Below are 56,159 nucleotides of genomic sequence, written 5' to 3'. Positions count from 1 at the left end.
CGCGCAGCAGGTTCACCATGTGCGGTGGCAGCGCGGCGGTGACAGCCATCATCAGCACCACGAAGGCTCCCACCAGCAGGAAAGGTGCGCTGCGCAAATGGTGGGCCAATGCGTTGCGGTCGTCCGGCGCAGCGGTGGCAACGGTCGCTGTGCTGGTTGCGCTGGCGGCAGCCGTGGTGCCTGGTGGCTGAGTTGTTGGTGCCGGTGCAGGGTGCGGCGCTGCGGTGGGTGAGCGCAGCACCCAGGCGTGCAAAGGCGCGCACACCAGCAAATGCAGTGCCGCCAGCACCAGCAGTGCATGGCGCCAGCCCAGCGCGTCCATCAGCCACGCCGTGGTGGGGATGAACACCGTGCTGGCCAGCCCGCCCAGAAAGGTCAGCGTGATGATGGCGCGGCGAAAGTCGCGCGGAAAGCGCCGCGTAACGATGGCGAACGCCGGTGTGTACAGCGTGGCCGCCATGGCGCAGCCCATGGCCAGCCAGGCCAGGTAGAAGCCCGCCAGGCTGTGGATGAAGGCATGGGCGGCCAGCGCGGCGGCGGCCAGCAGCGAGCCGGCCGTCATCACGCGGCGCTCATGGCCGGCGTCTATCCAACGGCCCAGCGGGTAGGCCAGCAGGCCTTCGGCCAGCAACGCCAGGCTGAAGGCCAACGAGCTTTGCGCGCGCCCCAGGCCCAGCTCACGCTCCACCGGCGCCATCAGCAGCGCGAAGGTGTAGAACAAGGTGCCCCAGCTGATCAGCTGCGCCAGCGACAGCCACAGCACGAAGCGGCGGTTCTGGGGGGAGTAAGTGCCGGCGGCGGCTTGCATCAGGTCTATCTTCTACACTGGGCCATGGGCACGGAGATTGAGCGCAAATTCCTGGTGACGGGCGATGGCTGGAAAGCCAGCGGCCAGCCACAGCGCATGACGCAGGGCTACCTGTGCCGCGACGCCGCGCGTACGGTGCGCGTGCGTCTGGCGGGTGAGCAGGCTTTTCTGACCGTCAAGGGCACCAGTGTAGGCGCCACGCGTGCCGAGTTTGAATACCCTGTTCCCGTGGTCGACGCGAAACAACTGCTGGCACTGTGTGATGGCCCGTTGATCGACAAGACGCGCTACACGTTGACGCATGCCGGCATGGTGTGGGAAGTGGACGAGTTCCACGGCGACAACGCCGGGCTGGTGGTGGCCGAGATTGAGCTGACCAGCGAAGACCAGGCATTTGAGCCTCCGCAGTGGTTGGGTCGGGAGGTGACGGATGACCGGCGCTATTTCAACTCCAGCCTGGCGGTGCAGCCTTATTCAAGCTGGGGGGAGGCTTGATGGGCGCCGCGCGGTGGTCCACGGCCCTCCGGGCCCATCACAGCGTAGCCTTCAACACCCGCCGGTACTGAATCGCCTCCGCCACATGCGCTGTCTGCGTGGTCGCCGAGCCCGCCAGGTCGGCAATGGTGCGGGCCACCTTCAGCGCCCGGTGCGTGCCGCGCGCTGACCAGCCCAGGCGGGCGGCAGCCTTGTTCAGGAACTTCATCGCCGCGTCGTCCAACTGGGCGTGGGCGTCGATCTCCTTGCCGGCCAAGGCCTGATTGGACTTGCCCTGGCGTTGTTCGGCGCGTTGGCGCGCGGCCGCGCAGCGTTCGCGGATGTTGGCGGTGGTTTCGCCGGCGGGAGCTTGCAGCAGGTCGTCTGGCGCCATGGCCGGCACTTCCACGTGCAGGTCGATGCGGTCCAGCAGCGGGCCGCTCAGGCGGCCCTGGTAACGCGCCACCTGGTCGGGTGTGCAGCGGCAGGGCCTCAAGGCGGAGCCCAGGTAGCCGCAAGGGCAGGGGTTCATCGCCGCCACCAGCTGGAAGCGCGCCGGAAAGTTGATGCGCCGGGCGGCGCGCGAGATGGTGATGTGGCCAGACTCCAATGGTTCGCGCAGGGCCTCCAAAGCCGCCCTTGGAAACTCAGGGAGCTCGTCGAGGAACAGCACCCCATGGTGCGCCAGCGAAATCTCCCCCGGCTTGGGTGGTGAGCCACCCCCCACCAGCGCCACCGCGCTGGCCGAATGGTGCGGGCTTTGTGTCGGCCGCACCGCCCAGTGCTCCAATGAAAAGCGCCCGCTCAGGCTGGCAATTGCGGCGCTTTGCAGCGCCTCTTCGGTGCTCATCGGCGGCAGCAGGCCGGCAAAGCGCTGCGCCAGCATCGATTTGCCGGCGCCCGGCGAGCCCATCAGCAGCAGGCTGTGGCCGCCGGCGGCGGCAATCTCCAGCGCCCGCTTGGGCCCGACCTGGCCTTTGACGTCGGCCAGGTCGGCATAGTGCCGGCAATTGGCGGGCGGCTGGTGGGCCACGCGGGCCCAGCCGGCCTGGCCACTGCCTGCGGCTTCGTCGGCCACCGCGTCGGCGGCGGCCACGGCGGCATCGGAGCCGGCGGGCAGGAACTGGCGCACCACGTCCAGCAAATGGCGGGCGCGGTAAACCTGGGCATCGGGCACCAGCGCGGCTTCGTCGGCGCTGTCGGTTGGCAGCACCAGCCGGGTGGCGACGTGCTTGCTTTGCAGCGCCACCGCCATGGCCAGCGCGCCACGCACCGGGCGCAATTCACCCGACAGCGACAACTCGCCGGCAAATTCATAGCCCTTCAACCGGCTGCCGTCAATTTGCCCGCTGGCCGCCAGGATGCCCAGCGCCATGGGCAGGTCGTAGCGGCCGGAGTCCTTGGGCAGGTCTGCGGGCGCCAGGTTGATGACGATTTTCTTGTTGTTGGGGAATTCCAGGCCTGCATTGGCAATGGCCGAGCGCACGCGCTCACGGGCCTCTTTCACCTCCACATCGGCCAGGCCCACCAGCGTGAAGCTGGGCAGGCCATTGGCCAGATGCACCTCCACGGTGACCGCTGTGGCCTGCAGCCCGACCAATGCGCGGCTTTGCACCAGAGACAAGCTCATCAACGTGCCCTCCATCGTGGTGCGTGCTCAGGGCTGCCCTGCGCACCAAAACGCACCTATTTGGTGCAAACTGGATATATACACAGATATCTTAGCAGATATGAGCCCATAACGCAGCACCTCGCACAGCCCACGCGCTTGGGGGATTTCACGTGGCATGGATCGTGCTGGACCCGACTGGTCCCCTATCAATATTCCCTTTAATTCATCGGAGAAACCCCATGGCCCAGAAATCAAAAGTAGCGATCGCCCTGTTCAGCTTGTTGGCCTGCGGCAGCGTGTTTGCCCAAGCCAAGGCACCGGAACCGGACTACACCCTGTCGTTCAACATCGGGGCCGTCACCGAGTACCGCTACCGTGGCATTGCACAAACGCACTTCGACGCCACGCTGCAAGGCGGCATCGACTACGTGCACAAGAGCGGCTTCTACATCGGCACCTGGGGCTCGGGCATCAAGTGGATCGAGGACGCCGGCAAAATGGCCACCCCTCCCCGCAGCATCGATGGCAGCCTGGAGTGGGACATCTACGCCGGCTACAAGTTTGAAGTCGCCAAGGACGTGACACTGGACCTGGGCTACCTGCGCTACCAGTACGTCTCCAACGGCCTGGACAAGGTGCCCGGCTGGACCAACGCCAACACCGATGAGCTGTACGCCGCCATCACCTTCGGCGTGTTCACCGCCAAGTATTCCTACAGCGTGTCTGACCTGTTCGGCACTGTCAACAGCAAGGGCAGCGGCTACCTGGACCTGAGCGCAGCCTTCGACCTGGGCAATGGCTTCAGCCTGACGCCGCACATCGGCCACCAGAGCTTCGCCAACAACGGCGCGTTCGACTACACCGACTACTCGCTGACGCTGGCCAAGGACTTCGGCAATGGCTTCTCGGTGACCGCCGCGGCCATCGGCACCGATGCCAACAAGACTTTGTACGTCACACCCAAGAACGAATTCACCGGCAAGAGCGCGCTGGTGCTGGGCGTGAAGTACTCGTTCTAACCCTATTCACTGCCCAGGAGAACACATGAAACTCGTAACGGCCATCATCAAACCGTTCAAGCTCGACGAGGTGCGCGAAGCCCTGTCGGCGATCGGTGTGCAAGGCATCACGGTGACCGAGGTCAAGGGCTTCGGCCGCCAGAAAGGCCACACCGAGCTGTACCGCGGCGCGGAGTACGTGGTGGACTTCCTGCCCAAGGTCAAGATCGAGGCGGCGGTGGCCGACGAGTTGGTTGACCGCGTGATCGAAGCCGTGGAGGGCGCTGCCCGCACCGGCAAGATCGGCGACGGCAAGGTCTTTGTCTACAACCTGGAGCAAGTTGTGCGAATCCGCACCGGTGAGACCGGCAAGGAAGCGCTGTAACCGCCCGCCCATAAACCACAAGAGAACTTCGACATGAAAAAATTCCTCGCTTCCCTGGTGCTGGGCATAGGCCTGTTGGCCGGCGGCACCACCGTCGCGCTGGCGCAGGCACCGGCTGCTGCCGCATCGGCGCCGGCTGATGCGGCTTCGGCTGCCGCGCCTGCTGCTTCCGCAGCTGCGCCGGCTGCTGCTGCTGCCTCAGCCCCGGCTGCCGCAGCTTCCGCCGCGCCGGCCCCGGTGCCCAACAAGGGCGACGTTTCCTGGATGATCGTGGCCACGCTGCTGGTGATCATGATGTCCATCCCCGGCCTGGCCCTGTTCTATGGCGGCCTGGTGCGCAGCAAGAACATGCTGTCGGTGCTGATGCAGGTGTTCGTCACCTTCTCGCTGATCGTGGTGCTGTGGTGCGTCTATGGCTACAGCCTGGCGTTCACCGAGGGCAACTCGTTCATCGGCGGGTTCGACCGGCTGTTCATGAAGGGCTTGTTCGATCCGATGAAGGGTGAGTTCGCCATGGCTGCCACTTTCAGCAAGGGCGTGGTCATTCCCGAGTTGCTGTTCATGGCTTTCCAGGCCACGTTCGCCGCCATCACCTGCTGCCTGATCATCGGCGCCTTCGCCGAGCGCATCAAGTTCTCGGCCATGCTGATGTTCATGGTGCTGTGGTTCACCTTCAGCTACGCCCCCATCGCCCACATGGTGTGGTTCTGGATGGGCCCGGACGCCTACACCGCCAAGGAAGTGGTGGACGCCACCAACGCCAAGGCCGGCCTGATCTGGCAATGGGGCGCGCTGGACTTCGCCGGCGGCACCGTGGTGCACATCAACGCCGCTGTGGCGGGCCTGGTGGGCGCCTATGTGATCGGCAAGCGCACCGGCTACGGCAAGGAAGCCTTCACGCCGCACTCGCTGACGCTGACCATGGTCGGTGCCTCTTTGCTGTGGGTGGGCTGGTTCGGCTTCAACGCCGGTTCCGCGCTGGAAGCCGGCAACTCCGCCGTGCTGGCCTTCATGAACACCTTCTCCGCCACCGCAGCCGCCGTGCTGGCCTGGTGCCTGGGTGAAGCGCTGATGCGCGGCAAGGCCTCCATGCTGGGTGCTGCCTCTGGTGCCGTCGCCGGCCTGGTGGCCATCACGCCGGCCTGCGGCAACGTTGGCCTGATGGGTGCCATCATCATCGGCTTCATCGCCGGCTTCGCCTGCCTGTGGGGTGTCAATGGCCTGAAGAAGGTGCTGGGTGCTGATGACTCGCTGGACGTGTTTGGCGTGCACGGTGTCGGCGGCATCGTCGGTGCGCTGCTGACCGGTGTGTTCAACAACCAAGCCCTGGGTGGCCCCGGCCTGGTGGGTGACTGGGTCACGGCTGCCGTGTCCTCGGTGCCGATCATGGACCAGGTGTGGATCCAGACCAAGGCCGTGCTGGTGACCATCGTGTGGTCCGGTGTGGTGTCGCTGGTGGCCTACAAGCTGGTCGACATGGTCATCGGTCTGCGCGTGTCGGAAGAAGACGAGCGCGAAGGCCTGGACATCACCTCGCACGGCGAGACGGCTTACAGCCGCTGATCGCGAACGGCATGCAGGGCGGTGGCGGGTTGGTGCCGCCGCCCTGGTTTTCGAGAGCGTCTCCAAGGATTCGCCCGCCAGAGCCTCAGGCTCCCGGCGGGCGTTTTTTTGCCTGCGTTTTTCTCGCACAGGCCTGCCCGTGCAGGCACAATGCGGGGCATGAGTTTCCCCGTCCAGTTGACCAGCGGCGCCCTGCGCTGCGACATCAAGCCCGAGCTGGGCGGCTGCATCGCCGGCTTGTGGCTGGGTGATGTGCCGGTGCTGCGCTCCACGCCCGCGCAGACCCTGAGCGCGGTGCGCCAGGCCGGCAGCTTCCCGCTGGTGCCGTTTTCCAACCGCGTGGCACAGGCGGCACTGCAATGGGCCGGCACCAGCCACCCGCTGGTGCGCCTGCGCGCCGACGAGCCGCACGCCATCCATGGCGTGGGCTGGCAGCGGCCCTGGAGCGTGCTGGACCAGCAGGCCGATTTCGCGCTGCTCGCCTTCGAGCACCAGGCCGATGAGGCCTGGCCTTTCGCCTTCGACAGCTCACAGGCCTTTCGCCTGACCGGCGACACGCTGGAGCTCACGTTGAGCATCACCAACCAATCCGCCGTCGCCGCGCCGGTGGGGTTGGGTTGGCACCCTTATTTCGTCAAGCGCGCAAACAGCCACATCCGCTTCGCCGCCGCCGGGCGTTGGGAAATGGGCACCGACAAGCTGCCCACCCACCGTGCCCCTTCCACCGGCCTGGACACGGATGTGGCCACGTTGACGGTGGACCACTGCTTCGACGGCTGGAGTGGCCAGGTCGAGTTGATTGACGAGCTGCTGCGCGTGCGCATCAGCGCCAACCTGAGCCGCTTGGTGGTCTACACCGGCGCCGCGCTGGACGTGGTGGCCATCGAGCCCGTCAGCCATGTCAACAACGCCATCAACCTGGTGGAGTCGGGCCGGGTGCAGGGGTTGGACCTGGGCGTGCGCGTGCTGCAGCCCGGCGAGTCCATGTCGGCCGAAATGAGCATTCACGTGGAGCGCAACGCATGACCTGGCAAACCATCACGTCCCAGCCCTGCCAGCTGGGTGAGTCGCCGTTCTGGCACCCGCAGGAGCAACGGCTGTACTGGGTGGACATCAACGGCAAGCAGCTGCTGCGTTGTGATGCGCAAGGCGACGGCCTGGAGACCTGGGACATGACTGCCCCCGCGCTGGAGCCCGGTTGCATCGCCCCGGCGCGGCGCGGCGGCCTGGTGGTGGCGCTGCGTGACGGCGTCTACCGCGCGCCGCAGTGGCGCGGCGCGCTGACCAAGATCGCCAGCTTCGACTACGACCCCGCCCGCGCCCGCTTCAACGACGGCAAGTGCGACACCCTGGGCCGCTTCTGGGCCGGCACCATGTGCGACCAGCGCGGCGAGCGCACCGCCAAGCTGTACTGCGTGGATGGCCGTGGCGGTGCAGCCCCCCAGGTGCAAGCCATGGTGGGCGACGCCGGCACCGCCAATGGCCTGGCCTGGTCGACCGACAACACCACGCTGTATTGGGCCGACACGCCTACCCACGCCATCCGCTGCTGGGACTGGGATGCGCAGGCCAACACGCTGGCCGGCGAGCGCGTGCTCAAAAGCTTCCCCTTCAAGCCCGAGGGCTGGCAACCCGGCCAGCCGGGCTACCTGGGCCGGCCCGACGGCGCCTCGGTCGATGTGGAAGGCAACTACTGGGTGGCCATGTACGAAGGCCGCCGGGTGCTGAAGCTGTCCCCCACCGGTGAGCTGTTGCAAGACATCCCGGTGCCGGTGCAGTGCCCCACCATGCCCTGCTTCGGCGGGCCGGACCTGAAGACGCTGTACCTCACCAGCGCCAGCAAGACCCGCTCGGCGGAGGAGCTGGCTGCAATGCCTTTGTCGGGTTGCGTGCTGGCGATGCGGGTGGAGGTGCCAGGGCTGCCCGTCAATTTCTATGAAGATTAGCGGCTTGGCGCCGCCTTTACCTGATCGTTGCGGATTGCATCGCTGCGGCGCAGGCTAACATTCAGGCATGGACCCCGCCCTCGCCGCCATCGTTGATCAGGTCAAGGCCGCCACGGCGGCCGGCATGCCGCTGCGCATTCGCGGCGGCGGCAGCAAGGATTTTTATGGCCAGGTGCTGCAAGGCGAGCTGCTGGACACCCGGCCCTTGCACGGCATCACCAGCTACGAACCAAGTGAGCTGGTGGTCACCGTGCGCCCCGGTACGCCGTTGGCCGAGTTGGAGGCGCTGCTGGCCCAGTCCGGCCAGTGCCTGCCGTTCGAGCCGCCGCACTTTGCCCAGCACGATGCTTCCGGCGCGGCCCGTGTCGCCACCTGTGGTGGCATGGTGGCCGCCGGCTTGAGCGGCCCGGCCCGCGCTAGCGTGGGCGCGCTGCGTGACTACGTGTTGGGTGTCACCATGCTCAACGGCCAGGGTGAGCTGCTGACCTTCGGCGGCCAGGTGATGAAGAACGTGGCCGGCTATGACGTCTCGCGCCTGTTGGCTGGCTCGTTGGGCGTGCTGGGGCTGATCGTCGAGGTGTCGCTGAAGGTGCTGCCCCAGAGCGCCGCCCAGTGCACGCTGCTGTTCGAGATGGACGAAGCCATCGCGCTGAACAAGCTCAACCGCTGGGCCGGCCAGGCCCTGCCCATCAACGCCAGTTGCTGGCACGCCGGCGCGTTGATGGTGCGCTTGCGGGGTGCCCAGGCGGCCGTGGCCGCGGCGCAAAAAACCATGGGCGGCGATGTGATGGACGAGTCGCAACAACAGCTGTGGCAGGCCCTGCGCGAACACAGCGCGCCCTTCCTGGCGGTGGACGAAGACGCTGGCGAAACCCTGTGGCGCCTGGCCCTGCCCGACACCACACCACCGCTGCCACTGGGCCCCACCTTGGTGGAATGGGGCGGTGCGCAACGCTGGGTCAAGCGGGTGGCGTCCGACGCTGCCGTGGTGCGTGCTGCCGCCGCCGCCGCTGGCGGCCACGCCACGCTGTTTCGCGGCGCCGGCAAGGCCAGCACACCCGTCTTCACGCCGCTGGCGCCGCCGCTGGACCGCATCCACCGAGAGCTGAAAAAGCAGTTCGATCCGGCCGGCATCTTCAACCGTGGCCGCATGTACGCTGAATTTTGAATATGGCCCCCACGTTCGTCACTACCGTGTACTCTCTGCCCCCCAAGGGGGTCGTCGCCGCCTCGGGGCGGCCCAGCGGCGGCTAGCATGCAAACCCAGCTCGCTCCAGAGTACCAAGGCACGCCCGAAGGCCGCGAGGCCGAGGCCATCCTGCGCAAATGCGTGCACTGCGGCTTTTGCACCGCCACCTGCCCCACCTACCAGTTGCTGGGCGACGAGCTGGACGGCCCGCGCGGCCGCATCTACCTGATGAAGCAGGTGCTGGAGGGCGAAACGCCTACCCGCAAGACCCAGCTGCACCTGGACCGCTGCCTGACCTGCCGCAACTGCGAAACCACCTGCCCCAGCGGCGTGGACTACGGGCACCTGCTGGACATTGGCCGCAAGCTGGTGGATGCCAAGGTGCCGCGCCCGGCCAGCGAGCGCGCCGCCCGTTGGGCCTTGAAAGAGGGCTTGCCCTCGCCGCTGTTTGCCCCGGCGTTGAAGATCGGCCAGATGGTGCGTGGCCTGCTACCGCCGGCGCTCAAGGCCAAGGTGCCGCCGGCGCAGACGGCCGGCACCTGGCCCAGCACCACCCACGCGCGCAAGGTGTTGCTGCTGGAAGGCTGCGTGCAGCCCGCCATGTCACCCAACATCAACCTGGCCACCGCCCGCGTGCTGGACGCCGTGGGTGTGCAGTGCGTGCGTGCTGCTGGCGCTGGCTGCTGCGGCGCTGTCAAATTCCACCTGAACGACCAGGCCGGTGCGCTGGTGCAGATGCGCGCCAACATCGACGCCTGGTGGCCTCACGTTGAGCGGGGTGCCGAGGCGGTGATGATGAACGCGTCCGGCTGCGGCGTCACCGTCAAGGACTACGGCCATGCGTTGAAAGACGACCCGGCCTATGCCGACAAGGCAGCGCGCATCAGCGCGCTGACGCGCGACTTGAGCGAATGGCTGCCCGAGCTGGCCGACAAGCTGCAGGGCCGCGTCAAACCACCGGCAGGCATGCAGGTGTTCCACCCGCCCTGCACGCTGCAGCACGGCCAGAAGCTGCGTGGCGGCGTCGAGCAGCATTTGAAGGCGCTGGGTTTTGACGTGCGCGCGCCGCTGAATGAAGCCCACTTGTGCTGCGGCTCCGCTGGCACCTATTCCGTGCTGAACCCCGAAATCTCACACGCGCTGCGCGACCGCAAGCTGGCGCATCTGCAGCAGCAGGCACCCAGCCACATCATCTCCGCCAACATCGGTTGCATCACCCACCTGCAAAGCGGCACCGACACGCCGGTGCGCCACTGGGTGGAGCTGCTGGACCAGGCGCTACACACCCCACCATGATTCGTGTCATTCCTTTCGCGCTGGCCCTGGTGTTGACCGGCTGTGCCGCCTTTGCCCCACCGCCGCTGGACCCCGAGGTCGCCGAAACCTCGCTGCCGCTGTCGGCCAACATGCAGGCCTACCATGTGCAGCAGTACACGCTGACGCTGGAAGTGCTGCCCGAGAGCAAGACCTTGCGCGGCAGTGGCGCCACCCAGTTGCGCGCGTTGGCGCCGCTGTCGGTCGTGGAGCTGCGGCTGGACAGCCGCTTTGGCATTGACGGCGTGCAGGTTGATGGCCAGGCCACCACCTACCAACGCCAAGGCGGCCTGCTGACCATCGCCTTGCCCCGGCCGCTGCCGGCCGGTGGCCAGGCCACCGTCACCGTGGCCTACCAGGGCGCGCCGCACGTGGCCAAACGCGCACCGTGGGACGGCGGCATCGTCTGGGCCACCACGCCGCAGGGCCAGCCCTGGGTGGCCACGGCTGTGCAGGGTGAGGGGTGCGACCTGTGGTGGCCTTGCAAGGACCACTTCGCCGACAAGCCCGACCGCGTGGCCATGGCCATCACCGTGCCCAAGGGCCTGAGCGCAGCCATGAACGGCAAGCTGCAAGACGTGAAGGAACTGCCCGACGGCCGCCGCAGCTTCCACTGGCTGCTGGGCGTGCCCACCAGCGACTACAACATCGCGCTGAACGTCGGCCCCTATGTGCGCATCCAGCAGAGTTACGCCGGCATCAATGGCACGGCCATCCCGCTGGAGTTCTGGGCGCTGCCGGACAACGAGGCCAAGGCGCGCGAGATGTTGGACAAGGATCTGCGCGGCCAGCTGGAGTTCTTCGAGAAGGTGCTGGGCCCCTACCCCTGGGGCAGCGAGAAGCTGGGCTTTGTGGAGACCCCGCACCTGGGCATGGAGCACCAGACCATCAACGCCTACGGCAAGGGCTACAAGCGCGACATCAACGGCTACGACTGGCTGCTGCAGCACGAGCTGTCGCACGAGTGGTTCGGCAACCTGATGACGCACCGCCGCTTCAACGACGCCTGGCTGCACGAGGGTTTTGCCGCCTACATGCAGCCGGCCTATGCGCAATACCGGTTTGGCGAGGCGGCCTACCACCACGGCATGTACGCGCGCTACCTGCAGCTGAAAAACTGCGCCCCGGTGGTGCTGCCCGGCGACCCCAAGGGCGGCGCGGCCTTTGCGTCAGACATCTACGGCAAGGCCGCCTGGACGCTGCACACGCTGCGCTGGCTGATGGGTGACGAGGCCTTCTGGCGCGCCACCCGTCGCCTGCTGTACGACACCGCCACGCCCTGGCAACTGCCATACCCGCTCACCACCCGCTACCGCTCCACCGAAGACTTCATCGCCATCGTCAACCAGGAGGCCAAGCGCGATTTCATCTGGCTGTTCGACGTCTATCTGCGCCAGGCCGCGCTGCCCGAGCTGGTGCTGGAGCGCACGCCCACGCAGTTGAAGCTGCGCTGGCAGGTCGAGGGTGGAAAGCCCTTCCCCATGCCGGTGCCGCTGGCCATCAACGGCCAGTTGCGCGTGGTGCAAATGCCCGACGGTGCGGCTCAGATCGATGTGGCGCCGGCCGACCACGTGCAGGCCGACCCCGAGATGAAGTTGCTGCGCAAGCTCGATCTGATCGACACTTGCAAGAAATAGGGCCCCCACGCTCACCAAACCCGCACGCGCGCCTTCGGCGCCAGGTACAGCGCCTGGCCCGGCTGCACGTCAAAGGCGGGGTACCACGCGTCCAGGTTGCGCACCGTGGCAGCGCGGAAGTTCTCTGGCGCATGCCCATCGGTGGCGACGATCAGGCGCAGCGTGGCCTCGCGTGTCTTGGTGCGCCAGCTTTGCGCGTAGGCGGTGAAGAACAGGCGGTCCTGCTCGCGCACATAGGTCGCATCCTTGGCGCGCGGGCCCAGCGTCATCCGGTAGGCCTCGAAGGCAGCGCCCAGGCCGGCCAGGTCGGCAATGTTCTCGGCCAGCGTTAGCTCACCATCCAGCGCCAGGTCGGGAAAGGGCTTGTAGGCCGAATACTGGGCTGCCAGCGCCTTCGAGGAAGCCGCGAAGTGCGCCAGGTCCTTGGCCGTCCACCAGTTGCGCAGCCGCCCCTGGGCGTCGAAGGCTGCGCCTTCGCTGTCAAAGCTGTGGCTGATCTCGTGCCCTATGGTGGCGCCCACCGAGCCATAGTTGACTGCGTCCGGCGCCGCAGGGTCGAAGAACGGTGGCTGCAGCGCAGCCGCGGGGAAGTTCAGCGCGTTTTGCAGCGGCATGTTGACCGCGTTCACGGTCTGCGGCGACATGCACCAGGCCGTCTTGTCCACCGGCTGGCCCAGCCTGGCCAGCGCGCGGCTGTAGTTCCAGGCTGACACGCGCTGTTGGTTGCCCAGGGCGTCGCCGGGGTCCACCACCAGATCGGCATAGCTCTGCCATTTGTCCGGGTAGCCCACGCCCACATACAGCGTGGCCAGCTTGGCCTTGGCCTGGCGCTTGGTGGCCGGTGCCATCCAGTCCAGCGTGTCTATGCGGGCTCCAAAGGCCTGCACCACGTTGGCCACCATGGCCTGCACCTTGGCCTTGGTCTCGGCGGGGAAGTATTTTTCCACATACAGCTGGCCCACCGCGTCGGGCATGGCGGCGTTCACGGCGTCCAGCGCCGAGCGGGCGCGCTCCTTCTGCTTGGGGATGCCGGCTAGCGTGTTGCCGTAGAAGGCGAAGGCCTGGTCGGCAAAAGCGCGCGGCAGCACGCTGGCATGGCGGTCCACGGCGTGGAAGCGCAGGTAGTCTTTCCAGGCCTCCAGCGGCTGCGCGCCGACCAGCGCCGCCTCGCCCTTAACAGCCGACGGGTGCCAGACGGCGAAGCGTTTCTGTGCACCTAAGCCCGCGGCGCTGAAAAAGGCCGCCCAGTCCATGCCGGGCGCCTTGCGTGCAAAGTCGGCGCTGGCCCAGGTGTTGTCGGCCTTGCGCACGTCATTGGAGTCCACGCGCGTGGCGTGGCTGCGGGCTATCGCCGTCTCCAAAGCCAGCACCGCCTTGGCGCGCTCCTCAGCGCGGTCCAGCCCGGCGTGCGCCAGCATCGCGGCCACATGGGCCTGGTAGGCGTCGCGCAGCTTTTGCATGCGCGGCGAGCTGCTCAGGTAGTAATCGCGGTCGGGCAGGCCCAGGCCGCCTTGCAGCAGGTAGCCGGTGTAGCGCTTGTCGTCGTGGAAGCCCTGGGCCACCCACAGGCCAAACAGGTTGCGGGTGGCGAAATTGGTGGCATTCAGCGGGTCCACATCGGCGCGCAGGCCGGCACCCAGGTAGCGCGTCAGCGCCGCCTTGTCGTGCAGCGCGGCTATGCCGGCCAGCAGTGGCCGCAGCACCGCCGCGCCCTTGGCTTCTATCGCGGCCTGGTCCAGGTAGGCGTTGTAGTAGTCGGCGGCCTTGCGCGCGTCGCTGCCGCTTGGGCGGCTGGCGGCTTCCACCACCAGCTTGACCACGCGCTGGTTGGTCAGCTCGGCCACCTCGCCGACCACCCCCCAGCGGCTCTTGTCGGCCGGGATGTCCGTGCTTTTGAGCCAGCCGCCGTTAGCGTAGGCGTCGAAGTCGTCGCCGGGTTTCACGCCCAGGTCCATGCCGCCGGCCAGGGCTGATGAGGTGGCCTGGCTGGTGGGGGCGCTGGTGTCAGTCGCGTGGGCGGGCAGCTGCAAGGCGCCAGCAAGCAGCAGCGACAGGGCGAGGGGTGTCAGGCGGGGGTGCGACATGGGGCTTTGGCTCATAGCGTTTGTCAACCGCTGAATGTGCCACGGCGCAGGCGTTTTCGGGCCGCCGCTCACGCCTCCATTCCCGCGCTTTGTCGCACGGCGGCGCAGGGGAGCGCTTCCCTTAACCCGGCGGCGGCAGCCGGGTCACGATGCGGTCACGCCCGCCGCGCTTGGCCTCGTACAGCGCTGCATCGGCCAGCTCCACCAGGCTGGCCGGCTGCAGGCTCTTGTTTGGGATGACGCTGGCAATGCCTATGCTCAGCGTCACCACCCCCAGCTCGCTCTGGCTGTGCGGAATCTCCAGCCGCGCCAGGCCGTCGCGTATGCGGTTGGCCACGGTGGTGGCGCCCTCCGTGTCGATCACCGGCAGCACCACCGCGAACTCCTCGCCGCCGTAGCGCGCCACCATGTCAAACGGCCGGAACACCGCCTGCGTCAGCACACCGGCAATGCGGCGCAGGCAGTCGTCGCCCACATGGTGGCCATAGTGGTCGTTGAACAGCTTGAAGTTGTCCACGTCGATCATCAGCAGCGTCAGCAGCAGGTCGTCGCGGCTGGCGCGGCTCCATTCGCGCTGCAGCTTGTCGTCAAAGCTGCGCCGGTTGGCGATGCCGGTCAGGCCGTCGGCGGCGGCCAGCCGCTCCAGCTCGGTCTGCGCCTTCTTTTGCGACGACATGTCGCGCAGCGTCTCCACCACCGCCAGCAGCTGGCCCTGGGCGTCGTACACCGGGCCGGCGTCTATCGCCAGGTACAGCTGTGAGCCCAGGCGCGGCATCACGCACCAGTTTTCGGCATGGATGCCGTAGCTCTGGTGGCCGCTGGGGTCGTCGTAGGCCACGTACAGCGCGGCAATCTCGTCCACCCGGTTGTGCACCAGCAGGTCAGACAGGCAGGGCCGTGGCGTGTCGTAAAAGCCGCGCCAATGCTCCGAGGTGCCCAACACCTCGGCGGCGGGCATGCCGGTCAACCGCTCGCAGGCCTTGTTCCAGATCTGCACCTTGCCCTGCGCGTCCAGCACGAAGGTCGGCACCACCAGCTGCTGCATCAGGTTGATGGCAAGGCTGTAGCCCTGCTCGGCCGTGCTGCGCGGCGTCGCCTTTGCGGGTTTCTTGACCACCATGTCTCCTGCCGCCTCCTTGATGGGAGTTCTTCGGGTATTGGCCGGCATGCTAGCAAATCTGGCGCCGCCCGCGCTGCGGGTTTACGAGCGCCTCATGCCGCCAGCGCCGCTTCAATGTCCTTGGCCATGCTGGCTGGCGTGTCCGTGGGGGCATAGCGCTTCAGCACCTCGCCGTCCTTGCCAACCAGGAACTTGGTGAAATTCCACTTGATGGCCTTGGTGCCCAACAGCCCTGGCGCCTCGGCCGTCAGCCACTTGTACAGCGGGTGCGCGTCGCCGCCGTTGACGTCGATCTTGTGCATCATCGGGAAGCTGACGCCGTAGTTCAGCTGGCAGAACTCGGCAATCTCCCCATCGCTGCCCGGGTCTTGCGCACCAAACTGGTTGCACGGGAAACCCAGCACCACCAGGCCCTTGCCGCCATACTGCTTGTGCAGCTCTTCCAGCCCGGCGAATTGCGGCGTGAAACCGCAGGCACTGGCGGTGTTGACGATCAGCATGGGCTTGCCCTGAAACTGCTTGAGCGCGACGCTCTTGCCGTTGATGTTCTGGGCTTCAAAGTCGTAGGCCGTGGTCATGGGGGTCTCCGTGCAAGTTGGGTGTGCCGGGACATGGTAGCAAAGGCCGGTAGCCCTGCCAGCAGCATCAGTGTCCCAGCAGGTGTCAATGCCCCCGGCGGAGGCGGCTCATAGCCCTAACCGTGCAAGTTGTCGGAGCGGGCGATCTGCAGCAGGTGGTCGACCTCGGCCTTGTGCTTCACGCAGTTGTGCTGGTGCCAGCGGCGGATCATCCACATCACGCCCGAATTCAGCACGCCGAAGATGATGATGGCGCCAAACACCGACAGCCCCATGCCCGTGGCCAGCCCGTTGAGCGCGCCCAGGCCCAGGATGCAGGCCTGTTCGTTGAAGTTCTGCACCGCGATCGAACGGCCGGCGCCCATCAGGTTGTGGCCGCGGTGCTGCAGCAGCGCGTTCATCGGCACCACCAGGTAGCCGCCCAGGCCACCCAGCAGCACCAGGAAGGGCGCGGCGATCCACACGTTGTCGATGAAATTGAGCATCAGCACCAGAATGCCCATGCCAATGCCCAGCGGCAGAACGTGGGTGGCCTCGTCCAGCTTGGACCGCATCGACGCCACCACCGCCCCCACCGCGGTGCCTATGGCCACCACGCCCACCAGCGAAGTCGCCTTGGTCACGTTGTAGCCCAGCGCCAACGCCGCCCAGCTCAGCACGATGTACTTCATGTTGCCGCTGATGCCCCAGAACAGCGTGGTGGTGCTGAGCGAAATCTGGCCCAGCTTGTCGCGCCACAGGCGCATGTTGCAGGTCCAGAAGTCCGGCGCCAGGCTCAGCAGTTTGTCGGGCAGCGGGCGACCTTCGACGCCGGTGTCCGGAATGTGGGTGTTGAACAGCGCCGCGATCAGGTACAGCACGATCAGCACGCAAATGGCCGCCTCGGGCGCGGTGTTCACCCCCACGTCGATGAAAGGCAAGTCAATCGCCAACAGGTGCGAGGCCACCGCCTGCCCCACCAGCTGCCCGCCCAGCACCGTGCCCAGCACGATGGAGGCAATCGTCAGCCCTTCGATCCAGCCATTGGCCTTGACCAGCTGCGAGGTCGGCAGCAGCTCGGTCAGGATGCCGTACTTGGCTGGCGAATAGGCTGCCGCGCCCAGGCCCACGATGGCGTAGGAGAACAGCGGGTGCATGCCAAACAGCATCAGCAGGCAGCCCGCCACCTTGATGAAGTTGCTGATGAACATCACCTTGCCCTTGGGCAGCGCGTCGGCAAAGGCCCCCACGAAAGGCGCCAGCACCACGTAGAACAACGCGAACATGGGCACCAGCGCGGCCTGCTCCCAGGTCGGCGCGCCATTGGTCTGCAGCAGCCGCACGGCCGCCACGAACAAGGCGTTGTCGGCCAGCGAGCTGAAAAACTGCGCTGCCATGATGGTGTAAAAGCCGCGTTTCATCGGGTATTGTTGGAATGCTCTGCTGCAGTGCAGCGCAACGACGTCAAGAGGCTGTAAAGGGACAGCGGTTTATAGCACGCGGGTGCAGTGCCAAAATCCCCCTGGTCACAACTCGTTCACAATCGCCACCGCCGCCATGCCCCGTCCGATACAAGCCACCATCCACACCGAGGCGCTGCGCCACAACCTGCAGCGCGCGCGCCATGCCGCACCAGACGCCAAGGTGTGGGCGGTGGTGAAGGCCAATGCCTATGGCCACGGCATAGAGCGCGCGTTTGAGGGGCTGCGCGGCGCCGACGGGTTTGCGCTGCTGGATTTGAACGAAGCCCAGCGCGTGCGCGACCTGGGCTGGCGCGGCCCCATCCTGCTGCTCGAAGGGGTATTCGAGCTGCGCGACCTGGAACTGTGCTCGCGCCTGGGGCTGTGGCACACCGTGCACTGCGAAGAACAGATAGACATGCTGGCCACGCACAAGACCAATGTGCCGCACCGTGTGTTCCTGAAAATGAACTCCGGCATGAACCGCCTGGGCTTCACCCCGGCACGCTACCGCGCCGCCTGGACCCGGTTGGACGCGCTGCCCCAGGTGGACGAGATCTCGCTGATGACGCACTTCAGCGATGCCGACGGCCCCAAGGGCGTGGCCGCGCAGATGGCGCTGTTCGAAGCCACCGTGCGCGACCTGCCCGGCGAGCGCACCGTCAGCAACAGCGCCGCCACGTTGCGCCACATGGGCGACGGCCCGCTGGCCGATGACGGCGTGGCCCTGCCAGCCGACTGGGTGCGCCCCGGCATCGCCATCTACGGCAGCTCCACCGACTTCCCGGAACACAGCGCGCAAGACTGGGGCCTGCAGCCCGCCATGACGCTCGCCGCCAAGATCCTCGCCGTGCAAGACCTGCAGGCCGGTGACACGGTGGGTTACGGCTCCAGCTTCACCGCCCCCGCGCCCATGCGCATAGGCGTGGTGGCCTGCGGCTATGCCGACGGCTACCCGCGCCTGTGCCCCACCGGCACGCCGGTGCTGGTCAACGGCGTGCGCAGCCGCACCGTGGGCCGCGTCAGCATGGACATGGTCACGGTGGACCTGCAGCCCTTGCTGGATGCCGGCCTGGAGGTAGGCACCGGCAGCGAGGTCACGCTGTGGGGGAACGCGTCTAATGGCACCGTGTTGTCCATTGACGAGGTGGCGCAAACCGCTGGCACGGTTGGCTACGAGCTGATGTGCGGCCTGGCGCAGCGGGTGCCGGTGGTGGTTGCTGACTGAGTTGGCGTTGGCGCGGCTCTGCAGCGCGCCAGCCGGAGAAAAAGGAGGTCAGTACAGCCCGCGCACCCGAGCATGCAGCCGCGCCAGCCCCAGCAGCACATCCGTCTGCGGCGTCGCCACACCGGTCAGCTGCCCCAACTCGCGCACCGCTCCCACCAGCGCATCCAGCTCGACCGCACGGCCGGCTTCCACGTCTTGCAGCATCGAGGTCTTGAAGGCGCCCAGCTTTTTCGTCACCTCGTGCCGGTCTTCCGGGCGCTGGTCTATCGGGATGCCCAGCCTGGCGCCGATCTCCTTGGCCTCCAGCATCACGTGGGTGATGAAATGGCGCACCAGGTCATCGGCCAGCACCAGGTCGGTGGTGGCGCCGGTGATGGCGCTGATGGGGTTCATCGTCATGTTGCCCCACAGCTTGAACCAGATGTCGCGCTGAATCTGGTCCGACACCACGGCTTCCATGCCCGCTTTCGTCAACAGCGCGGCCAGTGCCTGCAGGCGCGGCGAGCTGCCGCCGCCCGGCTCGCCGATGATCAGCTTGTTGCCCATGTGGTGGCGCACATGGCCCGGGCCGTTCAGCGCGCAGCTGGCGTGCACCACGCAGCCCAGCACGCTGGCGGCGGGTATCGCGGTGGCGATGGAGCCGGTGGCGTCCGTGCTGGTCAGCCGCTGGTTGGCAAACTCACCGCCAAAGCCGTTCAAAAACCACCAGGGCACGCCGTTCATCGCCGTCAGCACAACGGTGTGCGGGCCCAGCAGCGGTGCGATGTGCCTGGCCACCTCGGGCAAGGCGGGTGCCTTGACGGCAATCACCACCAAATCCTGAACGCCCAGCTCGGCCGGGTTGGCGCTGGCCTGCACGGCATGCGCCACCGCGTGGTCGGCAAACTGCACTCGCAGCCCCTGCGTGCGCAGCGCCTCCAGCGTGGCACCCCTGGCCACCACGCTCAGCTGGCAACCCGCGCTGGCCAGGCCGGCACCCACCCAACCGCCAATGGCGCCGGCACCGTATATGCAGACTTTGGTGAAGGTATTCATCTGCGCCTATGATAATTGCCCCATCTCCCTCGTCTGGGAACACGCGCCATGACATTTCCCACACTGCTAGAAAACCTCAACGTCGTCTCCCAGCTCACGCTGCCGCCGCCCTCGGCACTGCATGAGGACATTCCCGCCAGCCCCGAGGCCACCAAGACCGTGGGCGAGGCCCGGCGCGCGCTGGCCGCCATCCTCAGCGGGCAAGACAACCGGTTGTTCTGCGTCGTCGGTCCATGCTCCATCCACGACCCCAAGGCGGCGATGGACTACGCGCACAAGCTCAAAGCCCTGGCCGACGAGCTGCGCGAGCACATCCTGATCGTCATGCGCGTGTATTTCGAGAAGCCCCGCACCACCGTGGGCTGGAAGGGCCTGATCAATGACCCGCGCATGGACGACAGCTTCCGCATCGACGAAGGCCTGCACCTGGCGCGCAAGCTGCTGGTGGACATCAACACGCTGGGCCTGCCCTGCGGCACCGAGGCGCTGGACCCCATCACCCCCCAGTACCTGGGCGACATGGTCGCCTGGAGCGCCATTGGCGCCCGCACCACCGAGAGCCAGACGCACCGCGAAATGGCCAGCGGCCTGTCCAGCCCCGTGGGCTTCAAGAACGGCACCGACGGCAACCTCGACGTGGCCATCAACGCCATGCTGTCCGCCAGCCAGCCGCACGCTTTCCTCGGCATCAACGGCGAGGGCCAGGTGGCCGTCACCCAGACCGCCGGCAACGCCTTCGGCCACTTGATCCTGCGCGGCGGCAGCCGGCCCAATTACGACTCGGTCTCCGTCACCGAGGCCGAGATCGCGCTGCAGCAGGCCAAGCTGCCCGCCAACATCGTGGTGGACTGCAGCCATGCCAATTCGCGCAAGAACTTCGCGCTGCAGCCGCTGGTGCTGAAAGACGTGATCCACCAGGTGGCCGATGGCAACCGCTCGCTGAAGGGCGTGATGCTAGAGAGCAACCTTTTCGAAGGCAACCAGAAGCTGACGAATGACCCGACCCAGCTGCGCTACGGCGTCTCCATCACCGACGCCTGCATTGGCTGGGACGCCACTGAGACCTGCCTGCGAGAAGCCGCAGCACGGCTGAAGACGCTGAAGCACTGACAGCAAGAAAACTCACCGCGTGGCCAAAGAAAAAACCATCTACACCTGCACCGAATGCGGCGGCACCAGCCCCAAGTGGCTGGGCAAGTGCCCCCACTGCAATGCCTGGAACACGCTGATCGAGTCCGTCGCCGAGCCAGCCGCCGGAAGCACCAAGAACCGCTTCGCCTCGCTGGCCAAGACGGCCGAGGTGGCGGTGCTGGCCGACATCGAAGCCACCGACATCTCGCGCACCCCCACCGGGCTGGAAGAGCTGGACCGCGTGCTGGGCGGCGGCATTGTCGAAGGCGGTGTGGTGCTGATCGGTGGCGACCCTGGCATCGGCAAGTCCACGCTGCTGCTGCAGGCGCTGGACGCGCTGCAGCGCGCCGGGCAAAAGACGCTCTACGTCACCGGTGAAGAAAGCGGCGCCCAGGTGGCGCTGCGCTCACGCCGGCTGGGGCTGGACAACTCGCAGGTGAAGGTGCTGGCCGAAATCCAGCTGGAAAAAATGCTGGCCACGCTGGACGCGGTGCGCCCCGACATCGCCGTCATCGACTCCATACAGACGGTGTACTCCGAACAGCTCACCTCCGCCCCCGGCTCGGTGGCCCAGGTGCGCGAATGCGCCGCGCACCTGACGCGTGCCGCCAAGGCCAGCGGCGTGTGCATCGTGCTGGTGGGCCACGTCACCAAAGAGGGAGCGCTGGCCGGCCCGCGCGTGCTGGAGCACATGGTGGACACCGTGCTGTATTTTGAAGGCGACACCCACAGCCAGTTCCGCCTGGTGCGCGCCATCAAGAACCGCTTTGGCGCCGTGAATGAGATCGGCGTGTTCGCCATGACCGAGCGCGGCCTGAAAGGCGTCTCCAACCCCAGCGCCATTTTCCTCAGCCAACACAGCGAGCCGGTGCCCGGCAGCTGCGTGATGGTCACGCTGGAGGGCACCCGCCCCATGCTGGTCGAGATTCAAGCGCTGGTGGACAGCGGCGGCCCCAGCCCGCGCCGCTTGTCGGTGGGCCTGGACCGCGACCGCCTGGCCATGCTGCTGGCCGTGCTGCACCGCCACGCCGGCGTGGCCTGCATGGACCAGGACGTGTTCGTCAACGCGGTGGGCGGCGTGCGCATCAGCGAGCCGGCGGCGGATTTGGCGGTGATGCTGGCCATCACCTCCAGCCTGCGCGGCAAGCCGCTGCCCAAGGGCTTCATCGCCTTTGGCGAAGTGGGCCTGGCCGGCGAAGTGCGCCCGGCGCCGCGCGGGCAAGAGCGGCTGAAAGAGGCCGCCAAGCTGGGCTTCAGCGTCGCCATCGTGCCCAAGGCCAACGCGCCGCGCAAAGCGATCGAGGGCATGACCATCCACGCCGTGGAGCGGGTGGACGAGGCGATGGAAGTGGTGCGCGGGCTGACCTGAATCTTCAGCCAGCTTCGGGGGTCGCAGGAATCTCCAGGTGCCCCCGATACGCTGCCAGCAGCCCCAGCCACGGCATGCGCGCCTCCACATGAAAGTGCAGCCGCCCGGGTGACGTCGTCTCGCGCGCCACGATGGCCGGAAACAGAAAACGCGGCAAGCGCAGCAGGCCCAGCACGCTGACGCTTTGCAGCAGCATCACCAACTCGCCCTCTTGCACCGCCAGCGCGAAGTGAAAGCGCGCCGGCCCCAGCTGCTCCACCAGTTCATCGCCTTGCAACCGCATGCAGGATCGCATGGTCTTGCCGGCAAAGTGGCGTTGCCACGCCTCTTGCTGCTCGTCTGCGCTCAGCTCAAAGCTGAAAGCCTGGTCTTCCACCGACCCGGGCAAGCTCATCAGCCGCGCCAGCAGCTTGGCAGGCAATGTGGTCGGCCCCTGGGCCGAATAGCGTCCTTCAAACCGGTGTTGCCCCTGTGCGGCATGAAAGCTGCGCAAAGGGGCTGGCAAGGCATCGAAGTGTGGCCCCAGCAGGCGTTGGTAGATGCTGGTCGGCATGGTGTTCGGGCTCAGGCTGGCAGGTCAGCCCCGGTGCGCGCCAGCCACTCCCCCACCACCTGCTGAAACTGTTCCGGCTGGTCCACCATCACCCAGTGCCCGCTCTTGATGGCCTGCACGTCGCTGCCCGGCTGCTGGCGCAGCCATTCCAGCCACGCGGTGGAGTGGAACATGAACGGCTTGCGCGTGCCATAGACAAACAGCATGGGGCACGCCGGCTTGATCTGCCGCGTGCGCCTATAGCCGCCGTGCGTGCCCGTCCACTGGATGAAATACGGGTAGTTCATGTTGCAATGCACGTCCTGCGGGTCCAGCTTGTAGCGCATCAGCTTCAGCATGCGCCGGCTCATGCGGTCGCCCAGCTTGCCGCGCAGCACCCAGGCCAGCGCCAGCCAGGCCTGGTAGGTAAAGATCTGAAACAGGTTCTTGGCGCTGATCTCGCGTGCATACGCGGGCGAGTTGGCGTCGCCAATGTCCACGCCCACCAGGCGCTCCACCCGCTCCGGGTGCTTCATCACATACTGGTAGCCAAACACCGCGCCCCAGTCGTGCACCATCAGCGTCACCTTGCGGCCGGGGCTGACGGCATCGACGATGGCCGCAAAGGTGGCCACCAGCTCGGCCAGCGAATAGGCGCGCCGCGGCTCGCCCTTGGCAAAGCCCGGCAGCGTGAAGCGCACGCAGCGGTGCGTGGCGCGCAGCGCGGCCACGGTGCTGTCCCACAGCCGGTAGGTGTCGGGCCAGCCATGGATCATCACCACCGTGCGCGGGCCGTCGCCCTCTATGTACACATCTACGCCGTTGACGGTCAACGTCTGCTGTTCCATGGCTGCCTCTGCGCTGTCTTGTTGTGCCGGCCATCATAGCCAGCCGCCCCGCTGGGGCTTGGCATTGATGGGACAATGGACCCGTCTTGTCCGCTGCCCCCGTCCCCCCCAAGTCTGAATTTGCCGAGTTGCTGGCCCTGCGTGCCTTCATGCGCTATTGGGGCGCGCGGCTGTTCAGCGTCACCGGTAGCCAGATGCTGCTGGTGGCCGTGGGCTGGCAGATGTATGACCTGACCGGCTCCGCCTGGGACCTGGGGCTGGTCGGCCTCTACCAGTTTGCCCCCGCGTTGTTGCTCACGCTGGTGGCCGGCCACGTGGCCGACCGTGTGCACCGTGGCCGCATCGTCGCCGCCTGTCTGGTGGTATCAAGCGCCGTGGCACTGCTGCTGGTGGCTGCCACGCTGGGCCTGGGCCAAAGCGCAACTGCCCACGGCAAGGCCGGTTGGCTGACGCGCGAGCTGCTGCTGGGTGTGTCGGTGGTGCTGGGCACCGTGCGCGCCTTTCAAATGCCGGCGCAGCAGGCCCTCACCCCGCTGCTGGTGCCGCCCAGCATGCTGTCGCGCGCGCTGGCCTTTGCTTCCGGCGGCATGCAGGCCGCCATCATCGGCGGGCCGGCGCTGGGCGGCGTCATCTTCGTGTTTGGTGCCTCGGCGGTGTATGCCTGTTGCACCGCGCTGTTTGCCATTGCCTCGGCGCTGATGCTGGGCCTGCGCTATGACCACGCCCCGGCACCCAAGGAGCCCGTCACCTGGGGCAGCGTCACCGCCGGCGCCCTGTTCGTCTGGCAGCGCAAGGTGCTGCTGGGTGCCGTGTCGCTGGATCTGTTTGCCGTGCTGCTGGGCGGCGCCGTGGCGCTGCTGCCCATGTTTGCCAAGGACATCCTGAACGTCGGTCCCTGGGGCCTGGGCCTGCTGCGCGCCGCGCCGGCCGTGGGCGCGATTGGCATGTCCATGGTGCTCACCCGCCGCCCGCTGGAGCGCCGCGTGGGCCACGCCATGATGGCCGCGGTGGCCGTGTTTGGCCTGTGCATGGTGGCGTTTGGCCTGTCCACCAGCTTCTGGCTGTCGCTGACCGTGCTGGCCATTTCGGGCGCCGCCGACACAGTGAGCGTGGTGGTGCGCCAGACGCTGATGGGGCTGGAAACGCCCGACGCCATGCGTGGCCGCGTCAGCGCCGTCAACAGCATCTTCATCGGCGCCTCCAACCAGTTGGGCGAGTTCGAGTCCGGCGCCACCGCCGCGCTGCTGGGGCCGGTGGGTTCGGTGGTGCTGGGCGGCGTGGGCACGCTGCTGGTGGCGGCGCTGTGGTTCAAGCTGTTTCCCACGCTGGTGCAGCGCGACCGCATGCAGCCCCATTAGTGTGGCTCGCAGGCTGCGACAATCTGTCCCCATGTTCTGGCAAAAAATCCTCGTGCCGCTGGCCGGCATCGTGCTCGTCATCGCGGCTTATGAAGCTTTTGAATGGCGCGGCGTGGCGCTGGCCGCCTCTGCACTCGTCACCTGGGTGCTGTGGCAGCTGAGCCGCTTCATGAAGGTGATGCGCACCGCCGCCAAGCGCCCGCTGGGCCATGTGGCCAGCGCCACCGCGCTGCAGGCGCGCCTGAAGCCCGGCATGCCGCTGCTGGACGTCATCGCCATGACCGGCGCGCTGGGCAAACCGCTGTCGCCCGAAGGCCAGCAACCCGAGGTGTTTGCCTGGTCGGACGATGGTGAAACCGAGCTGCGCTGTACCTTTCAAGACGGCCGGCTGCTGCGCTGGACGCGCGAGGCGGTCAGCCACGAAGCCGGCACCCCGACGCCGTAAAATCGACAGTCCCCGCCATATACCCCCCAGGAGCCCCCCGCATGAGCGCAACCCCACCCCTTTCCATGTCGGACCGCGACGGCAAGATCTGGATGGACGGCCAGATGGTCGATTGGCGCGACGCCAAGATCCATGTGCTCACCCACACGCTGCACTACGGCTGCGGCGCCTTTGAGGGCGTGCGTGCCTACAACGGCACCGGCGGCACCGCCATCTTTCGCCTGCAGGAGCACACCGAGCGCCTGTTCAACAGCGCCAAGATCCTGCGCATGAAAATCCCCTTCACGCAGGAAGAAGTGAACGAGGCCCAACGCGCCGTGGTGCGCGACAACAAGCTGGAAAGCTGCTACCTGCGCCCGCTGACCTGGATCGGTGACAAGAAGCTGGGCGTCAGCCCCAAGGGCAACACCATCCACCTGATGGTGGCCGCCTGGGCCTGGGGCGCCTACCTGGGTGACGAGGGGCTGAAGCGCGGCATCCGCGTCAAGACCAGCAGCTACACCCGCCACCACGTCAACATCACCATGACGCAGGCCAAGGCCGTCAGCAACTACACCAACTCCATCCTCGCCAACATGGAAGCCGTGGACGATGGGTATGACGAGGCGCTGCTGCTCGATGCGTCAGGCTTCGTCAGCGAAGGCGCGGGCGAGAACATCTTTGTCATCAAGAACGGCGTGGTCTACACCCCCGACCTGTCGGCCGGCGCGCTGAACGGCATCACCCGCAACACCGTTTTCCACATCTGCAAAGACCTGGGTATTGAGCTGGTGCAAAAGCGCATCACCCGGGATGAGGTCTACATCTGCGACGAAGCCTTCTTCACCGGCACGGCCGCCGAGGTGACCCCGATCCGCGAGCTGGACCGCATCGAGCTGGGCGCCGGCTCGCGCGGCCCCATCACCGAAAAAATCCAGAGCGCGTTCTTCGACATCGTCAACGGCCGCAACCCCAAATACGCCCACTGGCTGACCAAGGTCTGAGGAACCCACCCATCATGAGCAACGCCCCCATCGAGCTGCTGGCCAAAGACCTGAACGACCAGGGCGGCATCTTCTGCCCCAGCCCCAAGGCCGGCATGAAGGTCAGCGACAACCACCCCAAGGTCTACCTGGACGTGGGCCGCACCGGCCAGGCCAAGTGCCCCTATTGCGGCAACGTTTACGCGCTGAAGGCGGGTGAGCATTTCGACGGCGCGCACTGACGCCACCATGAAGCGCGCGCTGGTCGTCGCGCCGCAGTGGATAGGCGACGCCGTCATGACCGAGCCGCTGCTGCGCCGCCTGGCCGCGCGCGGCGAACACATCACCGTGGGCGCGCTGCCCTGGGTGGCCCCGGTGTACCGCGCCATGCCCCACGTGGCCCAGGTGGTGGAATTCCCCTTCGCCCACGGCGGCCTGCAGCTGAAAGCCCGCCGCTCGCTGGCCAGCCAGTTCAAGGGCCAGTTTGATGTGGCCTATGTGCTGCCCAATTCGCTGAAGAGCGCGCTGCTGCCCTTTCTGGCCAGCATCCCCGAACGCGTGGGCTACCTGGGCGAAGCCCGCGTGGGCCTGCTGACCCACAGGCTGAAAAACCCGCCCAAGGACAAGCGCCCGCCCATGGTGGCCTTCTATTCCGCACTGAGCGGTGCGCCACCGGCCGACGCGGCCAGTGACCGCCCGCAGCTGCAACTGCAACCCCAAGACGCCAGCGCCGCCCAGGCCCACCTGGCCACGCTGGGCCTGCAGCCCGGCCGCTTTCACGTCTTCGCCCCCGGCGCCGAGTTTGGCCCCGCCAAGCGCTGGCCCGCCGCCCACTTTGCCGAGCTGGGCCGGCTGCTGCCGGCGCAGCACAAGGTGGTGCTGCTGGGCTCGGGCAAAGAGGCCGAACTGTGCGACGAGATTGCCAACGCCATCGATGCAGGCCTGCCGCAGGGCGCAGAGCCTAGAGCGCTGAACCTGGCCGGCAAGACCACGCTGCTGCAAGCCTTTGCCGCCATTGCTTCGGCCCACAGTGTCATCAGCAATGACTCGGGGCTGATGCACGTGGCGGCTGGCTTTGGCACGCCCCAGGTGGCGATTTTTGGCTCAAGCAGCCCGCGCCACACGCCGCCGCTGAATGACAAAGCCAAGGTGATCTGGCTGAAGGATGACCCCAACTACCAGCCGCCATTGGATTGCGCGCCTTGCTTTCAGCGGGAGTGCCCGCTGGGGCATACGCGGTGTTTGGTGGATGTGGGGGCGGGGCAGGTGGCAGAGTTTTTGGTTGAAGCCTTTAACTGAAAGCCCCCCATGGCCGTCGCCCCGCTAGATGGGATGCGGTGAGATTTTTAGACAATTGTTTTCGGCCACCGCCTCAGACGCCGTACGCGGCAAGAAAAACACGCACCGCCTCGCGCAGCAGCGCCTTGTCTTCCTGCGCCGTGGGCTGTTCCAGTTTCAGCATGCCGCGGATGTGCCCCTCTCCCAGGAACATGGACAGAAAAAGGTCTGCCGCTTGCCGCAGGCGCGGCACACGCATAGTGCCCGCCTCATTCGCCAAGGCCAGGTAGGCGGCGAGCTGGCCGACCAGCCGGTCCGCGCCCTGGCGATAAAACCCAAGGCAGGCATCCGGATACCTGCCCGCGACCGCATACAGGTTGCGAAACTGCCCCAGCGTGTTCTCGTCGCGCATCAGTGCCAGAAACTGCTTGCCCACGACTGTCAGCGCCTTGTCGGGGTGTTGCGGGTCAAGTGTCTGAGCGCCGGCCAGGCCACCCACCACGCCCTCGGTGCGCCTGCCGATAACGGCCTCTAGCAACTGCTCCTTGGATGCGAAGTGGCTGTACACGGTCATCTTCGAGACACCCGCATCCCTGGCGATGGCGTCCATGCTGGCGCGCTCGAAGCCGTGCTCACGAAAGTGCAGGTGTGCGGCTTCCAGGATGCGGCGCATGCGCTCAGGGTCCCGGGGGCGCCCCCGGGGCGGTTTTCCGCCTGGCGCGCCCGCATCGGACCCGGCTGCTGGCTGTGCGGTCGGGGGGTTTTTCATATTTTATTTAGTGGACTTGACAGTACAGAATATAGCACTAGAATTACTGTACCGATGGGTATCGTAAATAGAGGTTGCGATGCCCTTGCTCGCTTCACCGCCTGAAAAGGAGAGCCTCATGAAGCATCCTCGTATTCTCGTCACCGGTGCGACCGGAAAAATCGGCCGTCACGTGGTCCACCTCCTGCTGCAGGCAGGCTGGCCTGTGCGCGCGCTGGTGCGGCAGAACGACGTGCGCAGCCTAGCTCTGCAACGCCAGGGCGCCGAGATCGCCGTGGCCGACCTCACCGACCCCGAACCGCTGGCCCTGGCCATGCAGGGCGTGCAACGCGCTTTCTTTCTGCCCGGCTACAGTCCGTACCTGGCAAACATGGCAGCCGCTTTTGCCTGTGCGGCGCGCTCGGCCGGGCTGGAGTCGGTGGTGGTGCTCAGCCAATGGTTGGCGGCCCCGTCGCATCCCGCTTCAACAACCCGCCAGCACTGGTTGGCCGATCGCCTGCTCGGCGCGCTGCCGGGCATGGCGCACACGCGGGTGGCCCCCGGATTTTTTGCCGACAACTACCTGCGCACGCTGCCTGTGGCCGCCCAATTGGGCGTGTTGCCCTGGCCGTATGGCGACGGACGCAACGCGCCGCCCTCGAACGAGGACATTGCCCGCGTTGCCGCCCATGCGCTGATGCAGCCACAGCGCCACGCCGGGCGCAGTTACCGGCCCACCGGTCCGCAGCTGCTGACGGGGGGCGACATGGCGCGCATTGTTGGCAAGGTGCTGGGCCGAAGCGTGAAGACCATGCCCACGCCGTTCTGGCTGTTCGCCAAGGCCGCTCGCCATGATGGTGCCGGCATTGATGAACTGCTGAACCTGCGCCATTACATCCGGGACCACAGCAGTGGCGCGTTCGAGGTGGGCGCGCTGAACCAGGACGTGCTGGAGGTCACCGGGCGCCCCGCCGAAGACTTCGAAACCATCGCCCGGCGTTACGCGGCGGCGCCCCAGTGCCAGCCCACGCTGGGCAACCGGCTGCGCCAGGTGAAGGACTTCCTGCTGTTGCCGCTGCGTCCGGGCTACGACCTCAACGGCTACGCGCGCAGCCTGAACCTGCCGCAGCCGCAGCGCCCGCTGTATGCGATGCAGTCCGGTACCTGGTTGCGCGAGCACGGGTTGCCTGCAGAAGGAGGTCAGGCATGATGGTTGCGGACATGCCCCAACAAGTTGTCTTGAGGACGGCAATGCTGGGCCCCTTTTTCCTGAGCTATGTGGCGCTGGTGGCGGCGGCGGTGGCGGCTGTGCTCAAGCGCTATATGCCGCCGCGTGCGGCCTGGCTGGGCCTGGCCGGGCTGCTGGTGTGGCTGGCCTATGCCGGCGCTTTGGGTTACAGCGGCATCTTGCAAGACCCTGCGTTGCGCCCGCCCGGCATTGCCCGTATGGTGGGCCCCATCCTGGTCAGCCTGCTTGCACTGATGGGCATTGGCAAATTTGGCCGCCTGGTGGCGGCGCATGTGCCCCTGGCCGTGCTGGTGGGGCTGCAGAGCTTTCGGGTGGGGGTGGAAGTGTGTCTGCATCTGCTGTGGCAAGCCGGCTTGCTACCCCATGCCATGACGCTGCAGGGTGGCAACATTGAAATCATTGTGGCGTTGACGGCGCCACTGGCCGCTTGGGCGGCCACACGCGGCCAACGCGCACGCCAGGTCGTATGGGCCTGGAACCTGGTGGGCCTGTTGTCGCTGGCCAATGTGGTGGTGCGCAGTGTCTTGACCGCGCCCGGACCTTTGAACCTGATCCACACGGAAGTGCCGAACCTGGCGCTGGCACAGTTTCCGTTCAGCTTCATCCCGGGGCTGATGGCGCCATTGGCACTGGTGCTGCACGTGCTGGTGTTCCGAGCCATGCGGATTGAAACCAAGTGGCAAGGCGTGTAGTACAAACCGCCGGCTTCACCGTTGTTGCAGCGTATCGACATCATCTTTACCAACCATGCATATTGAACCCAATCCACTGACCACCCTGCGGGGGCGTCTGCTGCTTGCAACCCTGTTGACCGGGCTGCTTGCAGCTCTGGTGGGCCGGCCGGCAACTGCAGCCGACACCGAGAATGCCCGCGCCCACAAGCTGGTTGCCCAGTCCCTCGCGGCGTTGGGTGCCGGGCGGGATCTGCGTGAGACGCGCAGCCTGACTGCCACCGTGCGCCAGGTCACCTACCACCTGGCGGATGGTGACCATCCCGACGCACCGTACGCGGCGGATTTTGGGGAGGCCAACATCACGCTGGACCTGGCCACAGGCAGGGTCATCACCACGGTCAAGCAAAGCCTGGCAACGCAGGAAAGCGTTACGGCCACCACCCTGGCCACGCCTGAACTGCAGCGCATGACGGTGGCTGCCAATGGCCAGCCCCTGCAATCGCGGGTTGTCGCGCCGGAGCCGGATTTCGACCTCGCCGAGCCGCTGATGGCCTTGCGCATGGCCTATGCCAACAAGGACTTGCGCCTTGGTCCACCCACCCTGCTGCATGGCGTGCGCGCGGATGTGGTGCGTTTCCAGCACCGTGGCTTCCCGGTGCGGCTGTTGCTGGGCACGGACTCGCATCTGCCGCTGGCGCTGGAGGCCAGGATGGTGATGCCATCGAACATTGTGTGGAACGCCCGGGGCGACCTGACGGACCGCTTCGACTGGATGAACTGGACGCTGGCCTCCGGCGTGCGTTATCCCTACCAATGGGATCACTTCCGCAACGGCGACCTGCTGCGCACCACGTCGGTTACCGCGCTGGCGGTTGACCAGCCGCTGGACGCAGCCACCACGTTGACACCGGATGATCTGAAGGCCCTGGACGAGCCGGGCCGGCGCAACGTGGATGAGCTGCCCCTGGGCCGGCCGGACCGCCCGATCACGGAGATCGCGCCTGGCGTGGTGCAAATTCCCGGGAGCTGGTACACCACCCTGGTTCGACAGGCCGACGGCGTGGTCGTCATCGACGCGCCCATCTCCGATGGCTACTCCCGCCAGGTGCTGGCCGAGGCGGCGCGCCGCTTTCCGGGCCTGCCGGTCAAGGCGCTGATCACCACCACGGGCTTTGGGTGGCATATCGCCGGCATCCGCGAGTACGCCGCGCGGGAGATTCCCATCTATGTGCTGGACAGCAACGCCGCACTGGTGCGCGCTCGCCTGACCGCGCCGCACACGTTGGCACCTGATGCGCTGGCCAAGCACCCTGTTCCCCTGCATCTCAGGCGGGTCAGCGGCCCCCTGCGTGTGGGCCAGGGCGCGACGGGCCTGGTGGTCTATCCCATACGCGGTGCCACCTCGCAGATGCTGATGGTGCACTTGCCGCAGCCGCAGATCCTGCACACGGCGGAGATGGTGCAGCCGCTGGGGCCGAATGGCGCCTTCCTGTTTCCGGAGTCGTTGCTGGAGTTGCAGCAGGCGGTGCAGCAGGCTGGGCTATCCGTCAAGACCATGATAGGCATGCACATGAGCGCCACGCCCTGGTCTGCGCTGGATGCCAGCATCGCGGCGACTTTGAAACCGCTGGCCGCACCTTGAAGCCTCTCAATCCACCAACATCCCACAACTCAAGTTGACCACCGTCCCCGTCATGGCCCCCGCCCCATCCGACGCCATAAAGACAGCCACCTCCGCCACCTGATCCAGCGTAGGCATGCGCTTCAGCAGCGTGCCCGCCGCCATGCCTTCAACCAACTGGTCCACCGCCACCCCATGGGCCGCAATGGCGTTGAACACCTCGCGGCTGTGCGAGCCGGCGGCCATGGCCTGGGGCACCGCATGCGGGCGCAGGGCGGCGGGCTCCAGGCAGGCAACCACCGCCACTCGGCTATCTTGCCTTTGAGCATCATGGCGGCAGTGTCACCGGCGCATGCCGGCAAGTGGGCCTGTCTGCCTGGGGCTGTGTGGGCTGCACAAACAGCAGGTCGCCTGTGCAAGAAATCCAAACAGCTGGCCCCGCTGGCCTGCGTGACGCCGGCCTGGTCCGCCACACCGGCAGCGACTGACACCAAGGCTGCCAGCGACACTACGTCAGAAGTGTTGGCCCACCCCTGGGTGGTGCCGCCCCCCACCCGCCAGGCCGACGCCTATTTCACCAACCTGAAAGACGGCGACAGCCGCGAAGCGCCCTTTATGCTGAAGTTTGGTCTGTCCATGCGCGGCATCGTGCAGGCCGGCAACACGGCGGGCACCGCCGGCCACCACCACCTGTTGATCAACCAGAGCCTGCCGCTGGACTTTGGCAAGCCGCTGCCCTTCAACGAGCAGTACATCCACTTCGGCAAGGGCCAGATGGAAACGGTGATCAACCTGAAACCCGGCACCTACAACCTGCGCCTGCTGCTGGCCGATAAGGGACACATCCCCTACTTTGTCTACAGCAAGCCGGTGAAGCTGACTGTCACCAAGCAAAACACGGTGGCCAATGCGGACAGCAGCGTCAATGGCCCGGCGCGCGTAGAGATCTTGTCACCCACCGACAAGCAGAGCGTCAAAGGGCCGTTTCGCGTGCAGTTCCACGCCAGCGGGTACAACGTGTCCGCCGCGGGGCCGCAGTTGGCCGACACCGGGCACTTTCGGTTGACGCTGGAGAAGGGCGGCAAGAGCGAGGTGCTGGACTTCAAGCAGGGGCACACCGAGGTTTGGTTGAATCCGCCGGCGGGGGAGTACAAGATGAAGCTGGAACTGGTGGGGAACACGGGGGCGGGGGCGGTGATGGCGGTGGGGAAGGTGGTGCAGATCAGTGTGACGGGGGGCTGAGGGGCGCCTTGGGCGTCAATGGCTTGCCCTAGAATGCCGGCGGTGCCGCTCAGGCACTGCAACTGATATTCAAGGGAGTCACAACATGAAGTTTCACGCCATCACGCTGTTCGCAGCGCTCGCCATCTCGGGCTGCGCCTCGGTCCCCATGGGCGACGCCAAGCAAGACGCCGCTGCCAAGACATTCGCCGTTCCGCAGGACAAGGCCGGCATTTACATCTATCGCAACGAGTCGATCGGCGGCGCGGTGAAGATGGATGTGGCCATTGACGGCCAGGCCATAGGCCAGACGGCGGCGAAGACTTATTTCTACAAAGAGGTGGCACCGGGGCAGCACACCGTGTCTTCCACAGCAGAGAATACCGACACGCTGGCTGTGGAGACCAAGCCCGGAACGCTCACCTTCATCTGGCAAGAGGTGAAGATGGGGGTGCTCTATGCGCGCACCAAGCTGCACCTGGTGGCGGAAGAGGTGGGCAAAAAGGGCGTGCAGGAAAGCACGTTGGCCGCGCCCAAATAAGTTGCGCGCGGCGATGAAAAAAAGGCCACCCGGCTGGGTGGCTTTTTTTGTTGGGTAGCAGCCGCGTTCAATTGAACTGGTACTTCACACCCAGCTTGTAGAAGCGGCCAATGGCGCCGCTGGCGTCCAGCGGGTTGTAGCTCATGCCGCCATAGGTCAGCGGGTCCAGCGGGGCTACGCGGTCGGTCAGGTTCTGGATGGAGCCGAACACCGTCAGGTTCTTCTGCACGTTCCAGCGGGCAGACAGGTCGATGGTGTAGAACGAGCCCAGCACGCAGCCGTTGGGCGCATCCGTCCCGTTGGCGAACTTGGAAGCGCAGACGTCGCCTTCAAAGAAGACGTTCTTCATTTCCGAGCGGTAATTCACCAGGCCGGTCACGCTCCAGTCGCCCTTGTCCCAGGTGGCGGACAGGTTGATCTTGTCGCGTGGTGTGCCGGCGCAGTTGGAGGTGTCGCAGTTGCCGTGCGTGCCCACATACTGGTAGCGGTTGCCCGGCACCACGGCGCCGGTGGCGCTCTTGCTGTCCGGCTCAACGCGCAGCCAGGAGAAGATGTGCGTCCAGTTCATCGACAGGGCCAGGCGGCCGCTGTCACCGAGGTTGATGCGGTGCTTGAAGTCCAGGTCCAGGCCGCTGATTTCGGTGAAGCTGGAGTTGCGGTACGGCGCCTTGGAGATGATCAGCGTGCCCGTGTTCGGCACCACCGCACCGTTGATGGTGAGGTTGTTGTCCGAGCGGATGGCTGTCGGCAAGGCCGCGGCTTCTGCATATGGCAGCGGGTTGATTTCATTGGTGCGCTTGATGTGCCAGAAATCAGTGGAGAAGCTGGTCTCCCGGGCGGCGTCCCAGATGAAGCCGAAGGTGGTGCCCTTGGACTTTTCGGGTTGCAGTTTCGGGTCGCCCACCTTCACCGCCGCAATGGTGATGGCGCAGTCGCCAGCGGTGGCGCCAGGCAGCGGTGTGCCATTGGGGCAGCGCACCGGGTCGCGCACAGCCGAGGAGCCGGTGCTTTGGCTCTCGGCGCCGGACTCGGCGGCGCCGGGTGCGCGGAAGCCTTCAGAGTAGGTGCCGCGCAGCGCCAGAGAGCTGACCGGCGTCCACTTGATGCCCAGTTTGGGCGTGGTGGAGTTGAAGGCGTCGTAGCCGTCGTAACGCACCGCGCCCGACAGTTCCAGCGTCTTCGTCACCGGTGCCAGCAACTCGGCATACACGGCGTTGACCGTGTTGGTGCCCTTGGCCGCCACATAGCTGGAATTGACAGAGCCGTTTTCCGTGCCGCTCAGCGAAGGTGCATCCAGAAACTCGCGGCGGTGTTCTGCACCGACGGCCAGCGCCAGCGCGCCGCCATCCAGCTGCATCAGCTCCCGCGTGGCTTTGAAGTCAACCGTGTCCAGCTTGGTGGAGATGTCGGCTGTGATGTGGCGCACCATCGCGGCGTACAGCGACGGCGGGTTCTTGCTGGCTTGGGCGCCCAGGTAGTAGGGGAAGTATTGGCTGCTGGGGTCACCCAAAGCCGCTTTGACCACTGCCATGTTCAGCGCCGCGCTGTAGTCCAGCTTGAGCTTGGTTTCCGAGTGCATCAGGCCGATGTCGTAGTCCCAGCCCATGGCCGTGCCCTTGATGCCGCCGAGGATGCGGGTGAAGGTGTTGTCCGCGGCGCGCTCCTGCGCGCCGACGTCAAACGCTGTGTAGCGCACCCGCACCGGCACGCCGTACGGGTTTTGCGGGTGGTTGGCAGCCAGCATGATGGTGGTGCCGGCGCCTGAGCCGAAGTTGATCACACCCGCGGGGTTGGCCGCCGTGGGCGGAAACGCCACGGTGGGGGTGATGGACGGCGGCACCAGCGCAAACCCGGTGGTGCGGTTGGAATAGCCCAACTCCACATAGGCCTGCGTGTCGTTGTTGAGCTTCCAGGTGCCACCGGCAAACAGGTTGGCGCCCTTGATGTCGGGTTGCATGCTGCGGAACTGGTCGGCGTGCCATACGCAGCCGCCGCCCGGGTCTTGCGGTGTGCTGACCGACAGCGTGGCGCAACCGGGCAGCGACACGTAGTTCAGCGATACCGGGTCGCGGATCAAGCCGTTCGGGCCGGCGGTGGCATTGTTGTTGCCGGAGATATAGCCCGAGGCGAATTGTGTTGCCAGGCCATAACCCCATGGGCGGATGTCGCCATGGCCGATCCAGTCGCGGTCCTTGCGGTCACTGTTCTGGATGCGGTTGGATTTGGAAAACTCGGCGTTGAACATGAAGTTGTGGCCGTCTTCAGCCAGCGAGCCAAAGCCCGCCGTCAGGCTGGCCTTGTGTTGCTGGCCGTCACCGTAGCGCGAAGCGCCCGTGCTGGCCTGGGCCACGACGCCCTTGAAATCCTTTTTCAGGATGATGTTGACCACGCCGGCAATCGCATCGGCGCCATAGACGGAGGAGGCGCCGTCTTTCAGGATTTCAATACGCTGCACCAACTCCATCGGTATGGTGGCGAGGTCGGTGAAGGTCTTCTGGCCATCGTCGGCGCGACCGAACGGCGCCATGCGGCGCCCGTTCAACAGCACCAGGGTGGAGGTGGCGCCCAGGCCGCGCAGCGACACGGCGGTGGAGCCAGCGGCAAAACCGTTGCCGAAGCCCGTGGGCAGCGAGCCCGCGCCATCAACGCCCAGTGTCTGCAGGTATTCAGCCACGGTGGCCTTGCCCGATTTGGCGATATCGGCAGCGGTGATGACCAGCACCGGTGATGCGGACTCGACCTGGGCGCGCTTGATGTTGGAGCCGGTCACTTCAACACGCTCCAGCGTCTGCGCGAAGACTGTTGACCCAGCGGCCATCAGGCCCATGGCCACGCCGCCAGAAAACGATAAGCGCAGCGCACGGGCGAGCGCCGACTCTCGGTTAGGAGAATGGGGTTTCATTTTTTTCCTTTGTCTCTTGCTTGAAAAAGGATGAGCAAGGGGGTTTGCTCATCCCAAATTCAGCATATCGCGGCCCTTTTTGAGCGACAAAAGAATGGGGCGACTCCCCGGATTCGTGTGATGAAGCGAATTGACATGTGTTGTCTATCCGCCGATCACAGCCGCAGATCCAGTTGGGCGGGTTGTTCGTACAAAGCCATGAAACCCGCTACAGTGGGGCAACAGACGGAGGGGACTCGCCGATGCCATATCGCCTCGCTCATGGCCTGCGCTGCTTGCCCGCACTCGCGGCTTCACTGGCGCTGGTTGGCTTGCTGGCCCCCGCCCGTGCCGCCGACACCCCGGCGCCGCAGCCAGCCGCCAGTGGCGCAGCAACACCGGCGGCAGCGGCGCCGATGGAAACCTTGTCCCACCCCTGGGTGGTGCCGCCCCCCACCCGCCAGGCCGACGCCTACTTCACCAACCTGAAAGACGGCGACAGCCGCGAAGCGCCCTTTGTGCTGAAGTTTGGTCTGTCCATGCGCGGCATCGTGCAGGCCGGCAACACGGCGGGCACCGCCGGCCACCACCACCTGCTGATCAACCAGAGCCTGCCGCTGGACTTTGGCAAGCCGCTGCCCTTCAACGAGCAGTACATCCACTTTGGCAAGGGCCAGATGGAAACGGTGATCAACCTGAAACCCGGCACCTACAACCTGCGCCTGCTGCTGGCCGATAAGGGACACATCCCCTACTTCGTCTACAGCAAGTCGGTGAAGCTGACCGTCACCAAACAAAACACGGCGGCCAATGCCGAAAGCAGCGTCAAAGGCCCGGCTCGGGTGGAGATCCTGTCACCCACTGACAAGCAGAGCGTCAAGGGACCGTTTCGCGTGCAGTTTCACGCCAGTGGGTACAACCTGTCTGCCGCCAGCGCGCAACTGGCGGACACCGGGCACTTTCGGTTGACGCTGGAGAAGGGTGGCAAGAGCGAGGTGCTGGACTTCAAGCAGGGGCACACCGAGGTTTGGCTGAGCCCGCCGGCGGGGGAGTACAAGTTGAAGCTGGAACTGGTGGGGAACACGGGGGCGGGGGCGGTGATGGCGGTGGGGAAGGTGGTGCAGATCAGTGTGGCGGGCGGGTGAGCTGCAACGGCTTGTAAGTAATGTGCGTGTTGTGACCCTCTGAACTGGCCAGGTCGTGGCCTGGGCGTAAGGCTGGTTTCCAGCCGTAACAAATCCGGTTCAGGGGCCGGCCAGTCGGCAACCGTGCGCCCCTACACTGAAATCTGCATCAGCCCTAGGACCAACCATGGCCGCCCTGGACTCTTCACCGGCGTTCGCGCCAACCCTCCCCTGGTACCCGCCTTTGCACTCAGCGGAGCAGTCTGGGCGACTGGGCACTGGCATGGCGTTGCCTGACACGGTGGACCTGGGCATCAGCCTGGACATTTGGGACGGGCAGAAGAAGCAGGTGTTGAGTACCCGGCAGATTGACCAGGTGCATGCGGGCACCGTCCCGGCCACTGCCATGCCCAGTGTCAACTGCTACGAAGTTCGCACCTCGGACGGGTTGCTGGTGCAGTTGCAGCTGGACCTGACGGACATGGTGCGCCGGTTCCAGTTGCTGGAGGCGCGCTGCGCGCACCTGGCGCAACTGTCCAGCACGGATGAGCTGACCGGCCTGGTCAACCGGCGCCACTTCGACACGGTCATGGCCAGCGAGTGGGCGCGCGCCTTGCGCATTGGCACCTCCATGGGCTTCTTGATGGTGGACATAGACCACTTCAAGGCCTTCAATGACCACTACGGCCATGCCGCCGGCGACGAATGCCTGCGCCGCGTGGCCCAAGCGCTGGCCCGCAGTGTGCGGCGCGCTGGCGAACTGGTGGCGCGCTATGGCGGCGAGGAATTCGTGGTGCTGATGCCCCGGGCCGACCTGGCGCACACCCGCGAGACGGCCCAGCGCTGCCTGGACGAAGTGCAGCGCGAAGCCATAGGCCATGTGGCCCTGGCCCATGGCGCGCGCGTGACCGTGAGCATAGGCATGGCCTGCGCCGTGCCCGATGCCATGGAGGAGCTGGAAGTGATGGTGGAGGCTGCCGACGCGGCCATGTACCACGCCAAGTCCGCCGGGCGTGCCCGCGCGGTGCTGGCCAGCCAGTCGGACTGGGAAATCGACAAGGACACCCCGCGCACGCATCCGGCGCCTTTGTGTTGAGTTGAACGCCTCTTTGCCGACGCAGCGGCCTACTTCCTTGCGCGTCTTCACCGGCAGCTCATGCTGCCGCCAGCCTTTTTCACGCACATGCGGTGAAAGCCTCTACCGGGCCAGCCACCAAGGCGCTACCATGGCAGCGCTCTTTCAATGGACTCGCTTTGATTGAGGAGAAGCATTGAAAACACCGCCAGCGCTGCTGCCGTTTCAAGCTGCCATCCTGCTGCCCGCCGCCGCGGTGGGGTTGTTGCTGCTGCATTGGCTGGTGGTGCAGCCGGCAATGCTGCCGGTTTCCCGGCAGGAGTTGCCGGTGTTCGTGGCCCTGCCGCTGACGGCGGAGATCGGTTGGCAGGGCAGCGCTGTTGTTGTCCGCGTCTTCCTCACCCTGACGGCGGTCACCGCGCTGGCCGCATTGGCCCTGGCGGCTGTGCTGGCCCTGCGCACGCCGGAGCACAAGGCGGCGCGCCAGCTCGGCGCGGCGCTGGTGGGTGGCGCAGCGGCCAGCGGCTACTTTTTCTTCATGATGACGCACCAGGCCTACCGCGAACTGCTGGGGTGGGCGCCAACGGCATGGCAACGCCTGCCTATGGACGCGCTGGCGTACTGGGTGGGGTTTTGTGCCATGGTGCTGATGGCGCGGTTCTTCATGGCTTACCCGCGCCTGGTCACGCCGGAGGAATTTGCGGCGTTTGCGCTTCGCCGGGCCAAGCAAGCCGTGGACGGCATGAAGGCGCGTGGCAGTTGGCGCCGCCATCTGCATCGAGGGTCGGCAGAGTCGCATATCTCCAGCCAGTCCCCATTGGGCATGCTGCAGTCGCCGTGGACTGTCGTGACGCTGGCCGTGCTGGCGCTTGCCTGTGCCGGGTTGGACTGGTATGACGCGTCGCTGGCGCCGCCCGCTGCGCGCTTCAACCATGCCAAGTTCCTGCTCGGGGCTGTGGGCTTTGTGCTGCTGCCGGTATGTGGCGAGGTGGTGGCCAACAGCCTGCACTTCCACATGAGCAATGCCCTGCCGGATGACCGGCGCAAGATCGACTGGATTGGCGCCACCGTGTTTTCGGCCGGCATCGTGGTGGTGGCGGCAGGTGCTTGCCTGATGGTGCTGGGGCCATTGGCGTTGAACACGGCCGCTGCACGCGGCGTCAACCTACCGGTGGAACTGTTCCTGGTGTGGCCTCTGGTCTTTGGCGCGCTGCTGTTCTTTCTGGCTTTGGTGGTGGCGCTGGCCATCTCCGTCTTCTACCGCGGGACGATAGACCCCCGGCTGGCAGCGCGCAAGCTCACCGTGTTTGGTCTGCTGGGCCTGGTGGTGGCGCTGCTCTTCGTGCTGTTGGAGCGCACGCTGGCGCAAAAGGTCGTTGCGCTCTTCGGCCTGTCACCGGATATGGGCGCGCTGCTTGCCGGCGCCGCAGTCACGGCCACCATCGCGCCGATTCGCGGCCAGGCGGAAAAGGCGGTGAGCCGCCTGGCGAGCCGTTTCCTGCCGTTGGATGCACTGGTGGAAGGTGAGCGGCGCATGCAGGTGGTGGCCATGTCGGATCTGTCGGGCTACACCGTCATGTCATCCCATGACGAAAAGCAAGCGCTGTTGCAGGCCGCGTTGTTGCAGCGGTTGGCGGGCAAGCTGGTGCAACAGCACGGCGGGCGCATCGTCAAGTCCATGGGCGATGCGGTGATGTTCGCATTCGACGACGCTGCATCTGCCGTCGCCGTGTTGACGGCTTTGCGTGCGGAGTTTCCATTGGCTGCGCAGCAATTGGGCCTGGACGCGCTGCCCCTGCACAGCGGTGCGCACTGGGGCGAGGTCACGGTGGCCCACGATGGCGACGTTTACGGGCAGACAGTGAACCTGGCGGCGCGCATTCAGAGCTCGGCTGGCGCGCACCAGATTGTTGTCAGTGCCGACTTTGCCCGCGCCATGGAGGAGGCGAATTGCACGCTCCTTGGCGAGCGCCGGTTCAAGAATGTGCCGGAGCCGGTGGTGTGCTGGGAATTGGCCATCCCTTGCGCGCCGGCCAGCGCTACTTCTGCAGCGCCACCACTCCCATCAACCGCAGCAGCGCTTGCGATGCCGTCCCGCTCCATACCAGGTGCGTGACGTTCTTGCGCGTCTTCGCCGGCAGCTCATGCTGCCGCACATCGTTCCCCGCCTTGAGAGAGGCGAGCAATGACTTTGGCACCATCGCAAACCCGGTTCCCGCCGCCACGCAGGCGATGATGGCCTGGTAAGAGCCGAATTCCAGCGTGCGCGCGGGCATCACGCCGCTGGCGCCCAGCCACTCTTCCATGCACTTGCGGTAAGAGCAGCCGCTGGCAAAGGCGATCAGCGTCTGGCCGCTCAGGTCGGTGGCCTTCACGACAGGCGGGTACAGGCGGCTGGTGATGACGGTCAGCTCTTCTTCAAACATCTTTTGTGCGGTCAGCCCCGGCGCGGTGAAGGGCTGCGAGACAAAGGCGGCCTCTATCTCATAGTTGGCCACCTTGGCCACCAGCGCGGCGGTGGTGCCGGTGACCAGCTCCACCACCACGCCGGGGTATTGCTTGTGAAAGCGCGACAGCACGGCGGGCAGCCGGCTGCCGGCTGTGCTCTCCAGCGATCCGATGCGAAAGATGCCCACCGGCGGGCCGCCGCGCAGCTGGTGTTCGGCCTCGTCGGCCAGGCGAAACAGCCGCTCGGCATACGACAGCAGCAGCGTGCCCTCGGGTGACAGCACCAGCGAGCGGCCATGGCGGTGGAACAGCTTTTGCCCCAGGCGCTCTTCCAGCTGGCGTATGCGGGTGGTGACGTTGCTCTGCACGCGGTTGAGCTTGTGCGCGGCACGGATCACGCCGCCTTCCTTCACCACGGTGCGAAAGATGTCCAGAGAATCCAGATCAATCATTCTCATGGAGAGAACCTTTCATCAGAATAATTCATTTGTGCGTTTTGGATTGTGCGGCTAATCTGTGGGCATGTCGAATGCCATTTCTCCCACTGGGGCTGCTTCGGTCACCGCCCCGCAGGCCACGCGCAACGCCTTGCTGGTGTGCGTGGCCGGCGCGCTGTCGTTCGCGGTGGCCATGGGCATTGGGCGCTTTGCCTTCACGCCGCTGCTGCCGCTGATGGTGCGCGCGGGCGAGCTGGACGTGGCCCTGGGTGGCTGGCTGGCCGCCGCCAATTACGCCGGCTACCTGGTGGGCGCGCTCACCGCCGCGCGGCTGCGCGTGTCGCCGGTGGTGCTGGCCTTTGGCGCGCTGTGCGCCATTGCCGCGGGCACGGCCGCCATGGGCGTGTGGCACCTCGGCTGGCTGTGGCTGGCGTTGCGCTTCTGCGCAGGGGTGTGGAGCGCCTGGGCGTTTGTGGGCATCAACATCTGGTGCCTGGGGGCGGTGGCGGCCTGGGGCAAGCCGGCCTGGGGCGGCATGATGTATGTGGGCGTGGGCAGCGGCATTGCGCTGGCCGGGCTGTATTGCCTGGTGGGCTCGGCCGCCGGCGGTACGGCCGATGCACTGTGGGAGCAATTGGGCGCGCTGGCGCTGGTGCTGCTGCTGCTGGCCTGGGCGCTGGCGCGCGGCCGGGTGCCGGCCAGCGTGGCCACGGCGCCTGCGCCGCCGCCCAAGTCCGCGCCGGCAGCGTCGCCCAAGCCGTCGGCCATTGAGTCCAGCTTCAACCGGCTCGCCAGTGTGCCTGCCACCCCCGCCATGCGCCTGCCCGCCACCACGCTGCGCGGCATGGTCATTTGCTATGGCATGGCGGGCTTTGGCTACATCCTGCCGGCCACCTTCTTGCCGCTGCAGGCGCGCGCGCTGGTGGACGACCCGCTGGTCTTTGGCCTGGCCTGGCCGGTGTTTGGCGCCACCTCGGCCGCCTCAGCCTTGCTGGCCGGCTGGGCGCTGCGGCACTACACACGCATGCAGGTGTGGATTTTTTCGCAGGTGTTGATGGGTGTGGGCGTGTTGCTGCCCAGCCTGTGGCTGAACATGGGCACCATCACACTGGCGGCGCTGTTCGTGGGCGGCACGTTTGTGGTGGTGACGCTGGCCGGCGTGCAAGAGGCGCGCGCCCTGGCGCCGGGCAACCCCACCGCGTTGGTTAGCCGCATGACGGCGGCCTTTGCACTGGGCCAGCTGGCCGGGCCCATCGTCTCCACCCTGCTGACTTACATGCACATCCCCGTGGCCATGGCGCTGGACGTGGCCTTGCAGATTGCCGCTGCCGGCCTGCTGCTCAGCGCGGCCTGGCTGTGGCGCTATGTGCCGCGCGAAGCCCCATGATTTGATTCACCCAAGCACCCAGGAGTACCCCGCCATGTCCATCCCCGCCATGCCCGACGTCCCCCAAGGCAACACGCAGCCCTGGCGCGAGCGCCTGCCCATGCCGCCCACCGAGGTGCTGAGCGCCGCCCAGCGCGCCGCCGCCGACGCGCTGATCAACGGCCCGCGCAAGGGTGTCTATGGCCCCTTCCTGCCGCTGCTGCGCAGCCCGGAGCTGCTGGACCGCGTGGCCAAGCTGGGCGAGCACCTGCGCTTTGGCGGCCAGCTGCCGGCCAAGGTGCGCGAGCTGGCCACCTGCGCCGCCGCGCGGCATGTCAGCAACCAGTTTGAATGGCTGATGCATGCGCCGCTGGCCATTGCCGCCGGCGTGGCCCCGGTCACGCTGGACGCGCTGGCGCAAGGGGCCGCGCCTAAGGGCCTGCCGGCCGACGAAGAGGCCGCGCTGGACTTCGCGCAAGAGCTGCTGCGCCAGCATGGGGTGAGCGAGCCGACCTACCAGGCCGCGCTGGGCCAGTTTGGCGAGGCCGGCGTGGTGGAGCTGACGGTGCTGGTGGGCTACTTCGCCATGGTGTCGTGGCTGATGAACGTGGCCCACACCCCCGCGCTGGCCAGCGCCAAGGGGCCGGCGCTGGCGGCCTTCCCGCTCTGAGAGTGCCCTGAGGCACGGGCACCGGCGCTGGCGGCTGCGCCTGTACCTGAATTACGGGCCATCGCATTACTGGGTTACAATACAGGTGCCGCCGCAAATTGCTTACCATTGCGGCGACCGTTGTCTGACACGGCCTGCGGTGCTTCAAGCACCACCTCTCTACGGCCGCTGGAACCCTCTGACCCTTTCTCACGGGTCCGCCATCTGGCCGTCAAACTCCCCCCAAGGCAAGCTTCACCGCCGGTCGGCTTACATCGCCGCTTGACCAGCACCTCCCCCAGCGGCTTGAGCCGCATCGCCCGGTCTGAAGGCCGCGCGATCATTTCTCTTTGAACCCAATTTCGGCGCGCGGCATAGCGCGCGCGCACCATGAACATGACTCCTTTCCAAGTGGGCAAGTACCTTGTCTCCCCCCTTTCCCGGCAAAAAGAATGCGGGCGCTACAGCGCTTCCGTCTCGATCCGCAGCGGCAGTGGCCGCGGCACGCATGACCGCGTGTTCCGTTTCCTGCCGGAATTCATCACCCGCGAAGCGGCGCTGCTGTACGCCACGGCCGAAGGCAACAGCTGGCTGCAGCTGCGCCATGCCGCCACCGCCTGAGCGGTCAACCACCCTTCACGAGACAAGCCCATGAAAATCACACTCAACATCAATGTGCTGCCCAACGGCGACTACCGGGCGCAGATCATCGAGCCCAAGACCATGACCCGCGAGGGCCCCTTCCATTGGAAGACTTCGCGCATGCCCGAAGGGCTGATGGCGCTGATTCAGGAGAAGCTGGCCGGTGGCGCCGGCGTGCCGTATTGCATTTCGATGGAAACCACGCTGAAAGACCTGTACGCCGGCACCGTGGTGCACTAGTGGCGCACAACCTGCGTCAGCAGGTTGCGTCGCAGGCTAACTTTTGCGAAGCAAAAGTTAAGCGTAGCGGCCGAAGACAAAAAAAAGCCACCTTGCGGTGGCTTTATAAAGTCCTCGAAAGGACGTCGTTGGGATTCGGTGCCAAACGGCTCTTGCGGCCGGGGTTTTTGTCGTTGGGACTGTGTGACAGCAGTTGAGTGAAACTGTACGCCCCGCGCCGCCGGTTTCCTATCCCCCAAAAGGGGGATTCGCATCCGCCTGACGGAGGATGCGTCCAACCCCATTGGTAGGATGGCCGGCCGTAAAAACCTGTTAGTTGTACGCCAACAGGTAGGCAAACACCCGCTGCGCCGGCGTCAGGAGGCCTTCAGGAAGCGATCGGCAGGAACACCACAAAGCAGGCGCCGCCGCCCGGGTTGTCTTCGCAAAACGCGCTGCCGCCGTGCCGCTGGGCGATGGATTTCACCAGCGCCAGGCCTAGTCCCACGCCGCCGTCGCGCTCGGTGGCGCCCGGCAGGCGGTAAAACGGCTCAAAAATGCGGTCACGCAGGTGCTCGGGCACGCCGGGGCCGCGGTCGCACACGCGCACCACGGCCAGGTCACCTTCCTGGCCTATGTACACCTTCACGTCGCCTGCGGTATGGCGCTTGGCGTTTTCCAGCAGGTTGCGCACGGCGCGGCGTAGCAGCTTGGTGACGCCGCGCACCACGGGGGAGGGCACGCCGCCTTGCGCATCGAGCTGGGCGTCCGTGCGCGAGCATTCCTCGGCCACCAGGCCGGTCAGGTCCACCTGCTCGATGGTGCCCAGGTCGGCCTCTTTGGCGTCCAGTCGGCTGGCCAGCAGGATTTCGTCGATCAGCTGGTCCAGCTCGCCGATGTTGCGCGTCAGCTCGTCGCGCGATTGCGACTGCTGCGGCATCATCAGCTCCAGCCCCATGCGGATGCGCGTCAGCGGCGAGCGCAGCTCGTGCGAGGCATTGGCCAGCAGCGACTTTTGCGACACCAGCAGCGCCTGCTGCGAGGCCAGCAACGCCTCGTGCGACTTCACCAGCCCCTCGATGCGTTCGCCGGCGTGGTTGAAGCGCTCGGCCAGAAAGGCCACTTCGTCTTGCCCGCTGACCGGGATGCGCACCGACAGGTCGCCTTCGCCCCAGCGCTCCACGCCTTGCTGCAGCTGCTCCAGCCGGCGCGTCAGCTTGCGGATGATGGGGTAGGTGGCCAGGGCCACCGCCACCGCCACCAGTGCCAGCGACCAGAAGAAGCCAAACGGCAGCCGGCTCCACGGCGAGCGCGGCGGGCGCGGCAGGTGCATGTGCACGGTGCGGCCGTCGTCCATGCGCACCATGAATTCGGGCCCGCTGCCGAAGCTGCCGGGCGCCAGTGAGCGGTTGTTGGCCAGTTCCTCGCGCTGTGCTGGGTGCTCGGATTCGTCCGTAGTCTCAGCGGGGCGCTCGGGGCTGCTGGGCTCGGCCTTAGGCACGCCCGGCGTCTCTTCGGCCGTGGTGGTGCGGCGCGACAGCGGGCGCATGCGACCGTGGCCGATGATCTGGCCGGCATCGTTGCGCACCACCACTTCGCGCAGCGGCACCGGCTCGGCCAGGCGCCAGGCCCAGCCCACCAGCAGCGTCAACACCGCGACGGCCAACACCACCGCCAGCCAGATGCGGACGTACAAATGCTTCAGAAAGAACATGGAGGGGGGACGTCAGTCCTGCTGTCGTGCAAACACGTAGCCTACACCACGCACGGTCAAAATCCGCTTCGGGTCCTTGGGGTCTTTCTCTATGGCGGCGCGGATGCGGCCCATGTGCACGTCGATGGAGCGGTCAAACGCCTCCAGCTCGCGGCCACGCACGGCTTCCATGATCTGGTCACGCGTCAGCACCCGGCCAGCGCGCTCGGCCATGGCCAGCAGCAGGTCGAACTGGTAGGACGTCAGCTCGCAGGGCTTGCCGCCAACGGCGACAGTACGGGCGTCGCGGTCGATGTCCAGCGAGCCAAACTGCATCTGCTTGCTGGCCACGGTGGGCAGGCCGTCCATGCGGCGGCGCAAGATGGCGCGTATGCGGGCCAGCAGCTCGCGCGGCTCGAAGGGCTTGGGCAAATAGTCATCGGCGCCGATTTCCAGGCCGATGATGCGGTCCATCGGGTCGCCCTTGGCGGTCAGCATCAGCACCGGCACCTGGGCGGCCGAGCCGCTCATGGAGCGGATGCGGCGGCACACCTCCAGGCCGTCCATGTCGGGCAGCATCAGGTCCAGCACCACCAGGTCGGGCAGCGGCGCGGCGGCCTGGCCCTGCAGGCGCGACAGGCCGCTGTGCGCGTCACCCACATGGGCAACCGAAAAGCCGGACTGGCCCAGGTACTCACCCACCATCTGGGCCAGGCGGGCATCGTCTTCTATCATCAACAGGTTTTGGCTCATGGGGGTCTCGGCGAGTGACTCAGCGGTTAAAAGGGCCTCTGGCTGCTTAACGCGGCAGGGGGGAAAACGTCTTTACAAATGGTCCGCTATGCAGGTCAAATCCCCTTGTAGTCCCTGTAAAGATATGTAAATTGCGTGCGATTGCAAAATGTCCCTGTGCCAGCGCCTTTGTCCGATGATGCACCCGGCCCGTGGATTGATATTGGCCTTTTTCACCCCAACTGGCAGTTTGTGAACGCTTTTACCGTCAGGATAAAGAAAAGCCCGCGCCGGCTCAAGCTGGTTTATGGCCGGATCGCGTCCGCCGCGCTGGTGGCGGCGGCTTTGGCCTGGGCGCCAGCCGCGCTGGCCCAGGCCCAGCCGCAGCCCCCGTCCCAGCCCCGCGAGGGGGTGGATGTGGGCAAAAATTCAGTCTTTGCCGGTCTGGTGCCGGCCGACAAGGTAGAACAGTCGGCCAAGCTGCAGTATGGGCAAATGCTGCAGCAGGCCAATACCAAGCAGGCGCTGGCGCCCAAGGACGACGTGCAGCTGCAGCGCCTGCGCACCATTGCCAAGCGCATCATCCCCTTCACCGAGCCATGGAACCCGCGTGCCAAGGCCTGGCAGTGGGAGGTGAACCTGATTGGCTCCAAGCAGATCAACGCCTTTTGCATGCCGGGCGGCAAGATCGCCTTCTACACCGGCATCCTGACCCAGCTCAAGCTGACCGACGACGAGGTGGCCATGGTGATGGGCCACGAGATCGCCCACGCGCTGCGCGAGCATGCGCGTGAACGCATGGCCAAGGGCACCGCCACCAACGTGCTGGCGGGCATTGCCGGCGCCATCGCCAGTTACAAATATGGCATCGACCCGAACGTGACCAACAGCGTGGCGCGTGGTGGCGCCAATTTGCTGACGCTGGAATTCAGCCGCGAAAACGAGTCCGAAGCCGACCTGGTGGGCATGGAGCTGGCCGCGCGCGCCGGCTTTGACCCGCGCGCCGGCGTCACGCTGTGGCAAAAAATGTCGGCCGCCAACAAGGGTGCGCCGCCACAGTTTTTGTCCACCCACCCGTCGGGGAAGACGCGCATTTCCGACATCCAGAAGAACCTGCCCAAGGTGCTGCCGCTGTACCAGCGCGCGTTGGCCAGTCAGTAGCGGGCTGGGGTAAATGGGGAGGCGGGCGGGTCCGCGCCTTGCGGCACAATGCCCAATCCTCCAACCCCGGCGCCGGCCACAAGCCGCTCCACCACTTCTTTTTTCGCCACCATGAAGAAACTGCCCTTTTGCCTGGCCGCACTGAGCCTGGCCCTGGCCGCCGCTTTGCCCCTGCACGTGGCGCATGCCGCCGATGCCCCCGCCACCGATGCGCATCGCTGGGCGCTGAAGGATGTGTACGCCACGCAGGCGGATTGGGAGCAGGACGCCGCCCGGCTGACCGCCCAGTTCAAGGACATCGCGGCCTGCAGCGGGCAACTGGGCGAGTCGGTGCAGCGCTTCAAGGCCTGCCTGGACTTGCGCGCCGATGTGCTGAAGCGTTATTCCCGCGTGGGCAGTTACGCCTACATGACCTTTGACCAGAACACCGGCGACTCGGCCGGGCTGGACCTGCGCCAGCGCGCCGCCGTGCTGGGCAGCAAGCTGGGCGAGGCCACCGCCTTCTGGAGTCCGGAGGTGCTGGCGCTGGGCCGCGCCAAGGTGGACGCGCTGCTGGCGCAGGACAAGTCGCTGGCCATCTACCGCCACGGGCTGCATGACATCCTGCGCGGTGCCGAGCACACGCTGGACAAGAAGGGTGAAGAGCTGATCGCCAGTTTCAGCCTGGCCACCGGCGCTGCCGGCAATGTGTACAACACGCTGGCTGACGCCGACATGCCCTGGCCCAAGGTGAAGCTGTCTGACGGCACCGAGGTGGTGATCGACCAGTCGGCCTACACCAAGTACCGCTCGCTGCCCAACCGGGCCGACCGCAAGCTGGTGTTCGATGCCTTCTGGGGCAAGTGGAAGGAGTTTGAGCGCACGTATGGCGTGACGTTCTACGAGTCGCTGAAGCGCGACACCGTGATGGCCAAGGTGCGCAACTACCCGGATTCGCTGACGCGCGCGCTGGACGGCAACAACGTGCCGCGCGGCGTCTACGACATGTTGGTGAGCCAGGCGGATGCCAACCTGCCCACGCTGCACCGCTACTTCAAGTTGCGCGCCAAGATGCTGGGCGTGACGGAGATGCGCTACTACGACATCTACCCACCGCTGGTGAGCAGCAACGCGAAGTACCCGATAGACCAGAGCGTGCGGCTGATGCTGGACGCGGCCAAGATCCTCGGCGACGACTATGTCAAGGCGATGGAGCACGGCACCAAGAACGGCTGGATGGACGTCTACCCGCGGCCGAAGAAGCGTTCGGGTGCCTACATGAACGGCTCGGTGTATGACGTGCACCCCTTCCTGCTGCTGAACCACAACGACGACTACGAGTCGCTGTCCACGCTGGCGCATGAGTGGGGCCATGCGATGCACTCTTACCTGTCGAGCAAGAACCAGCCGTACATCACGTCCGGCTACCCGATCTTCACCGCCGAGATTGCCTCCACCACCAACGAGGTGTTCCAGCTCGACCACATGCTGAAGATCGCCAAAAACGACGACGAGCGGCTGCTGTACCTGGGCTCGGCGCTGGAGAACCTGCGCGGCACCTTCTTCCGCCAAGCCATGTTCGCTGCCTTCGAGAAGGAAGTGCACGCGAAGGTGGACAAGGGCGAATCGCTGACCGGCGCGGCGCTGACGAAGATCTATGGCGACATCCTGAAGCGCTACCACGGCGACAAGGAAGGCGTGGTGAAGATCGACGACCTGTACACGGTGGAGTGGGCCTACATTCCCCATTTCTACCGCGCGTTCTATGTGTTCCAGTACGCCACGTCGATCGCCGCCGGCAACATGTTTGCCAGCGAAATCCTGAAGGGCACACCGGGTGCCAAGGACCGCTACCTGAACATCCTGAAGGCCGGTGGCTCGCGCTATCCTTATGAGTTGGTGAAAGATGCCGGCGTGGACCTTGCCAGCCCCGCGCCCTACCTGGCCATCGTGGCGCGCATGAACGGCATCATGGACCAGATGGAGGCCATTCTGGCCAAGCGGGGCAAGTGACCTGCCCCGGGGCCGCGGCGGCCCGGGCAGCGAGAGTGAGCAAAGGGAGGATGCGAGGACCATGACAACCATCACCGGTTGCGACTATCGGAATTTCGGCGCCGCCAGCGCCATAGCGGGTCTGGACATTGCGGGCATGAAGGCGGCGGGCGTCCAGTTCGTCTGCGAGTACCTGGGCCGCTCGGAGAACAACGGCTACCTGCGCGCAGCGGACTCGGCCATGCTGGCGGCCAATGGCATTTCGATTGTCAGCATCTACGAGCGCAACCCCACCACCATCTCGTACTTCACCACGGCGAACGCGCTGGCCGACGCGGCCAATTCGATCACGGCCGCTGGGCTGGCGGGGCAGGCGCCGGGGTCGGCGATCTACTTCACGATCGACGCGGACTTCGTGTCGGCCTCCGACATCGGGGCCATCAAGTCGTACTTCGAAAACATCAACACCTACTTCATCGAACACAACTCGCCTTACGTCATCGGTGCCTACGGGTCGGGCTACGAGCTCACGGCGCTGCTCAATGACCCGGCGGCCAACGTCAAGTACACCTGGCTGGCGCAGTCGGTGGGATGGACGGGATACCTGACCTTCACGGCCCAGAACATCAAGCAGTCCGGCACCGTCCACCCAGCCTGGGGCCCCAGCAACGGGGTGGACATGGACGTGGCCTACACTGCCAACTACGGGCAGTGGATGGGCATCGTCCCCCAGCCCAGCCCGGGCATGGTGGTCGCCGGTACGGCGGCGAACGACGCCCTCAAGGGCGGCACGGGCAACGACACCTTCGATGGCGGCCAGGGCCTGGACACGGCGGTGTATGCCAGCAAGCTCGGCGACTACAAGGTGGCGGGCGCCACCACGGCAGGCACCAGCACGGTGACCGACAGCCGACCCGCCGGCATCGGGGACGGCACGGACAGCCTGACCGGTGTAGAGCGGCTGTCCTTTACCGACGCCAAGCTGGCGCTGGATCTGGGCGTGACGCAGTCGGGCGGCGAGGCGGCGCTGCTGCTGGGCGCGGTGCTGCCGGGCCTGGTGGCCTTCGCGCCCGGCTTTCGGGCCCTGATGGGGGCGTCGATCAGCTTCTTCGACCAGGGCGGCTCGGCGCAGGCGGGGGCGGCGCTGCTGCTGGACATCCCGATCTGGGACATCCTGACCGGCCGCAGTGCGCCCACGCACACCGACGTGGCGCGCTACCTGCTGACCAACGTCAATGGTGTCGCGCCAGACGCTGCGACGCTGGCGGCGGCGGTGACGGCCTTGGACACGGAAGCGGTGCATGGCCAGTGGCTGGCCAACCTGGCCGCCAGCGCCGCCGGCCAGGCGCATGTGGGGTTGGTTGGCTTAGCGCAGTCCGGGGTCGCTTACCTGTGAGAACGCGCGTCAGGGAATCTTGATCCGCACCGGCATGGGCAGCGGCGCTGCGCGGCTGGGCATGGGGGCGCGGTCCGGCGGGCTCAGGCCGGCGACGAGGTCGGCAATGCGGACGGACTGGCCAGTTTCAAAGCAGCGGTTCGCCGCAATGCCGACCAGCGCCGAATAGGCGCCGGCCCGCTCGTCGGACACGCGCTTGTACTTGTCTGGCGGCGCGTCGCCGAAGATTTCGGCCAGCATCACGTCGTCGCCACCGCCATGGCTGCCTACACCCGTCCAGGGCTCGATGTCGCGCGCTGCGCCGCGCATGGGGATGACGCGGATAGCCACCTGGTCGTTCCTGCTTTGCACGGCGGCCGCGCCGGCTGACCCGCCCGATTCGACGATGCGGTGCTCAATGCGGCCCTTGGTGCCGTTGAACGCGATGTGGTAGCCCTCCCAGGCGTCGTAGGCCTGTAGCGCGTACTTCAGCTGCACGCCGTTGTCATAGCGCACCATCACGTTCATGGTGTCCTCGATGTCGATCTCCGGCCGCCACACGCATTGGTCGCGGAAGTAGCCGTCGTGCTGTTCGTTGTCCAGGTACAGCGCCTTCAGGCCGGCGTCGCCGCCCAAGTCAAAGTAGAAATTGCACTTGGCCTTTTCCGGGCAGGTCAGGCAGCGCTGGTGGGCGCCTTCCAGCCCCATGCGCTTGGCGGTGGCTGGCGTGTAGAACTGGCGTGAGCCGAAGGCGTGCACCAGCTCGGGCTGGGCGCCCAGCCACCAGTTCACCAGGTCGAAATGGTGGGTGGACTTGTGCACCATCAGTCCGCCGGAACTGGCCTTGTTGCTGTGCCAGCGGCGGAAGTAGTCGGCGCCATGCACGGTGTTGAGCAGCCAGGTGAAGTCGACCGACAGCACATCGCCGATTTCGCCGCTCATCAACAGCTCCTTGATCTGGCTGCGCGGCGGCGAGTAGCGGTAGTTGAAGGTGACGCGGATGTGCCGGTCATTGCGCTTGCAAGCGTCCAGGATGCGCTGTGCCTTGGCGGCCGTGGTGGTCATCGGCTTTTCGGTGATGACGTTGCAGCCGGCGTCCAGCGCGCGGACGATGTAGTCGTCGTGCGCGGCGTCAATCGTCGTGACGATGACGAGTTCCGGCTTCGCCTCGCGCAGCATGCGGTCGAAGTCGGACGCCGGGTAAGGGCGCGGCTGGCTCGCGCCGGTGTCGGCAATCCTTTTGGCTGCCAGCGCGAGGCGGCCGGGGTTGGTGTCGCACACGGCGACGATGTCATGGCTGTCACGGTACTTGCCCGTGATGGCGTTGACGAACAGCCGTGCCCGCGAACCCACGCCCACCACGGCGCAGCGCTTGCGCGCGCCGGCGGCAAACGCCGCGCCACCGTACGCCCCCGCCGCCAGCGCCAGGCCTGCCGCGCCGGCTGCCTTGATGGCGGTCCGCCTGTCGACCGCGTTGGAATCCTTGTCGCTCATGCTCATCCCCTCATTGATTTGTGCTCAGGCCAAAAGGAATCAGTGGTAGGACCGATTTATATTTGGTCTGACCACATTGGGGATTGTGGCACAAGTCTGCGGCTCAGTTGGCCGGCATCTTTTGGGGCTTACATGTCGTATTCGATGGTGATGGGCGCGTGGTCCGAAAACTTCACGTCCTTGTAGATCGCCTCGCGCCGCGCGAAGGCCGCCACCGCTGGGGTGGCCAGGTGGTAGTCCAGCCGCCAACCGACGTTGTTGGCATAGGCCTGGCCGCGGTTGCTCCACCAGGTGTAGGCGGCGTCGGTGGTGTCGGGCTGCAGCTTGCGGTAGACGTCCACCAGGCCGGCCTCGTTCAGCAGCTTGGTCATCCAGGCGCGCTCGTCGGGCAGGAAGCCGCTGTTCTTCTGGTTGCTGCGCCAGTTTTTCAGGTCGATCTGCTGGTGCGCGATGTTGACGTCGGCGCAGACGATGAACTCGCGCTCGCCTTTCAGCCCCATCAGGTGCTCATAAAACTCGGCCAGGAAGCGGTATTTGGCCGCCTGGCGTATCTCGCCGGTGGTGCCGCTGGGGAAATAGGCCGAGATGATGGACAGCTTGTGGCCCGGGCGGTCGAAGCGGGCTTCCAGGTAGCGGCCTTCGACGTCAAATTCCGGCGAGTTGTAACCGACGACGACGTCGCTGGGTTCGTGCCGGGTGTACACGCCGACGCCTGAATAGCCCTTCTTTTCGGCGAAGTGGAAGTAGCCTTTCAGCCCGCACAGCTCTTCAAAGCGGCCCTGGATGTCCACCGCCTGGGCTTTCACCTCCTGCACGCAAATACAATCCGGCAGGTGCTTGGCGAGCCAGGTCTCCAGTCCCTTGTTGTGGGCGGAGCGTATGCCGTTGAGGTTGAGGCTGGTCAGTTTGAACAAAGGGGAATCTCCATGGTGGATACGGTGGCCCGGCAGAGTCAGTTGGCGCAGGAGTTCGTGCAGTTCGCGGTCGAATGCGGCGTGCTCCGGTTTGGCGAATTCAAGACCAAGGCCGGGCGGCTGAGCCCTTACTTCTTCAACGCCGGGCTGTTCGACGACGGCGCCAAGCTGCTGCGCGTGGCCGAATTCTATGCGCGCCGCATCCTGGACAGCGGCATCGAATTCGACATGCTGTTTGGCCCCGCCTACAAGGGCATTCCCTTAGGGGCCACGGTGGCGGTGGAACTGGCGCGGCTGGGGCGGGTCGTACCTTTTGCCTACAACCGCAAGGAGGCCAAGGACCATGGCGAGGGCGGAACACTGGTGGGGGCACCGATGCAGGGCCGGGTGCTGATCGTGGACGACGTGATGTCGGCCGGCACGGCGGTGCGCGAGTCCATAGACATCATCCGTGCCGCGGGCGCCACGCCGCATGCGGTGGCGATCGCGCTGGACCGGCAGGAAAAGGCCACCGAGAACGGGCAGGACGTGGACCACAGTGCGGTGCAATACGTGCGAAATCACTTGGGTTTGCAAGTTTGTTCGATTGCGAAGCTCACCGATTTGATGCAGTATCTGGAAAATAATGCGGCGGACGGCCTGGCGGCCGACCACCAGCGCATCGTGGCCTATCGGCAGCGGTATGGCGTGGCGGAGGAGTCCTGAGGTTTGAACACTTGAACACACGTTTTTCGGCACAGGGATGGATGCTGGCATTGGCTGCCGCCATGGCTGGCCAGGCTGCGGCACAGGAGCAGCAACAGCCCATCAATGGCATCTACACCTGTGTGGATGCCCACGGCCGCAAGCTGACGTCGGACCGGCCCATTCCCGCCTGCGTGGACCGCGAGCAAAAGGTGCTGAATCCCAGCGGCACGGTGAAGGCCAAGGTGGGCCCCACGCTGACCGTGCAGGAGCGGCTCGAACAGGAGGCGCGCGAAAAGAAAGAGCTGGAAGAGCGCAACCGCCTGGCCGAGGAAAAGCGCCGCGACCGCGCGCTGCTGTCGCGCTACCCCGACCGGGCCGCGCACGACAAGGAACGCGCCGAAGCCCTGGCCCAGGTGGCCACGGTGCGGCATGCGGCGGTCACCCGGGTGGAAGAACTGCTGAAGCAGCGCAAGAAGATTGACGACGAGATGGAGTTCTACAAGAAGGACCCCAGCAAGGCGCCACCGCAGTTGCGCCGCCAGGTGGAAGAGAACGCGCAAAGCATGGCGGTGCAGGGCCGCTTCATTGCCGACCAGGACGCCGAGGTCAGGCGCGTCAATGCCCGCTTTGACGAAGAGCTGGGGCGTCTGAAACAGATATGGGCCTTGTCGAACCCGACAGTACCGGCCACTGGCGCCAAGCCGCCAGCCAGCAGCACCAAGCGCTAGCAACAACGCCCCCACGGTCGCTCACTGCGTGTAGCGCCCTGCCCCCCTAGGGGGCCGCAAGTCCCCTTGGGGCGGCCCGGCGGGGACTTATGCCCCCTGCGTCGCTCAACCCAGGCGCTTGCGCAACAGCTCGTTGACCTGCTGCGGGTTGGCCTTGCCCTTGCTGGCCTTCATGATCTGGCCCACCAGTGCGTTGAAGGCCTTGTCCTTGCCGGCCTTGAACTGGGCCACGTTGTCGGGGTTGGCGGCGACCACCTCGTCGATGATCTTCTCCAGCGCGCCGCTGTCGTTCATCTGCTTCAGGCCCAGGCTGTCGACCAGGCCGTCCACCGTCTGCGTGGGGTCGGACCACAGTGCGTCAAACACCTGTTTGGCAGCGTTGTTGGAGATGGTGGCATCGGCAATGCGCGCCACCAGGCTGCCCAGCAGCGGCGCGGTGACCGGCGCCTGGGCAATGTCCTGCTCTTGCTGGTTCAGCCGGCGCGACAACTCGCCCAGCACCCAGTTGGCGGCCAGCTTGGGCTGGCCGCTGGCCTGCGTGGCGGCCTCGAAATAGGCCGCAGTGGCCTTGCTCTGCGTGATCTGCGTGGCGTCGTAATCCGACAGGCCGTGTTGCTGCTGAAAGCGTTGCGCCATCACGCGCGGCAGCTCGGTCATTTCGCCGCGCACGCGCGCCACCCACTCATCAGAAATCACCAGCGGCGGCAAGTCCGGGTCGGGGAAGTAGCGGTAGTCGGCCGCGTCTTCCTTGGTGCGCATGGCACGGGTCTCGCCGGTATCGGGGTTGAACAGCACCGTGGCTTGCTGGATGGCGTGGCCATCTTCGATCTGTTCGATCTGCCAGCGGATTTCGAAATCAATCGCCTGCTGCATGAACTTGAAGCTGTTCAGGTTCTTGATCTCGCGCCGCGTGCCCAGAGGTTGGCCGGGCTTGCGCACCGACACGTTGGCGTCGCAGCGGAAGCTGCCCTCTTGCATGTTGCCGTCGCAAATGCCGATCCAGGTGACGATCTTGTGCAGCTCCTTGGCGTAGGCCACGGCCTCGACGCTGGAGCGCATGTCGGGCTCGGTGACGATCTCCAACAGCGGCGTACCGGCCCGGTTCAGGTCGATGCCGCTTTGGCCAATGAAGTCTTCGTGCAGCGATTTGCCGGCGTCTTCTTCCAGGTGGGCGCG

The 56,159-nt window shown here is 66.1% G+C and carries 52 protein-coding genes (2 of these 52 running past the window's edge); 34 read left to right on the top strand and 18 right to left on the bottom strand.

Features of this window, described 5'->3' with window-relative positions:
• Positions 1-808: the 5' portion of an MFS transporter gene (locus tag AC1DX2_RS21675; protein WP_477198494.1), read on the bottom strand. 509 nt of this gene lie to the left of the window's left edge; the window shows 808 of its 1,317 coding nt (coding positions 1-808); its start codon is at positions 806-808; the stop codon falls past the left edge of the window.
• A 24-nt stretch (positions 809-832) separates the two neighbouring features.
• On the opposite strand from AC1DX2_RS21675, the gene AC1DX2_RS21670 reads away from it, so the two are divergent.
• Positions 833-1,303, top strand: a complete 471-nt coding sequence (locus AC1DX2_RS21670) for a CYTH domain-containing protein (protein ID WP_477198493.1) — start codon at positions 833-835, stop codon at positions 1,301-1,303.
• Positions 1,304-1,340: 37 nt separating this feature from the next.
• Here the strand turns inward: AC1DX2_RS21670 and AC1DX2_RS21665 are convergent, their stop codons facing one another.
• Positions 1,341-2,912, bottom strand: a complete 1,572-nt coding sequence (locus AC1DX2_RS21665) for a YifB family Mg chelatase-like AAA ATPase (protein ID WP_477198492.1) — start codon at positions 2,910-2,912, stop codon at positions 1,341-1,343.
• 221 nt (positions 2,913-3,133) lie between these two features.
• On the opposite strand from AC1DX2_RS21665, the gene AC1DX2_RS21660 reads away from it, so the two are divergent.
• The 8 genes from AC1DX2_RS21660 to AC1DX2_RS21625 all read left to right on the top strand — a co-directional run bounded on the left by AC1DX2_RS21660 (position 3,134) and on the right by AC1DX2_RS21625 (position 11,926).
• Positions 3,134-3,913 (top strand): TorF family putative porin, encoded by a 780-nt coding sequence (locus tag AC1DX2_RS21660; RefSeq protein WP_477198491.1) that lies wholly within the window; start codon positions 3,134-3,136, stop codon positions 3,911-3,913.
• 25 nt (positions 3,914-3,938) lie between these two features.
• Positions 3,939-4,277 carry a P-II family nitrogen regulator gene (gene glnK / locus AC1DX2_RS21655; protein ID WP_477198490.1) on the top strand — a complete coding sequence of 113 codons (339 nt, stop codon included), beginning with the start codon at positions 3,939-3,941 and terminating at the stop codon, positions 4,275-4,277.
• 33 nt (positions 4,278-4,310) lie between these two features.
• Positions 4,311-5,840: an ammonium transporter gene (locus tag AC1DX2_RS21650; RefSeq protein ID WP_477198489.1), complete on the top strand. Its 1,530-nt coding sequence runs from the start codon at positions 4,311-4,313 to the stop codon at positions 5,838-5,840.
• A 159-nt stretch (positions 5,841-5,999) separates the two neighbouring features.
• The gene (locus tag AC1DX2_RS21645; RefSeq protein WP_477198488.1) at positions 6,000-6,866 is read left to right on the top strand and encodes an aldose 1-epimerase; all 867 of its coding nucleotides are present in this window, start codon (positions 6,000-6,002) and stop codon (positions 6,864-6,866) included.
• Entirely contained in the window at positions 6,863-7,786 is a 924-nt protein-coding gene (locus AC1DX2_RS21640; RefSeq protein ID WP_477198487.1) for an SMP-30/gluconolactonase/LRE family protein, read from the top strand. The genes AC1DX2_RS21645 and AC1DX2_RS21640 overlap by 4 nt, the downstream gene beginning before the upstream one ends.
• A 67-nt stretch (positions 7,787-7,853) precedes the next feature.
• The gene (gene glcE / locus AC1DX2_RS21635; protein WP_477198486.1) at positions 7,854-8,954 is read left to right on the top strand and encodes a glycolate oxidase subunit GlcE; all 1,101 of its coding nucleotides are present in this window, start codon (positions 7,854-7,856) and stop codon (positions 8,952-8,954) included.
• Positions 8,955-9,041: 87 nt separating this feature from the next.
• Positions 9,042-10,271: a glycolate oxidase subunit GlcF gene (gene glcF, locus AC1DX2_RS21630; protein ID WP_477198485.1), complete on the top strand. Its 1,230-nt coding sequence runs from the start codon at positions 9,042-9,044 to the stop codon at positions 10,269-10,271.
• Positions 10,268-11,926, top strand: coding sequence for a M1 family metallopeptidase (locus tag AC1DX2_RS21625; RefSeq protein WP_477198484.1), 1,659 nt, complete (start codon positions 10,268-10,270; stop codon positions 11,924-11,926). Before glcF ends, AC1DX2_RS21625 begins: the two co-directional genes overlap by 4 nt.
• Before the next feature lie 11 nt (positions 11,927-11,937).
• On the opposite strand, the gene AC1DX2_RS21620 is transcribed toward AC1DX2_RS21625, so the two are convergent.
• From AC1DX2_RS21620 to lplT, 4 genes are all read right to left on the bottom strand, one after another.
• Entirely contained in the window at positions 11,938-14,010 is a 2,073-nt protein-coding gene (locus AC1DX2_RS21620; RefSeq protein ID WP_477198483.1) for a M13 family metallopeptidase, read from the bottom strand.
• 121 nt (positions 14,011-14,131) lie between these two features.
• On the bottom strand, positions 14,132-15,130 hold the full coding sequence (locus AC1DX2_RS21615) for a sensor domain-containing diguanylate cyclase (RefSeq protein WP_477198482.1): 999 nt from the start codon (positions 15,128-15,130) through the stop codon (positions 14,132-14,134).
• 92 nt (positions 15,131-15,222) lie between these two features.
• Positions 15,223-15,708, bottom strand: coding sequence for a glutathione peroxidase (locus AC1DX2_RS21610; protein ID WP_477198481.1), 486 nt, complete (start codon positions 15,706-15,708; stop codon positions 15,223-15,225).
• Between the two features lie 116 nt (positions 15,709-15,824).
• Entirely contained in the window at positions 15,825-17,108 is a 1,284-nt protein-coding gene (gene lplT / locus AC1DX2_RS21605) for a lysophospholipid transporter LplT (RefSeq protein WP_477198480.1), read from the bottom strand.
• 136 nt (positions 17,109-17,244) lie between these two features.
• On the opposite strand from lplT, the gene alr reads away from it, so the two are divergent.
• The gene (gene alr, locus AC1DX2_RS21600; protein WP_477198479.1) at positions 17,245-18,375 is read left to right on the top strand and encodes an alanine racemase; all 1,131 of its coding nucleotides are present in this window, start codon (positions 17,245-17,247) and stop codon (positions 18,373-18,375) included.
• A gap of 48 nt (positions 18,376-18,423) precedes the next feature.
• Here the strand turns inward: alr and AC1DX2_RS21595 are convergent, their stop codons facing one another.
• Complete coding sequence (locus tag AC1DX2_RS21595; protein ID WP_477198478.1) at positions 18,424-19,410, bottom strand: 2-dehydropantoate 2-reductase; 987 nt, start codon at positions 19,408-19,410, stop codon at positions 18,424-18,426.
• 48 nt (positions 19,411-19,458) lie between these two features.
• Between AC1DX2_RS21595 and AC1DX2_RS21590 the strand changes: the two genes are divergently transcribed.
• Both AC1DX2_RS21590 and radA read left to right on the top strand, forming a co-directional pair.
• Entirely contained in the window at positions 19,459-20,520 is a 1,062-nt protein-coding gene (locus tag AC1DX2_RS21590) for a 3-deoxy-7-phosphoheptulonate synthase (RefSeq protein WP_477198477.1), read from the top strand.
• Between the two features lie 19 nt (positions 20,521-20,539).
• Complete coding sequence (gene radA, locus AC1DX2_RS21585) at positions 20,540-21,910, top strand: DNA repair protein RadA (RefSeq protein ID WP_477198476.1); 1,371 nt, start codon at positions 20,540-20,542, stop codon at positions 21,908-21,910.
• 4 nt (positions 21,911-21,914) lie between these two features.
• Here radA and AC1DX2_RS21580 read toward each other — a convergent pair whose 3' ends face one another.
• Together AC1DX2_RS21580 and AC1DX2_RS21575 are read right to left on the bottom strand one after the other, a co-directional pair.
• Entirely contained in the window at positions 21,915-22,463 is a 549-nt protein-coding gene (locus AC1DX2_RS21580) for a DUF4166 domain-containing protein (protein WP_477198475.1), read from the bottom strand.
• Between the two features lie 11 nt (positions 22,464-22,474).
• Complete coding sequence (locus AC1DX2_RS21575) at positions 22,475-23,290, bottom strand: alpha/beta fold hydrolase (RefSeq protein ID WP_477198474.1); 816 nt, start codon at positions 23,288-23,290, stop codon at positions 22,475-22,477.
• Between the two features lie 86 nt (positions 23,291-23,376).
• On the opposite strand from AC1DX2_RS21575, the gene AC1DX2_RS21570 reads away from it, so the two are divergent.
• The 5 genes from AC1DX2_RS21570 to waaF are packed head-to-tail and all read left to right on the top strand — an operon-like array spanning position 23,377 to position 27,354.
• Entirely contained in the window at positions 23,377-24,648 is a 1,272-nt protein-coding gene (locus AC1DX2_RS21570; RefSeq protein WP_477198473.1) for an MFS transporter, read from the top strand.
• Positions 24,649-24,679: 31 nt separating this feature from the next.
• Positions 24,680-25,093, top strand: a complete 414-nt coding sequence (locus AC1DX2_RS21565; protein ID WP_477198472.1) for a glycerate kinase — start codon at positions 24,680-24,682, stop codon at positions 25,091-25,093.
• A gap of 41 nt (positions 25,094-25,134) precedes the next feature.
• The gene (locus AC1DX2_RS21560) at positions 25,135-26,076 is read left to right on the top strand and encodes a branched-chain amino acid transaminase (RefSeq protein ID WP_477198471.1); all 942 of its coding nucleotides are present in this window, start codon (positions 25,135-25,137) and stop codon (positions 26,074-26,076) included.
• A 14-nt stretch (positions 26,077-26,090) separates the two neighbouring features.
• Positions 26,091-26,297: a zinc-finger domain-containing protein gene (locus tag AC1DX2_RS21555; RefSeq protein WP_477198470.1), complete on the top strand. Its 207-nt coding sequence runs from the start codon at positions 26,091-26,093 to the stop codon at positions 26,295-26,297.
• Between the two features lie 7 nt (positions 26,298-26,304).
• Positions 26,305-27,354, top strand: coding sequence for a lipopolysaccharide heptosyltransferase II (gene waaF, locus AC1DX2_RS21550; protein WP_477198469.1), 1,050 nt, complete (start codon positions 26,305-26,307; stop codon positions 27,352-27,354).
• A 73-nt stretch (positions 27,355-27,427) separates the two neighbouring features.
• Here the strand turns inward: waaF and AC1DX2_RS21545 are convergent, their stop codons facing one another.
• Positions 27,428-28,006, bottom strand: a complete 579-nt coding sequence (locus AC1DX2_RS21545) for a TetR/AcrR family transcriptional regulator (protein WP_477198468.1) — start codon at positions 28,004-28,006, stop codon at positions 27,428-27,430.
• 214 nt (positions 28,007-28,220) lie between these two features.
• Here AC1DX2_RS21545 and AC1DX2_RS21540 point away from each other — a divergent pair, with 214 nt between their 5' ends.
• Genes AC1DX2_RS21540 through AC1DX2_RS21530 form a run of 3 tightly spaced genes read left to right on the top strand, consistent with a single transcriptional unit; the run spans position 28,221 to position 31,646 of the window.
• Complete coding sequence (locus AC1DX2_RS21540; RefSeq protein ID WP_477198467.1) at positions 28,221-29,291, top strand: NmrA family NAD(P)-binding protein; 1,071 nt, start codon at positions 28,221-28,223, stop codon at positions 29,289-29,291.
• Positions 29,292-29,332: 41 nt separating this feature from the next.
• Entirely contained in the window at positions 29,333-30,022 is a 690-nt protein-coding gene (locus tag AC1DX2_RS21535) for a hypothetical protein (RefSeq protein WP_477198466.1), read from the top strand.
• 55 nt (positions 30,023-30,077) lie between these two features.
• The gene (locus tag AC1DX2_RS21530; RefSeq protein WP_477198465.1) at positions 30,078-31,646 is read left to right on the top strand and encodes an MBL fold metallo-hydrolase; all 1,569 of its coding nucleotides are present in this window, start codon (positions 30,078-30,080) and stop codon (positions 31,644-31,646) included.
• A 6-nt stretch (positions 31,647-31,652) separates the two neighbouring features.
• Here AC1DX2_RS21530 and AC1DX2_RS21525 read toward each other — a convergent pair whose 3' ends face one another.
• The gene (locus tag AC1DX2_RS21525; RefSeq protein ID WP_477198464.1) at positions 31,653-31,931 is read right to left on the bottom strand and encodes an SDR family oxidoreductase; all 279 of its coding nucleotides are present in this window, start codon (positions 31,929-31,931) and stop codon (positions 31,653-31,655) included.
• Between the two features lie 9 nt (positions 31,932-31,940).
• Here AC1DX2_RS21525 and AC1DX2_RS21520 point away from each other — a divergent pair, with 9 nt between their 5' ends.
• Entirely contained in the window at positions 31,941-32,867 is a 927-nt protein-coding gene (locus AC1DX2_RS21520; protein ID WP_477198463.1) for a DUF4399 domain-containing protein, read from the top strand.
• An 85-nt stretch (positions 32,868-32,952) separates the two neighbouring features.
• Positions 32,953-33,387, top strand: coding sequence for a DUF2846 domain-containing protein (locus AC1DX2_RS21515; RefSeq protein ID WP_477198462.1), 435 nt, complete (start codon positions 32,953-32,955; stop codon positions 33,385-33,387).
• 67 nt (positions 33,388-33,454) lie between these two features.
• Here AC1DX2_RS21515 and AC1DX2_RS21510 read toward each other — a convergent pair whose 3' ends face one another.
• Positions 33,455-36,289: a TonB-dependent receptor gene (locus AC1DX2_RS21510; RefSeq protein WP_477198461.1), complete on the bottom strand. Its 2,835-nt coding sequence runs from the start codon at positions 36,287-36,289 to the stop codon at positions 33,455-33,457.
• 275 nt (positions 36,290-36,564) lie between these two features.
• Here AC1DX2_RS21510 and AC1DX2_RS21505 point away from each other — a divergent pair, with 275 nt between their 5' ends.
• From AC1DX2_RS21505 to AC1DX2_RS21495, 3 genes are all read left to right on the top strand, one after another.
• Complete coding sequence (locus AC1DX2_RS21505; RefSeq protein WP_477198460.1) at positions 36,565-37,413, top strand: DUF4399 domain-containing protein; 849 nt, start codon at positions 36,565-36,567, stop codon at positions 37,411-37,413.
• Between the two features lie 262 nt (positions 37,414-37,675).
• Complete coding sequence (locus AC1DX2_RS21500; RefSeq protein ID WP_477198459.1) at positions 37,676-38,488, top strand: GGDEF domain-containing protein; 813 nt, start codon at positions 37,676-37,678, stop codon at positions 38,486-38,488.
• 175 nt (positions 38,489-38,663) lie between these two features.
• Positions 38,664-40,583 (top strand): adenylate/guanylate cyclase domain-containing protein, encoded by a 1,920-nt coding sequence (locus tag AC1DX2_RS21495; protein WP_477198458.1) that lies wholly within the window; start codon positions 38,664-38,666, stop codon positions 40,581-40,583.
• Here the strand turns inward: AC1DX2_RS21495 and AC1DX2_RS21490 are convergent.
• Positions 40,507-41,373, bottom strand: coding sequence for a LysR family transcriptional regulator (locus AC1DX2_RS21490; RefSeq protein ID WP_477198457.1), 867 nt, complete (start codon positions 41,371-41,373; stop codon positions 40,507-40,509). The genes AC1DX2_RS21495 and AC1DX2_RS21490 overlap by 77 nt on opposite strands.
• 64 nt (positions 41,374-41,437) lie before the next feature.
• Between AC1DX2_RS21490 and AC1DX2_RS21485 the strand changes: the two genes are divergently transcribed.
• From AC1DX2_RS21485 to AC1DX2_RS21470, 4 genes are all read left to right on the top strand, one after another.
• Positions 41,438-42,739 (top strand): YbfB/YjiJ family MFS transporter, encoded by a 1,302-nt coding sequence (locus AC1DX2_RS21485; protein ID WP_477198456.1) that lies wholly within the window; start codon positions 41,438-41,440, stop codon positions 42,737-42,739.
• 34 nt (positions 42,740-42,773) lie between these two features.
• Positions 42,774-43,388, top strand: coding sequence for a carboxymuconolactone decarboxylase family protein (locus tag AC1DX2_RS21480; protein ID WP_477198455.1), 615 nt, complete (start codon positions 42,774-42,776; stop codon positions 43,386-43,388).
• Between the two features lie 375 nt (positions 43,389-43,763).
• Positions 43,764-43,988 carry a hypothetical protein gene (locus AC1DX2_RS21475; protein WP_477198454.1) on the top strand — a complete coding sequence of 75 codons (225 nt, stop codon included), beginning with the start codon at positions 43,764-43,766 and terminating at the stop codon, positions 43,986-43,988.
• A 30-nt stretch (positions 43,989-44,018) separates the two neighbouring features.
• Complete coding sequence (locus AC1DX2_RS21470; protein ID WP_477198453.1) at positions 44,019-44,249, top strand: hypothetical protein; 231 nt, start codon at positions 44,019-44,021, stop codon at positions 44,247-44,249.
• A gap of 367 nt (positions 44,250-44,616) precedes the next feature.
• On the opposite strand, the gene AC1DX2_RS21465 is transcribed toward AC1DX2_RS21470, so the two are convergent.
• A complete protein-coding gene (locus AC1DX2_RS21465; RefSeq protein ID WP_477198452.1) occupies positions 44,617-45,942 on the bottom strand; it encodes a HAMP domain-containing sensor histidine kinase in 1,326 nt (441 codons plus the stop codon).
• Between the two features lie 12 nt (positions 45,943-45,954).
• Entirely contained in the window at positions 45,955-46,674 is a 720-nt protein-coding gene (locus tag AC1DX2_RS21460) for a response regulator (RefSeq protein ID WP_477198451.1), read from the bottom strand.
• 231 nt (positions 46,675-46,905) lie between these two features.
• Between AC1DX2_RS21460 and AC1DX2_RS21455 the strand changes: the two genes are divergently transcribed.
• From AC1DX2_RS21455 to AC1DX2_RS21445, 3 genes are all read left to right on the top strand, one after another.
• Positions 46,906-47,814 (top strand): M48 family metallopeptidase, encoded by a 909-nt coding sequence (locus AC1DX2_RS21455; protein WP_477198450.1) that lies wholly within the window; start codon positions 46,906-46,908, stop codon positions 47,812-47,814.
• A 111-nt stretch (positions 47,815-47,925) separates the two neighbouring features.
• Complete coding sequence (gene pepF / locus AC1DX2_RS21450) at positions 47,926-49,806, top strand: oligoendopeptidase F (RefSeq protein WP_477198449.1); 1,881 nt, start codon at positions 47,926-47,928, stop codon at positions 49,804-49,806.
• Positions 49,807-49,867: 61 nt separating this feature from the next.
• Positions 49,868-51,181 (top strand): glycoside hydrolase domain-containing protein, encoded by a 1,314-nt coding sequence (locus AC1DX2_RS21445; RefSeq protein WP_477198448.1) that lies wholly within the window; start codon positions 49,868-49,870, stop codon positions 51,179-51,181.
• Between the two features lie 9 nt (positions 51,182-51,190).
• Here the strand turns inward: AC1DX2_RS21445 and AC1DX2_RS21440 are convergent, their stop codons facing one another.
• The gene (locus AC1DX2_RS21440; protein WP_477198447.1) at positions 51,191-52,654 is read right to left on the bottom strand and encodes a Gfo/Idh/MocA family protein; all 1,464 of its coding nucleotides are present in this window, start codon (positions 52,652-52,654) and stop codon (positions 51,191-51,193) included.
• Positions 52,655-52,782: 128 nt separating this feature from the next.
• Positions 52,783-53,568, bottom strand: coding sequence for an exodeoxyribonuclease III (locus tag AC1DX2_RS21435; RefSeq protein WP_477198446.1), 786 nt, complete (start codon positions 53,566-53,568; stop codon positions 52,783-52,785).
• 12 nt (positions 53,569-53,580) lie between these two features.
• On the opposite strand from AC1DX2_RS21435, the gene pyrE reads away from it, so the two are divergent.
• Positions 53,581-54,273: an orotate phosphoribosyltransferase gene (pyrE, locus tag AC1DX2_RS21430; protein ID WP_477198445.1), complete on the top strand. Its 693-nt coding sequence runs from the start codon at positions 53,581-53,583 to the stop codon at positions 54,271-54,273.
• Positions 54,274-54,335: 62 nt separating this feature from the next.
• Positions 54,336-54,983, top strand: coding sequence for a DUF4124 domain-containing protein (locus tag AC1DX2_RS21425; RefSeq protein WP_477198705.1), 648 nt, complete (start codon positions 54,336-54,338; stop codon positions 54,981-54,983).
• A gap of 105 nt (positions 54,984-55,088) precedes the next feature.
• On the opposite strand, the gene gatB is transcribed toward AC1DX2_RS21425, so the two are convergent.
• Positions 55,089-56,159 carry the 3' portion of an Asp-tRNA(Asn)/Glu-tRNA(Gln) amidotransferase subunit GatB gene (gene gatB / locus AC1DX2_RS21420; protein ID WP_477198444.1) on the bottom strand. The gene runs 399 nt beyond the window's last position, so the window shows 1,071 of its 1,470 coding nt (coding positions 400-1,470); its start codon lies beyond the right edge, outside the window — the gene reads right to left on this strand; it ends in the stop codon at positions 55,089-55,091.

It is taken from the genome of Hylemonella sp. P2_B10, assembly GCF_056404875.1.
This window is presented reverse-complemented; position numbering and strand designations above follow the sequence as displayed.

Bases quoted from the DNA above. Each gene is read 5' to 3' on its own strand.
- pepF (WP_477198449.1), top strand. From the start codon at position 47,926: ATGAAGAAACTGCCCTTTTGCCTGGCCGCACTGAGCCTGGCCCTGGCC.
- AC1DX2_RS21615 (WP_477198482.1), bottom strand. From the start codon at position 15,130: ATGGTGGTCAAGAAACCCGCAAAGGCGACGCCGCGCAGCACGGCCGAG.
- AC1DX2_RS21645 (WP_477198488.1), top strand. From the start codon at position 6,000: ATGAGTTTCCCCGTCCAGTTGACCAGCGGCGCCCTGCGCTGCGACATC.
- AC1DX2_RS21565 (WP_477198472.1), top strand. From the start codon at position 24,680: ATGTTCTGGCAAAAAATCCTCGTGCCGCTGGCCGGCATCGTGCTCGTC.
- AC1DX2_RS21610 (WP_477198481.1), bottom strand. From the start codon at position 15,708: ATGACCACGGCCTACGACTTTGAAGCCCAGAACATCAACGGCAAGAGC.
- glnK (WP_477198490.1), top strand. From the start codon at position 3,939: ATGAAACTCGTAACGGCCATCATCAAACCGTTCAAGCTCGACGAGGTG.
- AC1DX2_RS21510 (WP_477198461.1), bottom strand. From the start codon at position 36,289: ATGAAACCCCATTCTCCTAACCGAGAGTCGGCGCTCGCCCGTGCGCTG.
- AC1DX2_RS21480 (WP_477198455.1), top strand. From the start codon at position 42,774: ATGTCCATCCCCGCCATGCCCGACGTCCCCCAAGGCAACACGCAGCCC.
- AC1DX2_RS21660 (WP_477198491.1), top strand. From the start codon at position 3,134: ATGGCCCAGAAATCAAAAGTAGCGATCGCCCTGTTCAGCTTGTTGGCC.
- AC1DX2_RS21640 (WP_477198487.1), top strand. From the start codon at position 6,863: ATGACCTGGCAAACCATCACGTCCCAGCCCTGCCAGCTGGGTGAGTCG.
- AC1DX2_RS21620 (WP_477198483.1), bottom strand. From the start codon at position 14,010: ATGTCGCACCCCCGCCTGACACCCCTCGCCCTGTCGCTGCTGCTTGCT.
- AC1DX2_RS21475 (WP_477198454.1), top strand. From the start codon at position 43,764: ATGACTCCTTTCCAAGTGGGCAAGTACCTTGTCTCCCCCCTTTCCCGG.
- glcF (WP_477198485.1), top strand. From the start codon at position 9,042: ATGCAAACCCAGCTCGCTCCAGAGTACCAAGGCACGCCCGAAGGCCGC.
- AC1DX2_RS21545 (WP_477198468.1), bottom strand. From the start codon at position 28,006: ATGCGCCGCATCCTGGAAGCCGCACACCTGCACTTTCGTGAGCACGGC.
- pyrE (WP_477198445.1), top strand. From the start codon at position 53,581: ATGGTGGATACGGTGGCCCGGCAGAGTCAGTTGGCGCAGGAGTTCGTG.
- AC1DX2_RS21460 (WP_477198451.1), bottom strand. From the start codon at position 46,674: ATGAGCCAAAACCTGTTGATGATAGAAGACGATGCCCGCCTGGCCCAG.
- alr (WP_477198479.1), top strand. From the start codon at position 17,245: ATGCCCCGTCCGATACAAGCCACCATCCACACCGAGGCGCTGCGCCAC.
- AC1DX2_RS21485 (WP_477198456.1), top strand. From the start codon at position 41,438: ATGTCGAATGCCATTTCTCCCACTGGGGCTGCTTCGGTCACCGCCCCG.
- AC1DX2_RS21625 (WP_477198484.1), top strand. From the start codon at position 10,268: ATGATTCGTGTCATTCCTTTCGCGCTGGCCCTGGTGTTGACCGGCTGT.
- AC1DX2_RS21425 (WP_477198705.1), top strand. From the start codon at position 54,336: ATGGCTGGCCAGGCTGCGGCACAGGAGCAGCAACAGCCCATCAATGGC.
- AC1DX2_RS21650 (WP_477198489.1), top strand. From the start codon at position 4,311: ATGAAAAAATTCCTCGCTTCCCTGGTGCTGGGCATAGGCCTGTTGGCC.
- AC1DX2_RS21575 (WP_477198474.1), bottom strand. From the start codon at position 23,290: ATGGAACAGCAGACGTTGACCGTCAACGGCGTAGATGTGTACATAGAG.
- AC1DX2_RS21465 (WP_477198452.1), bottom strand. From the start codon at position 45,942: ATGTTCTTTCTGAAGCATTTGTACGTCCGCATCTGGCTGGCGGTGGTG.
- lplT (WP_477198480.1), bottom strand. From the start codon at position 17,108: ATGAAACGCGGCTTTTACACCATCATGGCAGCGCAGTTTTTCAGCTCG.
- AC1DX2_RS21490 (WP_477198457.1), bottom strand. From the start codon at position 41,373: ATGAGAATGATTGATCTGGATTCTCTGGACATCTTTCGCACCGTGGTG.
- waaF (WP_477198469.1), top strand. From the start codon at position 26,305: ATGAAGCGCGCGCTGGTCGTCGCGCCGCAGTGGATAGGCGACGCCGTC.
- AC1DX2_RS21665 (WP_477198492.1), bottom strand. From the start codon at position 2,912: ATGAGCTTGTCTCTGGTGCAAAGCCGCGCATTGGTCGGGCTGCAGGCC.
- AC1DX2_RS21440 (WP_477198447.1), bottom strand. From the start codon at position 52,654: ATGAGCGACAAGGATTCCAACGCGGTCGACAGGCGGACCGCCATCAAG.
- AC1DX2_RS21590 (WP_477198477.1), top strand. From the start codon at position 19,459: ATGACATTTCCCACACTGCTAGAAAACCTCAACGTCGTCTCCCAGCTC.
- AC1DX2_RS21445 (WP_477198448.1), top strand. From the start codon at position 49,868: ATGACAACCATCACCGGTTGCGACTATCGGAATTTCGGCGCCGCCAGC.
- AC1DX2_RS21500 (WP_477198459.1), top strand. From the start codon at position 37,676: ATGGCGTTGCCTGACACGGTGGACCTGGGCATCAGCCTGGACATTTGG.
- glcE (WP_477198486.1), top strand. From the start codon at position 7,854: ATGGACCCCGCCCTCGCCGCCATCGTTGATCAGGTCAAGGCCGCCACG.
- AC1DX2_RS21470 (WP_477198453.1), top strand. From the start codon at position 44,019: ATGAAAATCACACTCAACATCAATGTGCTGCCCAACGGCGACTACCGG.
- AC1DX2_RS21670 (WP_477198493.1), top strand. From the start codon at position 833: ATGGGCACGGAGATTGAGCGCAAATTCCTGGTGACGGGCGATGGCTGG.
- AC1DX2_RS21580 (WP_477198475.1), bottom strand. From the start codon at position 22,463: ATGCCGACCAGCATCTACCAACGCCTGCTGGGGCCACACTTCGATGCC.
- AC1DX2_RS21530 (WP_477198465.1), top strand. From the start codon at position 30,078: ATGCATATTGAACCCAATCCACTGACCACCCTGCGGGGGCGTCTGCTG.
- AC1DX2_RS21540 (WP_477198467.1), top strand. From the start codon at position 28,221: ATGAAGCATCCTCGTATTCTCGTCACCGGTGCGACCGGAAAAATCGGC.
- AC1DX2_RS21560 (WP_477198471.1), top strand. From the start codon at position 25,135: ATGAGCGCAACCCCACCCCTTTCCATGTCGGACCGCGACGGCAAGATC.
- AC1DX2_RS21555 (WP_477198470.1), top strand. From the start codon at position 26,091: ATGAGCAACGCCCCCATCGAGCTGCTGGCCAAAGACCTGAACGACCAG.
- AC1DX2_RS21595 (WP_477198478.1), bottom strand. From the start codon at position 19,410: ATGAATACCTTCACCAAAGTCTGCATATACGGTGCCGGCGCCATTGGC.
- AC1DX2_RS21535 (WP_477198466.1), top strand. From the start codon at position 29,333: ATGCTGGGCCCCTTTTTCCTGAGCTATGTGGCGCTGGTGGCGGCGGCG.
- AC1DX2_RS21515 (WP_477198462.1), top strand. From the start codon at position 32,953: ATGAAGTTTCACGCCATCACGCTGTTCGCAGCGCTCGCCATCTCGGGC.